The sequence below is a fragment of the Cupriavidus sp. 291-E7 genome (assembly GCF_057798835.1).
Genome location: NZ_JBYOJV010000035.1, coordinates 1 through 42,282 on the forward strand (window position 1 = coordinate 1; position 42,282 = coordinate 42,282).

At 58.5% G+C, this 42,282-nt stretch carries 40 protein-coding genes and 5 pseudogenes; 24 read left to right on the top strand and 21 right to left on the bottom strand.

The window, feature by feature from the left end; genetic code table 11:
• Window positions 1-591 precede the first annotated feature (591 nt).
• Window positions 592-891, bottom strand: coding sequence for a hypothetical protein (locus tag AC3FLX_RS31900; protein ID WP_488701323.1), 300 nt, complete (start codon window positions 889-891; stop codon window positions 592-594).
• A gap of 935 nt (window positions 892-1,826) precedes the next feature.
• Between AC3FLX_RS31900 and AC3FLX_RS31905 the strand changes: the two are divergent.
• Window positions 1,827-2,856 (top strand): annotated as a pseudogene (locus tag AC3FLX_RS31905) (RNA-guided endonuclease InsQ/TnpB family protein).
• An 884-nt stretch (window positions 2,857-3,740) separates the two neighbouring features.
• Here AC3FLX_RS31905 and AC3FLX_RS31910 read toward each other — a convergent pair.
• From AC3FLX_RS31910 to AC3FLX_RS31950, 9 genes and pseudogenes are all read right to left on the bottom strand, one after another.
• Complete coding sequence (locus AC3FLX_RS31910) at window positions 3,741-4,745, bottom strand: hypothetical protein (RefSeq protein WP_488701324.1); 1,005 nt, start codon at window positions 4,743-4,745, stop codon at window positions 3,741-3,743.
• A gap of 292 nt (window positions 4,746-5,037) precedes the next feature.
• Window positions 5,038-6,012, bottom strand: a complete 975-nt coding sequence (locus AC3FLX_RS31915; protein ID WP_488701325.1) for a ParB/RepB/Spo0J family partition protein — start codon at window positions 6,010-6,012, stop codon at window positions 5,038-5,040.
• Window positions 6,009-7,217: a ParA family protein gene (locus AC3FLX_RS31920; protein WP_488701326.1), complete on the bottom strand. Its 1,209-nt coding sequence runs from the start codon at window positions 7,215-7,217 to the stop codon at window positions 6,009-6,011. Before AC3FLX_RS31920 ends, AC3FLX_RS31915 begins: the two co-directional genes overlap by 4 nt.
• Window positions 7,218-7,509: 292 nt before the next feature.
• On the bottom strand, window positions 7,510-9,240 hold the full coding sequence (locus AC3FLX_RS31925) for an ATP-dependent helicase (protein ID WP_488701327.1): 1,731 nt from the start codon (window positions 9,238-9,240) through the stop codon (window positions 7,510-7,512).
• Between the two features lie 311 nt (window positions 9,241-9,551).
• A complete protein-coding gene (locus tag AC3FLX_RS31930; protein ID WP_488701328.1) occupies window positions 9,552-10,391 on the bottom strand; it encodes an ATPase in 840 nt (279 codons plus the stop codon).
• A gap of 53 nt (window positions 10,392-10,444) precedes the next feature.
• Window positions 10,445-11,062: a DUF4400 domain-containing protein gene (locus AC3FLX_RS31935; RefSeq protein WP_488701329.1), complete on the bottom strand. Its 618-nt coding sequence runs from the start codon at window positions 11,060-11,062 to the stop codon at window positions 10,445-10,447.
• A 3-nt stretch (window positions 11,063-11,065) separates the two neighbouring features.
• Entirely contained in the window at window positions 11,066-11,362 is a 297-nt protein-coding gene (locus AC3FLX_RS31940) for a hypothetical protein (RefSeq protein ID WP_488701330.1), read from the bottom strand.
• The gene (locus AC3FLX_RS31945; RefSeq protein WP_488701331.1) at window positions 11,337-11,843 is read right to left on the bottom strand and encodes a hypothetical protein; all 507 of its coding nucleotides are present in this window, start codon (window positions 11,841-11,843) and stop codon (window positions 11,337-11,339) included. The genes AC3FLX_RS31940 and AC3FLX_RS31945 overlap by 26 nt, the downstream gene beginning before the upstream one ends.
• A gap of 6 nt (window positions 11,844-11,849) precedes the next feature.
• Window positions 11,850-12,071, bottom strand: a pseudogene (locus AC3FLX_RS31950) (conjugative transfer system coupling protein TraD); the annotation flags it as partial.
• Window positions 12,072-12,240: 169 nt separating this feature from the next.
• Here AC3FLX_RS31950 and AC3FLX_RS31955 point away from each other — a divergent pair.
• The 12 genes from AC3FLX_RS31955 to AC3FLX_RS32010 all read left to right on the top strand — a co-directional run bounded on the left by AC3FLX_RS31955 (window position 12,241) and on the right by AC3FLX_RS32010 (window position 20,118).
• Window positions 12,241-12,366 (top strand): hypothetical protein, encoded by a 126-nt coding sequence (locus tag AC3FLX_RS31955; protein ID WP_488701332.1) that lies wholly within the window; start codon window positions 12,241-12,243, stop codon window positions 12,364-12,366.
• Window positions 12,367-12,576: 210 nt separating this feature from the next.
• A complete protein-coding gene (locus AC3FLX_RS31960; RefSeq protein ID WP_488701333.1) occupies window positions 12,577-13,251 on the top strand; it encodes a hypothetical protein in 675 nt (224 codons plus the stop codon).
• A 203-nt stretch (window positions 13,252-13,454) separates the two neighbouring features.
• The gene (locus AC3FLX_RS31965; RefSeq protein ID WP_488701335.1) at window positions 13,455-13,733 is read left to right on the top strand and encodes a hypothetical protein; all 279 of its coding nucleotides are present in this window, start codon (window positions 13,455-13,457) and stop codon (window positions 13,731-13,733) included.
• Window positions 13,734-14,378: 645 nt separating this feature from the next.
• Window positions 14,379-14,837, top strand: coding sequence for a hypothetical protein (locus AC3FLX_RS31970; RefSeq protein ID WP_488701336.1), 459 nt, complete (start codon window positions 14,379-14,381; stop codon window positions 14,835-14,837).
• A 79-nt stretch (window positions 14,838-14,916) separates the two neighbouring features.
• A complete protein-coding gene (locus AC3FLX_RS31975; protein WP_488701337.1) occupies window positions 14,917-15,567 on the top strand; it encodes a hypothetical protein in 651 nt (216 codons plus the stop codon).
• 593 nt (window positions 15,568-16,160) lie between these two features.
• On the top strand, window positions 16,161-17,075 hold the full coding sequence (locus tag AC3FLX_RS31980; RefSeq protein WP_488701338.1) for a class I SAM-dependent methyltransferase: 915 nt from the start codon (window positions 16,161-16,163) through the stop codon (window positions 17,073-17,075).
• Window positions 17,076-17,119: 44 nt separating this feature from the next.
• On the top strand, window positions 17,120-17,476 hold the full coding sequence (locus tag AC3FLX_RS31985; RefSeq protein WP_488701339.1) for a hypothetical protein: 357 nt from the start codon (window positions 17,120-17,122) through the stop codon (window positions 17,474-17,476).
• A gap of 30 nt (window positions 17,477-17,506) precedes the next feature.
• On the top strand, window positions 17,507-17,953 hold the full coding sequence (locus tag AC3FLX_RS31990; protein ID WP_488701340.1) for an ATP-grasp domain-containing protein: 447 nt from the start codon (window positions 17,507-17,509) through the stop codon (window positions 17,951-17,953).
• 20 nt (window positions 17,954-17,973) lie between these two features.
• Window positions 17,974-18,318 carry a YggL family protein gene (locus AC3FLX_RS31995; RefSeq protein ID WP_488701341.1) on the top strand — a complete coding sequence of 115 codons (345 nt, stop codon included), beginning with the start codon at window positions 17,974-17,976 and terminating at the stop codon, window positions 18,316-18,318.
• Window positions 18,319-18,384: 66 nt separating this feature from the next.
• On the top strand, window positions 18,385-19,032 hold the full coding sequence (locus AC3FLX_RS32000) for a DUF6904 family protein (protein ID WP_488701342.1): 648 nt from the start codon (window positions 18,385-18,387) through the stop codon (window positions 19,030-19,032).
• Window positions 19,033-19,052: 20 nt separating this feature from the next.
• Window positions 19,053-19,244, top strand: coding sequence for a hypothetical protein (locus AC3FLX_RS32005; protein ID WP_488701343.1), 192 nt, complete (start codon window positions 19,053-19,055; stop codon window positions 19,242-19,244).
• 55 nt (window positions 19,245-19,299) lie between these two features.
• The gene (locus AC3FLX_RS32010; protein WP_488701344.1) at window positions 19,300-20,118 is read left to right on the top strand and encodes a DUF5677 domain-containing protein; all 819 of its coding nucleotides are present in this window, start codon (window positions 19,300-19,302) and stop codon (window positions 20,116-20,118) included.
• 141 nt (window positions 20,119-20,259) lie between these two features.
• Here AC3FLX_RS32010 and AC3FLX_RS32015 read toward each other — a convergent pair whose 3' ends face one another.
• From AC3FLX_RS32015 to AC3FLX_RS32065, 11 genes and pseudogenes are all read right to left on the bottom strand, one after another.
• Window positions 20,260-20,682 carry an HU family DNA-binding protein gene (locus tag AC3FLX_RS32015; RefSeq protein ID WP_488701345.1) on the bottom strand — a complete coding sequence of 141 codons (423 nt, stop codon included), beginning with the start codon at window positions 20,680-20,682 and terminating at the stop codon, window positions 20,260-20,262.
• A 465-nt stretch (window positions 20,683-21,147) separates the two neighbouring features.
• Window positions 21,148-21,492 (bottom strand): hypothetical protein, encoded by a 345-nt coding sequence (locus tag AC3FLX_RS32020; protein ID WP_488701346.1) that lies wholly within the window; start codon window positions 21,490-21,492, stop codon window positions 21,148-21,150.
• Window positions 21,493-21,529: 37 nt separating this feature from the next.
• The gene (locus tag AC3FLX_RS32025) at window positions 21,530-22,258 is read right to left on the bottom strand and encodes a type IV toxin-antitoxin system AbiEi family antitoxin domain-containing protein (protein ID WP_488701364.1); all 729 of its coding nucleotides are present in this window, start codon (window positions 22,256-22,258) and stop codon (window positions 21,530-21,532) included.
• Window positions 22,259-22,851: 593 nt separating this feature from the next.
• A pseudogene (locus AC3FLX_RS32030) lies at window positions 22,852-23,956 on the bottom strand (tyrosine-type recombinase/integrase); the annotation flags it as partial.
• Between the two features lie 417 nt (window positions 23,957-24,373).
• Window positions 24,374-25,381, bottom strand: a complete 1,008-nt coding sequence (locus AC3FLX_RS32035; RefSeq protein WP_488701347.1) for a transketolase family protein — start codon at window positions 25,379-25,381, stop codon at window positions 24,374-24,376.
• Window positions 25,378-26,223, bottom strand: coding sequence for a transketolase (locus AC3FLX_RS32040; protein ID WP_488701348.1), 846 nt, complete (start codon window positions 26,221-26,223; stop codon window positions 25,378-25,380). Before AC3FLX_RS32040 ends, AC3FLX_RS32035 begins: the two co-directional genes overlap by 4 nt.
• 27 nt (window positions 26,224-26,250) lie before the next feature.
• On the bottom strand, window positions 26,251-27,582 hold the full coding sequence (locus tag AC3FLX_RS32045) for an MFS transporter (RefSeq protein ID WP_488701349.1): 1,332 nt from the start codon (window positions 27,580-27,582) through the stop codon (window positions 26,251-26,253).
• 73 nt (window positions 27,583-27,655) lie between these two features.
• Complete coding sequence (locus tag AC3FLX_RS32050; RefSeq protein ID WP_488701350.1) at window positions 27,656-28,405, bottom strand: SDR family NAD(P)-dependent oxidoreductase; 750 nt, start codon at window positions 28,403-28,405, stop codon at window positions 27,656-27,658.
• A gap of 140 nt (window positions 28,406-28,545) precedes the next feature.
• Complete coding sequence (locus AC3FLX_RS32055) at window positions 28,546-29,445, bottom strand: LysR substrate-binding domain-containing protein (RefSeq protein ID WP_488701351.1); 900 nt, start codon at window positions 29,443-29,445, stop codon at window positions 28,546-28,548.
• Between the two features lie 581 nt (window positions 29,446-30,026).
• On the bottom strand, window positions 30,027-30,887 hold the full coding sequence (locus AC3FLX_RS32060; RefSeq protein WP_488701352.1) for an ImmA/IrrE family metallo-endopeptidase: 861 nt from the start codon (window positions 30,885-30,887) through the stop codon (window positions 30,027-30,029).
• A gap of 3 nt (window positions 30,888-30,890) precedes the next feature.
• Window positions 30,891-31,214: a helix-turn-helix domain-containing protein gene (locus tag AC3FLX_RS32065; protein ID WP_488701353.1), complete on the bottom strand. Its 324-nt coding sequence runs from the start codon at window positions 31,212-31,214 to the stop codon at window positions 30,891-30,893.
• Between the two features lie 216 nt (window positions 31,215-31,430).
• Between AC3FLX_RS32065 and AC3FLX_RS32070 the strand changes: the two genes are divergently transcribed.
• The 11 genes and pseudogenes from AC3FLX_RS32070 to tnpC (AC3FLX_RS32120) form a co-directional block, all read left to right on the top strand.
• Window positions 31,431-31,760 carry a hypothetical protein gene (locus AC3FLX_RS32070; RefSeq protein WP_488701354.1) on the top strand — a complete coding sequence of 110 codons (330 nt, stop codon included), beginning with the start codon at window positions 31,431-31,433 and terminating at the stop codon, window positions 31,758-31,760.
• A complete protein-coding gene (locus tag AC3FLX_RS32075) occupies window positions 31,757-32,260 on the top strand; it encodes a hypothetical protein (RefSeq protein ID WP_488701355.1) in 504 nt (167 codons plus the stop codon). Before AC3FLX_RS32070 ends, AC3FLX_RS32075 begins: the two co-directional genes overlap by 4 nt.
• Window positions 32,257-32,796, top strand: coding sequence for a Mov34/MPN/PAD-1 family protein (locus tag AC3FLX_RS32080; RefSeq protein WP_488701356.1), 540 nt, complete (start codon window positions 32,257-32,259; stop codon window positions 32,794-32,796). The genes AC3FLX_RS32075 and AC3FLX_RS32080 overlap by 4 nt, the downstream gene beginning before the upstream one ends.
• Before the next feature lie 5 nt (window positions 32,797-32,801).
• Window positions 32,802-34,349: a ThiF family adenylyltransferase gene (locus AC3FLX_RS32085; RefSeq protein ID WP_488701357.1), complete on the top strand. Its 1,548-nt coding sequence runs from the start codon at window positions 32,802-32,804 to the stop codon at window positions 34,347-34,349.
• Between the two features lie 769 nt (window positions 34,350-35,118).
• Window positions 35,119-35,484 (top strand): IS66-like element accessory protein TnpA, encoded by a 366-nt coding sequence (tnpA, locus tag AC3FLX_RS32090; protein WP_488701358.1) that lies wholly within the window; start codon window positions 35,119-35,121, stop codon window positions 35,482-35,484.
• On the top strand, window positions 35,481-35,828 hold the full coding sequence (gene tnpB, locus AC3FLX_RS32095; RefSeq protein ID WP_488701359.1) for an IS66 family insertion sequence element accessory protein TnpB: 348 nt from the start codon (window positions 35,481-35,483) through the stop codon (window positions 35,826-35,828). Before tnpA ends, tnpB begins: the two co-directional genes overlap by 4 nt.
• Window positions 35,829-35,858: 30 nt before the next feature.
• Window positions 35,859-36,836, top strand: a pseudogene (gene tnpC, locus AC3FLX_RS32100) (IS66 family transposase); the annotation flags it as partial.
• A gap of 141 nt (window positions 36,837-36,977) precedes the next feature.
• Window positions 36,978-38,213 (top strand): tyrosine-type recombinase/integrase, encoded by a 1,236-nt coding sequence (locus AC3FLX_RS32105; protein WP_488701361.1) that lies wholly within the window; start codon window positions 36,978-36,980, stop codon window positions 38,211-38,213.
• 319 nt (window positions 38,214-38,532) lie between these two features.
• Window positions 38,533-39,177, top strand: coding sequence for a tyrosine-type recombinase/integrase (locus tag AC3FLX_RS32110; RefSeq protein ID WP_488701362.1), 645 nt, complete (start codon window positions 38,533-38,535; stop codon window positions 39,175-39,177).
• Complete coding sequence (locus AC3FLX_RS32115; protein ID WP_488701363.1) at window positions 39,174-40,187, top strand: site-specific integrase; 1,014 nt, start codon at window positions 39,174-39,176, stop codon at window positions 40,185-40,187. The genes AC3FLX_RS32110 and AC3FLX_RS32115 overlap by 4 nt, the downstream gene beginning before the upstream one ends.
• Window positions 40,188-40,309: 122 nt before the next feature.
• Window positions 40,310-40,864: pseudogene (gene tnpC, locus AC3FLX_RS32120) on the top strand (IS66 family transposase); the annotation flags it as partial.
• Window positions 40,865-42,282: the final 1,418 nt, after the last annotated feature.

Here is a 42,282-nt window from a genome sequence, read left to right on the forward strand (position 1 = left end):
GTAGCCATCCCAGCAGCCCAAGGCCTGCAGCGTCTTCCGATCCAGCATCCCGTTCCTCAACAGCCGTCTTAACGGCCATTAGGATACGGAATGTGGCAATTCAGTCCCCGGAATTCTCCGAAGAACCAAAGTTAATGGGAAGCCCGACCTAGATAAATCAAGGAGTTGTTGAGCGCCGTCGCAAACTACCTGGGTCGAAATCTCACAGTTAGTGGGTAAAAGGGGCGGCCCGTCTCACAGTATGTGGGTACAAAGGGACGGCTAGCGGACGGCAGGCCGGAAGTCAGTTCCAGCCGCAGAAGTGGTCAGGGATTATCGTCGAAGTCAAACGCCAGGTTCCGATTGGGCATGCTCCGAGGCGGGGCGGCGTGGTGAATAGAGGGTGGCCAGGCACGGAGACACACGCGTGATGGAAGTGAGGCTCAACGAGCTTGGAGGTCGCCTGCCAATCAATGTCCAAGCGGCGAGCGTTCTCTCGCCGTGGGATGAACAACCTAAACAGCCGGCGCACTACTTTTAAGCACCCGCGCTGCTCTGCCCCTCCGCAAAACAAAAACGCCAAAGGTCTAAGGACCCTTGGCGTTTTGCCATCTATGTCGCACAAATGGCAGACCTACCTGTGCAATGGAACTCAGGAAGCTCCGTGTAACTGGAAGTGGACCGTCGCTTCGCTTCGTCACGTGTATGGGTGAACCCAGAAAACGTCGCGACTCGTTTGGTTACAACGACCTTCTTCTTCCTTTCGATACGCAGGCTGACGCCACGGCGCCTGTCCTGGCCGGCGAAATTTAGACCAGCGGCAGTACCGCGAACGCGATCTTCGAAGACATCGATTTCCACCCGCCAGCGTTCCAATTCTTCAGCAGCCATCATCCAGATCGTCTTTGGCATGTCCTCCCTCTGTAATGTGTCCCTGCAGGTGCGCAGAGCGACACGTCAGCTCGGTTCTGTACTTATTGCAGCCGCCCGCGGTGCATTGCTCTTGAAGTCGGCAGCGTTATCGAGGTGCAATGTCTTCGGCACGCCATGCACAGGCCATAAAATAATTTACACTGCATTTTACTGCGCGAATGTGATCCATGAAATCTTCACACAAGCAGTTTTCTAATAGAAACAAGTACTTATATCGATTTTCGGATGTCTGGACTACCGCTCACCCGGCACGCTTGCGGTCAGCATACATCGCCATCGGCTCTTTTTTCTCATGTCGCCGCAGAATTTGTTACGTTTTGTTACACCTAGCCTTCAGCAAGGCCGTTTGTCGATACAACTGAGTCGGAAGCTTCTTCAGCCGAAAGCATGCACGGAGTCGGGACTAGTCCCGCGATAGACAACACTCTTGATTTGACATTCCTACCCTACTGAAAGGCAACCGTTCGAAATCTGCAAGCTAGTTTTGTCCGATCCGGGTGTCCTCTGCTCTTCTCCCTTCTGCCCAATCCTGCGCGACGTCCACCCAAAGACCGCCCTGCAAGCTGTATATCTGGCTTCGTCTACGCCTACGTAACTTCAGCCAAATGCGATATGCCGTGATGGCTTCAACCCAGCAAAGAGGCTCTGTTCTCGGGGTCCCACGTGTTGCCTGCCCGTAGAACCATCCCGCCGTACGCTCCACACCTGAATTCATTTGCCGCCGGGAGTGCGTGGCTCACGGAAGTTCACAAGATGCCCGCAATATGCCGGGCGTATGGGGCCGTACTACCGGGGGCCTTACAGCCCCTCTCCTCTTACTCATCAAATTTGTCTCCTTTCACTCCCCGCTATTCATGGCGGGAAGTGAAAGGAGCACTGCGGAGAGGTAGCATTCCCACGTTGGAATTGCCAGCATGATTCTTGTCTTCCACTACCGAGTGAAGTTGCTCAACGGCCGGCTGAACAAGCAGAACCGCGCAGTGAATTTCGTCTGGAATTTCTGCAACGATACGCAGAAGCACGCGCTCAAATGGGGCAAGAAGTGGCTGAGCGGGTTCGATCCGAATTTGCTGACCACCGGTAGCAGCAAGGAACTCGGCATTCACTTCGGCATGGTCAACGCGGAGTGCAAGCAGTACGCTAAGTAGCGCAGCGACCATCGCGGGCATTACCTGCGCTATCGAGGCAGGAAATCTCTGGGCTGGGTGCCACTCAAGGACCCGCGATCAAAAACGAGAGGGTGAGGCGTTTCGCTTTGCCGGGAATACCTTCGCGTGTTCAGCAGTCGCCCGTTGCCCGAAGGCAAGATCAAGGACGGGATCAACTTCAAGCAGGATGCCCGCGGGACTGGTTTCTCAACATCGTGATAGAGCTTGCTGATGTGACGGCACGCCCGATCCAAGTCGGCGTCGGCATCGACCTTGGTTTGAAGGACTTCGCAACGCTCTCGACCGGCGAGACGCTTCCCAATAATCGGTTTGGCCGGCGTGCCGCTGAAAGACTGGCGAAGGCGCAGCGCGCACGAAAGCACACGCTGCATGCCAAGGTGGCGTAAGCCCGAGCCGACTTCCAGCACAAGCTCGCGCTCGTCCGGCGCTTTGATTACCTTGCAGTCGGCAATGTGCCGGCTTTGAAACTCGCCGAAACCAAGATGGCGAAGAGCGTCCACGGTGCATCCTGGAGTCCTACTGCTACAAGCTCCGCTACAAAGCGATTGGGCACGGGGCCACGTTTGAGGAAGTAGACGAAAGCGGTTCTACCCAGTCCTGTTCGTCGTGCGGTTCGAAAGACCGCACGACGGGGCCGAAAGGTATGACGGGACTACGAATATGAGAGTGGACCTGTAGTAGCTGTGGTGTGATGCACGACCGTGATACCAATGCTGCGCTAAACATTCTCCGATGCGGACGTGCATCGCCAGGTGTGGGAATCCCCCGCCTTTAGGCAGGGGGGACATCAAGTTGCACTACCTCCGTCGGTCGCGGCAACTGAGAGATATCTCGCCGGACATAGCCAACACGGTAATCTCGCCACACCAACTACCGCCGCACCTATACTGCACAACGCTTCAGCACGTGCCGAGGTCCATGCCTTCCCCGACAAAATCTCATTGACCTACTGCTACAACACCTCTGAGGGATAGTGACAGGGCAATTAGCTGCTTAGATGCAATGGGTCTTCGCCTAAGGCGACTGTGCGGGATTTCCTCGCACGACGGTTGATTGAGTATGTGCCGCGAGAACACCTATTACCAACTCGAGACCCACATCAGGCCCCGATCTCAGCTAACGCACGATTGGGATTGGGAGGGCTGTCCAGCGCATGGGGACGAGCCTACAAAGGCTGCCAATGTGTTCTGAAAACGCGCCAACTAGCAATCTTGGTCGAGTGCAATGACCAGCGAAGCGCGGCTACCTTGGTCAGTCGAGAACGGCATCGTTGGCAGGTCCATTTATGGACAGCGTGACGTTAGCCGGGTCACACACCAGACAGATATCCTTAGGCACCTCGACAATTCTATTGCCACTTTCCAGTAGAAACTCTTTTAATTCAATAGGTTAGAGAAACGCGTCGTTCTCGAGTTTTGTGGGTGTGCATCTTCATACGCGCAGGGGAAACGGTAACACCTTGATTTCATTGGATTTCCACTAGAAACTCAATCTGGCGAGGCTATCACTCTACAGATTCGCGCGCCACTCCTGAATAACGCGTCCAATAGCTATGTTGAACATCGTGCTACAGGCACCATCCACTGATGCCTGTAGTCGCGTACGAGTTGCGAACGACACGATGCAATGTCCGTGGCAAGCGATCACCCTTCCTTTGGATTAGCCGGGCCCACCCGCAACCACTCGCCGAATCATCACTTGCCCCCGCTGTACAGCCACTGCAAATCGCAGATTCATCGGGAAGGACCCACCCTGCCCGATGACGACTTGTGCATGCGTGTCAATTCGCCCCAGACAGGTCCCATCACGTTTCACGACCGCCAGACCATGCGACTTGGCTAGGAGTGAAGCCAGCAGACTCTTCGCGCTTTGGGCTTCCGCCGCCGCCTGAATTGCCCCTACCTTACCCAAGGCAATCGCCGCAAAGTCCAGGTCCTTTGTCGCAAGTGAGCGGATGTACGCGTAGACTTCGCGGCTGGTCAGGGCCATGAGACGTTCACGGAAGGCTGTTGCGATATCCTCGAGCCGTTTGCCTTGCCGTTTGGCGAGTCCCATAAGCGAGAACACAGCACGCTCCGTGAGCCCCCGAGTAAGGAGCCAGCACAGCGGGACGGGAACCTTGGTCGCCTGGTTGTTGTGCGCGGTACATCTGAGCGGTTTGCTCGCGAATGTATTCTGTAAAGACTTCTGTTCGTTGGTATGTTCCTTATATTGGCCGTCTTCCACAGTGAGAGGCGGTGTGCTGTGGATAACTCTTTTAATCTGGCATTCGCGTGATGAGCGGCCGACCAGCCCAAGCAGAAGACGGCATACGTCGGTCAGTTTGACGGGCGACACGTGAAAGCGCCCGGAGCGAGCGATGCGGATCTGTTCGCGAACAACGTAGCCATGACGTTCCAGATCCGCTAGGCCGCGGTAGAGCGACGATTCGCTATTGAGTAGTGACTCGGCGCGAAGCAGGTCGCGCCGAGGCCAGATCGAGGTTGTAGGCTTTGAAAGATTGAAGAAACGCAGAATGCCAAAGAGGACGCGCCGGGCAGTCATCCCGAGGTCCAGGCAGTTGAGTGGATCGAATACAGCAGCTCGGGCTTCAATAAGCGCGAGTGGTAGTGGGGAAGGGCGAACAACAGCCTCGCCCGGCGCGTAGCGTTGCGCAATAGTCATATAGGCTCCGACTTTTATGGACGAACGCCCTCCGGAGCTTGACTAGGCAAAATCTCTCGCTACACTGAACACTCGTTGCGACTCGTGTTCACGGTTCCCGCCGTAGATACGTGTAGGTTGAGCTTTGAGTTATCAAACTCCACCAAATCGAGTTTCGGGTTCCCGCCCGATTCTCAGCAGAGGCCTGGGTTCCCGCCCAGGCCTTTGTCTTTGTGGTGAGGGTCTTTCTGCAAAGCGCGTTTTAGATCATTTGCATCACTCTTTCGTGTGTTGTTAAAGGCGAATATCTGCCTTATTTGTTGTTGTTTTCTGCGTTCGATTCGATGAACTCGCGCACCCGCTTTTCCCAGGCTTGTGCGTCGTCAGAGTTCCTGAACTTCAGCGTGACTGTCCCGTTGCGTGTCGTCATAGCACACAGCTCTCGCGCGCCAATTTTGATTCGATGCGTCTCCGTCGCCGTATGTGCTGTCTTTTGACGGACACGCGCGTGGAGCAGGGCAATCGCCTGCTTTTGCGTGATCTTGGTATCACTCAGAAGCTTCCCCACGATCTCCGTCACAGCGGGCTCTTGATCCGGGTGCTCTCCAAGAAACGTTGCCATTTCATAAGCCGCGTTCACACCTAACCGGCTGCGATCGCTCGCAGCTTCCAGGGCAGCGCGGACAGCCTGGGGTAAACGCGCATAGGAAAACAGCTTGCTCAGGTGACCTGGAGAAATCCCAGCAGTCGCAGCAATTTCCTGTTGCGATTGCCCAGTCCTGTCAACGTGGCGCTGGAAGCCGAGGTATTTTTCGAAGTCGGGCAGAGAGGGGGACAGCAGGTTCGAATAGAACGCCGCCTCCTCGATCTGCTCCACATCCCCGAGGTCTGCGAACACCGCCGGTATCGCATCTCTGCCCAGTTCCTTGAAGACATAAAACCGGTTGTGGCCGGCAACCAGCTCCTTCGTGCCGTCACCGCGGACGACGAGTGTGATGGGGTGCACCAGCTTGTTGTTGCGCAGGTTCTCCTTCAACTCGCCGTACTGCTCTGGCGTGAGTTTGCGCCGCCGTCCCGGGACCTCGGTAATGTCGTCGAGGGCCACTTCGACAGCCTTGCCTACGCTTGCCTCGAGTTCAGAGACCCGCCGTTCGGCGGCGGCCACTGCGGACTGGGCCGCGAGCATCCGTCCCGGCGAAGTTTTGGGTTCGTTGGCTTGCGGCTGGGGTGTATTCGACTTGACCGCGATGTTGGCGGTCTTCGCTAGCAGCTTGTCACCAATTCTCATGCTTCTTTCCTTTCTGTCCACGCCCGCACGAACTGATCATCAATATGCAGGGCGAGCTTGTCCAGCGGATCGCGAAACCGCTGGTACGCCTCAACGCTTCCATCAGGCTTGGATAGGTCATAGACCGTCGCGAGCTGAGCCGAAGCGCCCTTAGGGACTGATGACTCAGGAATTTCGATGCTCAGTACGCGGCTACCGTAAGCCTTGACCATCCACTCACGTACGACCCGCGATACGGCATCCTGCTTCACCTTAGTCAGCACGATGTTGATGAAGTCGTATCGTTTGGACTCAAGTACGCCGGGCAATTTCTTGGCAATATCCGAGAAGAGGTGCCAGAACTGCGTCGAACTCGCAAAGTCGAGCCCATCGGGAGGGCAGGGCATCAGGATGCCGTCGGACGCGATCAATGCATTGATCGTGATGTAGCTAAGTGCTGGCGGCGTGTCGATGATAATGACGTCATACTGGTTCGACAGAGGCACTAGGCCCTTGCGCAGGATGTCCCAGAACTCGAATCCCGACTCGGAGAGCACCTTCGACGGTATCTCGAACTCCGCATCGAACAGTGCCGAAGAGGCTGGAATCAGGTCCAGGTTGTACCAGTATGTTGTCTGGACCGCGTAGTCCAGCGTGGTCTGGTCACCATAGATCAGCGGCAGAAGCGTCTGTTCCTCGGCAATCTCTGCGTCTGGTGCCCAGCCGCAAAGCTGGGTCGTCGTTCCCTGCGGGTCGCAGTCGACAATCAACACCTTGCGCCCGAGCAGCGTGAGGGCCTGAGCCAGGCAGACGGCCGTCGTGGTCTTGGCCACCCCACCCTTGAAATTGCCCACCGTCACGATGCGTCCGCGTTGGGCCTCCGGTCGCCTAGTCCGTCCATTTGCGTGTTGCACCCAGGTGATCGCGTCTTCCAGACTGAACATCTTTGCCCGCCCGTTGCCTTGCGAGGTTCCCGCCGGCAATCCACCTTTGGTGGCAAGATAGTGAAAGCGCGCCTTGTCCACGCCGCACAGCGAGGCGATCTGACTGCTCGTGAATGTGGGGGGGATCTTGCGCGGATAAGGCTCCAGCATGGCATCCCGAATCTGCCCAAAGACGTCATTGGCCTGCGCCGCTACAGCCGCTAGTCCATCGATCGACAGGCCGTGGTCGTCCGAAAAGTCTGGGCGCGGGAGTTCTGCCTTGAGTAAGCTCGTGCGTGCCATAACAATAGTGAATCCGTAGGAACCGTTGTGAACCGAAAACTTAGACGGTTTCCGTCAATTAAATGGTTCGGCGTAGAATAGCCGCCGTATACGTAAACCGCAAGGAGTTTACGTCACACAGACGTGTAAACATCTCAAGCGGCCAAATCACCGAAAATCCAAGCCCAGGTACGGCTTGGCTCTCACACCTAAAGTAATTTGCCAACTTCGCGCCAAACGTGCCTATATAAGCACTTGCTAAGTGCTTCGACTACAAGGCGTGTCCGGAAAATTAAGGGAAGCGTCACGTAAGTTATGTAAGGCCAGCTTCTGAGACGAACCTCGACGTCGGGTTCCTCTTCGCGGTAGATATAACCAACGTGTCGCGCGCTCGAGTTACTGCGACATAGAACAGGCGCCGCTCCTCGCTTTCGGGGCTATCGCTATCGGGGGCGATAGTTTCTTCGGCTCTGACTATGACCACGCTGTTCCATTCACGTCCTTTCGACGCGTGCATGGTGGTCAGGACGACAGCGTCCGCCGCCGGCTCGTTGTTCTTCCTTCGCAGGAACTCCAGGCGCTCGGAGAATGAACCGTTCAGTTGGCTGAGAACGTCGTAACAAGTGTTAATGGCGCGCTTGCCAGCATCGACCGCCACATACTTGAGCATCCATTCGCGGACCCCATCCAGCGTTAGCGCATAGAACTCGCGGTCACACAGAGCACGCCATTCCGCGAGACGCTTCAAAAAATCTCTGTACTTTTCTGCGGTCTGTTCGGAGATTCCAGACGCAACCAGGTCTCGCCTGCGCGGCGAGACGGTCGTCGTGGCTTCAGCGGCCTCCTGGGCGTGGAGTTGCTGAAGCTCCAAGGACCCGATGCCAGAGTAGCCAAGCAGGGCATCTACACCGGTGGTCTTTGATCGCTGGATAAGCTCCAACATATCGCCCATCAATGCAGCCTCGGGACGATCGAGAATAGACTTGCCGGCGGCGCGGTAGTACTTCACGCCGTGCGATCGGCACACGGCCTCGATGGGGTCGAGAATGCGGTTTGTCCGAGCGAGCACGGCGGCCGTCTTGCCTTCACGCAGCGCTGGCGTCAGCATTTCGACTGCGGCGACCGCTTCTTTGTATTCGTCGTCAAATCGTTTGAATTCGACCGAGCCGCCAGGACCCCGATGTGCCAGCAGTTGCTTCGAAATCCGGTGCGCGTTGTTACGGATGATCTTGTCGGCCGCACCCAATATTTCGGAGTGGGAGCGGTAGTTCTTGTCGAGAACGATTGGACGAGCATCGAATTCCTTGATGAACGCCTCCATGCCTTGGTAGCCGAGGGCGTCACGAAAGCCAAAGATAGTCTGATCATCGTCACCTACAACGCAAACGACGGATCCAGCTGCTGCATGCAACGAGGTCCAACGCGACTGCAGGCTGTCGCAATCCTGATACTCATCAACAAGCAGGTGATCGACCGCATAGGGTTGGATTTTCCCATTTAGCATGCCGGCAACGGCCATGCGAAGCATGTCCTGAAAGTCGATCTTTCCGTTTCGCGCCAACGCAGCTTGGTACGCGGCGAAGATCTGCGCATCTACAGTGCCGGGGGCAGGGTCACCCAATTGGAGCTTGGATCGTTCAATGGAGGCGAGCGCATCTTCCACCTTCCATTCAATCCCACGCTCCTGAAGGATCTGGCCAACGATAGCCGCGCGGACACCGTCCGTAACGATGTCGGTCAGCCTTCCGCCGCCATTTCCCAGTTGCTTGTAGGCGAGAGAGTGAAAGGTCCCAGCGATCAGCCGCTTCTTCGCCGCAGCCCCTGCAAGAGCAAGAATTCGATCACGCAATTCAATGGCGGCGTCCTTACTGAACGTGACTGCGCCGACTGTAATACCCGGATTAGCCAACAGCGCTGCCGCCTTGACAGCAATCGTCGCAGTCTTCCCGGCGCCAGGCACAGCAACGGCCACGCAATGATCGCGGCACTCTACGACTTCGCGCTGCGACGGATTCAGCTTTTCGAGAACTTCAGCGAGAGACATAACTCGGTGTGGCGAATGCCTTGGGGGGGACAATTGACCGACGAAGCCAGACTTGGTCCCTGCAACATGGAGGAAGTGCCAGCAGCTGCCGGTAGCCGCGATTGCGCCAGCCATACCATCTGGCACCAAGTGGGACTTAGTGCCACAAAGTACTAGCGACTACGGGATGAACATCGCCTGCTCAAGGCACTTGATGGCAGATCGAAGGACAAAGTGCCACTTTCGCGGACAAGCGAAGAAGTCACGAGGTGGCGCCAAGGTCGACCACCACCTACCACGTCGGACCTGGTGCCACCAAGGGGACCTTGCTACTAGATGCCGCGCACAGTCGTCATGAGTTTCAGGTGTGTGGTATAGCTCCGGAGTCCCAGCGGCTGGAACTTGCGCAGGAAACGGGTCACCTCTTCGTCGACATCACTTTGGTCGCGGATACCGTTCCAGACCATGAAGTCGAACTGATCCATGGCCCGGTCGAACTTAGTCAGCACTTGTAATGCCCGAACAGCGAAGCGCGAATACGCCTGCACTTCGAGAGAGAGGGACGGGCGCTGAATCGTGGGCTCGAACACGATCTCGCCGGCAGCACGCATCTCTTGCTCGCGTTGCTGCTTGTATGCCTCTGCCACGCGCACCTGCTCGTCGACGTAGTCCTCCAGCTTGGAGAGCTCGCGCTCAAGATACGTTTCGAGGGTGCCCAGCTCGGTGCGCGTGAACGTGCTTTGCCCGAAGCGCTGAAGATTCAGCGACATCCGGTTCATGTACGGCCACCATTGCTCAAAGAGCGGGCGGAGTCGAGTGTGATTCAACTTCAGTGCGACAGGCACAACCGACGCTCCGGCTAGCTCGCGGTCGAGAATCTGCATGCCGAGTTCACGGCGCCGGCGGATGATTGCCTGGCGCTGCTCCGGTTGCAGTTCACGGAAGAGCTTACGTGTCCGTTCGACTTCAGCTTTGCGTTGCTCGTGATCGGCCGTGGAAATCAGGCCTTCCTTGCGCAGCGCGTCGGCCGATGCGTCCATCTCGTTGAGTTCATGCTCAACGTCGCCAGTGCTATCGATGGCGCCGAGTGTGCTCGGACTGGTTATCGAAGCCGCGGTTGCCGCCGGATCCACGGTGATGTCTTCGTTGGGGGTGAGGTCGGTCGTGGTCATGAATTCTCCGTAGCTGGCCAAGTTAAGGCCCTAGTAGTCAATATGCGGCCGGACTATTTTCCGACGTGGAATGACGCCGCAAGGCGCCAGCAGAGCAGGCCCACCAGGCAGACGACGTACGTCCACCAGTTGGCGAGCAAGGAAAAGGGGAGCAGCAACGCGGAAGCACCTAGCCCGAAGCAGAGCATCAGGCCATGCGCCGCAACGTGGAACGACACGGGGTTCGCGAAGCCAGCACTGGCCGCACGGATCTTCCGCGACACCGAGCCGTCGTTAAACACGGCGAGGAAGAAGACGATTGCACCGAACAGCCAGTGGTAGGCAATGCACGCCCGGTACAAGCCGCGATAGATCGTCAGCCAGAAGTGCTGCATCCAGTTGCGGCCGAAGGTGGAGGCGCCACCGTCCGAGAAATCCGTTGAAGTATCCGATCCGGAGAACGACGCCTTCACAGCGCCGGTCTCGATAAACCATTTGTGGAAGCGCGCGTTCGCCAGAGACACGGCGTTGTCAGCCTTGTCCTGTCCCAGCACCTTCTCGGCGGATCCCTGTTCAGACCGGCTGATCTCGAACGCCGACTGGTCCTGAATGAACGGTGCCACCGTACAGATCATCAGTGGCGACACAATGAGCCAAAGGCGAACGTGAGATGCGAATCTGCTACTTGCCATGTTTTAGATCCACCTCAGTGCCAAGAGGATAGGGAAGCTGGGAATGGATACGAGCGCAGCCCAGAACAGCGCCGGCTTCTCCACCGAGATCTTCACGAGGGCAAAGCACGCAGAGGCCGCTCCTCCAGTGAAGGTGGGCGGTAATTCTCCCTTGTCGGCGCCGGCGGCCGTCAGCCACTCATGCATGGTTATCGCCACTGCAGTGTCGATGCCGAGGAGGCGCGCGGCGATGCGCGCGGGCACTACGCGGATCATGACAGCGACCCGGCGCGCGTCAGTGTGCAAAGTTGCCAGCGACATCGTAGCTCTCGAAGTAGCGGGAGAATTCGTAGCCATTGAGCACGCGGGCGGCCAGTTGAAAGGCCGCACAGCGCTGCGAAATTTCGCCTGGCACCGGTTCGTCGACAACCTGACAGACGTAACCCTCGGGTTGCCGCTGCTCGAAGGAAGGAATCGACTCGTGAAACGGATACCAGACGTTGTACTTTTCGCCCTTGAAGGCGGCGTAGCGCTTGTTATAGAGGTCATGGGCCCGAGCAAAAAGGCCCTTCATGAATGCCACGCTGGGGTCCCCGTGCTTGCGCGCAGCGCGCCATGCTTCGATTCCATCCGTTAGCATCTCCTTAATCAGAGGTTCATCGCGCAACCGGAAGTTGGCGCCGACATAGTCCACCACGCGAGTACAGATCACATCGAGGTCCGGGGAAAGGGTGAACACGGGCGAGAGCTTCGCCGACAAATGGTGTTGCTTGATAACGTCACGAAACAGGCTGCTACGCATGGATGGTTAGTCCTGAATAATGGGGATGCGACCCTGGTAGACAGCGCCACCGGAGATTCGCAGGAAGTACTGCAGGTTGGGCAATTGCATGACCAGGTCATGCGGGATCAGAGGCACCTTTTCCAGCTGCGCCGAACGTGAGACGGAACCGCTGAACTCGCCCACATGGGCTTCGGTGCCGGTGCTTGTACTGCTGGACACCACGAGATTGCGGATAGCTGTTGTACCGGAAAGCTCGTTGAGGCAATAAGGCGCAAGTCAGCGGATTTCATCGGGGCCCGCAGCAGAGAAACCGGCTGCAACAAGGCCGGATATACAGCTGCAACCCATCCTGTCCGTCTACACACAAGAGAGCTTGCTCAAACGGGAGACGTTCATATACAAACTTGGAGTACCCATGGGTCGTTTCACACAAGAAGAAAAAGACCGGCTGATCAGTGCGTCAGAAGAGATCGCAAAGTGGGAGCGACGCAACCTCGAGCGCAACGATGTGACTGATCTATTGAGCATCGCTGCACGCTAGTTCCAGAAGCCTCCGCGAATAACGGCGCAGACAATGCTGATTACGGACGATCTCGGAAACCGGCAGACATTGCAGCTTGACGCTCCCCTCATCACGGGCGTTTGGTAAAAGCTTGGAGAGGACAATGCGGAGAACGATCGTTGCGGCACTATTAATCGATTTCCGAACGAGAACCCCGTGCAGTCTTGCGAGAGCACCGATCCTCGGGCCATGACCTTAAAGAAGGAACTCCAACGGCTCATCAATGCGGGCTCTGTAACCACTATGGCGCAGTTGCGTACCTTCGTTGCAGATCGGGGCCTGATTGTCACGAAGCAAGGCGAAGGTTCTATTACGGTCATGGTGGGAGGGCACCGCAGGTTCCGACTGTTTCCTGCCAATCACTACAAAGCCGGGAAGGCGGGAATGCTGACCGAGTCGGGGGTTGTCTTCGACTACTGGATTTATGCGCTCGTGGTGCAAGGCCCAGTTGAAGCTGCCTGCTATATCGGGCAGACAAGGGCCGTTGCCCGGCGAATGCATGAACACTGGACACGACGCACCGGCGAACGATGCTCCAGCTCGTTGTTCCAGTGGGCAACAGAGCGAGGCCTGATCGTTCACGTAGTCCTGCTAGAGGCACTCTCCGTTGTCCAAAGCGAGGCTAATCGTGCAGAGGCCGAGTGGCTGGCCTGTGCTATTGCAGCGGGGTATGAAGTCCCGGGCGTCGAGGTATGGGCTCCACGGCGTGGACGGTACCGGCCTGGCTTGATATGGCCGTCAGCCGCAGTACGTCGCAACAGCCGGCCGCTGGATAGAGTTGTCGCCGGCACGTCTCAAATTGTCCGACTGGCGAAGGGATCAACACTGGTGGATCTTCATCCGGAAGGCCTCAAACTGGCGTGACGGCAATAGGACGGCAATAGGACGGCAATAGGACGGCAATAGGACGGCAATAGGACGGCAATAGGACGGCAATAGGACGGAAAAGGCGGCACCCTCAAGGAAGCATTGGGCGACTTCTTGCATCACTACCGTGTTGAGCTTGGCGTCGAGATCGAGGTCGATGCGTCGGCGCAAGACGCAGAACAACAGAACAAGGGGAAGCAGTGAAAAGGCTGTTTGTTGTTGTCACAGTTTTGATTTCATCGCTCAACGTACACGCAGGGAAACCGGATGAGTGCGCTGCGTTCGGTGACAAATTTGCGGAGTATGCTCGCCACCGGGACTCCGGCATGAATATGGAGGCTGCTCTTAAAGAAGCAAAAGCAAAAGAAGGCAAGAACGGTGAAGCGTATGTCGCCGGGGTCTACATGAACCCCGAAATGCTACGCATGACGCCAAACGAGATTCGCGCCCTTGCAGTTAAGGCTTGTCTCGATCGGTAGGCGTGCAAACGAATCGGAAAGATAATTCCACATCGGCTCGCCCGCGCGGTGGGTACCATTCTGGAGCGACAGTTGTGAGGGACTCTCGGGGGGTATTGGTAGCGCTTGCGGCGCTATTGCTTGCGACGGCTTCAGTTGGCGCTCAAGCGGCGTGCACACGCGACGCATATGGCGGTGTACGTTGTGGAAGCGGCCTTTCCTGCATGGCCACGCGGACCGGTGAGATTCGCTGTGCAAGGGAAGCTGGTGGTATTGCGATCAATCGCGAAGGCGAGGTGCGCTGTGGGGTAGGACAGTGCGTCGCCGATGCAAAAGGCGATGTGCATTGCTCCAATGTAGTTGGTGGTGGCGCCGGATTGGATAGTCGCGGTGTCGCAATCTGCGATGAAGGCTGTCGACCTGGATCCGGAACGATGTGCTCGATGCCGCGCTGAAATCGACTAGGAAAAAAGATGTACCAGTCATTGAATGGGTATGGCTGGTGTTTCGACGTTGCAAACGTGCTGCTTGCCGCCCGCCCACATTGCGGAAGCGCCCGAGGCGGCTGGAAGATTTATCCACCCAAGGGCGAGTACACGTGTGAGGAGTGTGGGACGTCGCATCGCTCCACCAGCTAAACCACGGGAGAGCATTCAGGAAGCCAAGATGAAATTGCCACACCTCGCCGTAACAATTGCCGCCGCATTGGCCTCGACATGCGTTTCTGCCGCCGTCGGTTCATGGGTGAAAGCATCTTCTGGACAAGATGATTCGGACGGCACTGGCCCGTCCTTGCATATCGAGTACGTATTGCAATCGAGCGTCAAGAATATTCGAGGTAACTACAGGACTGCTTACGTGAAAGTAACTTACGCGCCTGGGGTAAGAGTTATGGGCGGTGATGTGATTACAACCACCATCTCAAACTCGATGGTCGATTGCAATGCACTAGCGTGGGGAAACGTCGTCCAGATGGCCTTTGATGCAAGCATGAAGCCAATCCTGTCCAGTTCAGGCGAATTCGACACTTCGAGGCCCGTGTGGGTTTTGAAGGATATGGAGAAGTTGAATCCGTCCTCCATCACATACCGCACGGCGCAGTACATTTGTGGGGTCAAGCAATAAGTATGAGGCCGCAGACAACGGAAAAGTGGCGATGAACACGTGCGGCCGAGAAATCTATCGAACGTCAAAAGAAGGATGAATGAAAGGTATTGTCGCTAGTCGTGATGCAGGCATCGAGTGCCTTCATATTCCGAAGTACGTGGAGCAATTGCTCGTTCTTCATGGCATCAAGACCGTCCGCGACCTTGAGTCATGGAAGGATGCGGAGATCCTCGCGCTTGATGGCATCGACGTAAAGGGATTGGCCAAGCTCAAATATGCCCTGGCAAGGGACGGCTACAACTTGGGCGGGCCGCCTGACAGCGATGCGAGTTGCTATCGCTTTGAAGACCCCTGGCGTCCAAAACCCAGGAATGAGCCTTTCACGAAGCGATGGGAGGATTTCTTGCCACAATCAAGCCGTCGGAGAGTGCAATCGTCTGACGGGACCCGCGCCCCGGAAAGAAATGCAATGGCCTCGCTCGAACAGGACGACTACATCAAGAAGGCACTGAGGTTGCCAAGGGATCTACACGCACAGATCCACCAAGCGGCAGCAGAACGCTCCCTGAACGCCGAAATCGTGGCGCGGCTAATCGGTAGTTTCGATATATACCAGACCGAAGCGGAAACTGAAAGGCCGGACAGCGAACGCTTCGCGGCATTGGAGCTGCGGATGAGGAAGATGGAAGAAACACACAGCCGCTCAGTACAGGCGCTTGCGGCTCGACTGACGAAGCTCGGCGGCTGACGAATCGGAAATGGAACATGCACGTGGGAGAATTAGTTATAGGTGTTGTGATTGGTTACGTCCTGCGAGGTGTCTTATCCGGTAGCTCCCGTACATCGCAACGCGGGCCGGATGTTGGACAGATGCTGAACGGGTGGTCTAACCGTCGCCGGCACGAGAAGTATCGGATTAAAGCGGAGCAACGAGACTTCCTCGGTCTGTTTGACGAGAAGTACAGCCACTACGTGGATACCCCGTACTGGCTACAGAGCCCGGCAGATTGCATCAAGGCTTTCCGACGTGCGGAGCAGCGACATCAGACTGCGACGGCGTAACGAACGGAAAAGCACATGTCGAACAGAGCGCAGAAGCTTAGTGGAGTGGCAATCTCAATGCTGGAGTGAAGGTCGAAACTCAAGCCGTCATGGTCACGCTAATGCAGGGACCATTTCTGCTGGCTGTCGCTTGCCCCATTATCGGAGTCGCGATAGGAGCTTTCGGTGGCTTCATCATGGGTCGAGCGGCTGCCGTGCCTGCCGAGTTAAAAGGAAAATTGTGATGCTCAAGCATAACGTGGTATGGATCGTGTCGGACGCCGTGAAGGACGTACAGTAATGGGACAAGCAAAGCAGCGGGGTACAAGGGAACAACGCGTCGCCGAAGCCCAGTCGCGGCTGGCGGAAGCCCCCACGGCGCGCGCGCTCGCGGGCGCGCGAAGCCGGTACGCTGCGCAGTGGGAGGTCAACTCAAGGCATTTCTTTGACGCTGGCTACTATGACTGGATGGCCGACAAGATTGCGGGGCGGCGGCTGGTGCTGGAGATCGGCTGCGGCGTTGGCTACTCAACCCTTACGTTGACCCGTCGCGGGCACGCCATCGTCGCGGTCGAGGAGAATCCAAGTTGCCTCATGGCGACGAAGGAGCGGCTCGAAGCTCAGGGCGTTTCGGTGGCCCTTCGCCTGCGGGGCGTTGTCGAGGCCGCGACGGCGCAGACCTACGCCGTGCGCTACGACGCGGTGCCCGACGGCGCGCCGGCCGACGTTCTGCTGATCGAAGGGGATCTGCTGAATGACCCGGAGTTGACGCGTTGGCTGACAGCGTCCTACCAGTTCGATGCGGTGGTTTGCTGGCTGCTTGGCACTCATCAGTTCCGGGCGGCGGAACACCGCTTCGGCGAATACGGCGCAGCAGATCAATACGGTTTTCGCATTCTGGTCCAGAATGCCACGTATGAACTGGCCGACGTGGTCCTGCGTCCGCAAGGCATGCTGCAGGTGGTCGATCGGGGGGGCTTTGTCAATGATGCGCGACTGATCGAGGCCTACAAAGATGCACATCGGGAGCAGGCCAGCGTGACCGAGCTGGTCGTGCAAGCGTTGGACTATATCGAGTACGCAGAGCCGGAGGCCGCCAATGCAATGCCGATGGGCTGTACGCCGCCGGATCAGTCCATTGACGGCGTCAACCTCAGCGCGCAGGTCCCGGCGTTGATCTCGGTGACATCCGTGAAGCCTTGCAGCCAAACCTGACCACGGAAAAGAGGGGGAGTATGTATCCAGCAAGAAGAGTAGCCGTGTTGTTTCTGTTATCGGCAATCGCAGGTTGCGCGATGACGCATGAGGAATTGACCCGCGAGCCGCCGAACACGCAGTTCGTGGTTGCTGCGAATTTCGGATGCCTTTACGAAAAGGGAGCAGAGAGAGCTGCTTCGAGCCTTGGTATGAGCGAACCAAAGATGAGCGGTTACATCAATCCCACGGCGGGCTATGCCTGGTTCAGGCAGCCACTGACTTTGATCAGGCTCCGTGACAATGGCGCACACGGTACGGAGGTCACGCGGCAGCAGCAAGGAACGGCCGCGGCGCTGGGTCAGGGAGACGACATGCTCGCCTACTTGAAATCGAATCCGTGTTCCGGCGAAGCGCACTGATTTTGCGACGGAAAAAAGAGGAGATGGGGTATGGACGCACCGACACGAATCCTCGTTGAGATCAAGGGAAATGGCACGCTCGGTCGTGAGGAGTCCCTGATGGCCGAGTTTCAGGACGACTATCGCTTCAACGGTGTCTCGCGCTCGAAGCCCGTGTGGCTTTCCGACCCCGTACGATTTGTCAGCGAATGGCGCGCCTATGTGGCGGAGGGAAAGGTCATGGATATCCGTTTCGCTGACCACGGTGGCAACCAAGGTGCGGGCCCGGATATAGCGGTTATTCAGGGTGCGGTCGCACTGCTTGCCGAAGATCCACAGACCCCATCGGGATACGTCATCGATTTCGGCGTGCTCGATACAGGAGAGACGGCTCTAATCGAAATGAATGACGGGTTCTCTTTCGGCGCGTACGATGGGGTAGCGCCCGAAACATACTGGAATGTGACTGTCAGGCGCTGGCAAGAGCTTGTGGCCTGATACAAAGGAATAGAGAGCAGATGAGTAGTAGATACAACCGTCGCCAACGTAAGAAGCTGCGACTCGGCGAGTTTCAGGAATTTGGCTTTTGGCTCTCGGCGGAGTTGGTCGGCGGTCTCGACGATGCCACGAAGGTTGCCGCTTGTGACACCTTCATCTCCGATTGCATTGAGGGCAACCGACTCACGTATGGTGGGGCGCTAGAGCATCGTCTTGACGGCTTCGTGGCCCCGGAGGGCAAACGCAGTTCCGCCACCGAGGAAGATCGCCATCGAGTCCTCAACTGGCTGGAGAATCGCCCCGAGTTCGCCGCAGTACGCGTTGGACAACTGGTTGACGCGTGGCACGGCAATTTTGAGGGCTGAACTGGACGACAATCGGGGCTAGCCCTGCGCAGGACGGAATGAGGCGCCCCAACTGAACCAAGACCTATGCTGAACTACCGTCTATCAGAGCATCTCGCCGGCATTCATTTGGCTGGCGACTACCTCACTCTGCGTGCGCTGCACCAGGTAATTCACCAGATCAACGAGGCATCTCCTATCGTCCGCGACAAGGAGGGGTTGTTTGTCGCAATGGCATACGACGTGCGCAAGGCGTACCAAGGCGACCGCGAGGTTATTCATCCTACCGATGTCGATACTGGCGTTGGCGTTCGCTATGCCGTGGAGATGCTCTGGCCAACCTTGCTTGCACAGGTGTGCATGATGCGCGTATCGCTGGCCTTCATGAGTAGCACGAAGGAGCAGCAAGGCTTCACGTATCTGCTTGAGTCGGTAGTTGAAGCCGCCATCACCGAAGCTTTTGGTCAGCAGTCAGCGACCGTGCTTGATGCCTGGCAGAGACTTAACCCAGCGCACCACTGGCTGGAGGAGGTATTCGACGGTCGAGGTGTGCAGTTCTGCCGCTGGGATGAGGAAGAGCGTAGGAACGGATTGGCAGGGCTGCTAAGCAGTCTCGATCCAATGTACTCGTCGCTATACCCTCTGCTTGTCGAACGTGGTGTCAAAGGTTTGGTTCCACCTGACCTACTTGATACTCTAGCTGGTCAACCTTGGCCGGATCCGCACCACGATTAACGAATGGCCCGGAGAATATGATGGCATTGAATAGCACACGGAAGGGCTGGATCGTCAGAACTGGCAATGACTACCTGTTCCCTCAAGACGCGGATGTTGGCTTCACGCCGAACCTGGTAGACGCCGGAGCGTTCGAGACGGAAGAGGAAGCCATCGAGGCAGGCCGCGATCACTGCGATCCCGGCTTTGTGGTGATGCGCGATCCTCGCTAAGACAACGGAAAAGGTGAAGGCGAGCACTATCTCGCACACAGGAGCTGTTACGGACATGCGACTTGAACCAGCCAACCCTACGCTACTGGATCGCGTCCATTCCGCCGCCCTAGTCGAACTTCACTATGGCCAATTTCTGACCTGCCTTGAGGACATGGTGAACTGGGGATCTAACATGGTCCAGCGCCACTACAACAGTAGTGACGGGAAGTGGCACGACTTGGTCATCTGTACTGTTCTATTGAAACAGATGGTTGCGATGCTCGATGGCGTGCATATTGCGTTGAAGGCCGGGTCAGCCAAGCCTGCCCTGTTGTCAGTGCGTGCCGCCTTCGAGTCATCTGTGTATCTGCATTGGATCCTGAAGGCGAATGCCGAAGAGAAGGCGTCCTTCTACTACGTAGAGGAGCTTCGACGCCAGCTCCATTACCTAGAGCTTGTGTTGGCATCGCCGCGCAACGAACGCTTTATGGATCGCATGAAGTCCGATAGGGCCGAGCTTGAGAGAGTGCTGGCTGGCCCCCAGTTTGGGCGGTACAACCGGGCGTTCATCGAGCTACGCGGCAAGAATAAGTACCGCCCGAGTTGGTACACACTGGCGGACAGAAGTATCACGACCGTACGGGGCGTGGCAAAAGATGTTGGCCATCTCGAAGACTATGATCTCATTTGCGAGCGCACTTCGGAGGTAATGCACGGCAAATCGTATCGCGATCAGATTCGCATCAAGGAGGGGGCGACCACGCTTCTCCCAATCAGGGATTTGGCAGGCACCAAGAATGCGTTGGAGTTTGCTTTCCTCATTGCACCGCTCGCGTACTTGCGCGTGACGGAGAGGTATCGACCAGATGAAGCGCGGGTGCTTACTCATTGACATTTGGAGTACTGGTCCCCGACGCTGAATGCCCTGCAGGCTTTCAACGAAGAAGCTCTCCTCGCAACGTGATAGGACGGAAACATAGGAAAGGGTCCGATAGGCAGCGCTGTCGGGCCTTTTGCTTACTTGGGGCGCACGTTACAGCGCCGCGTCCTTCAGCTTCTTCAGTGGGCGAACCTTTACCTTCACCGAAGCCGGCTTGGCGGCGAACCATTGGTCCTGGCCAGTGAAGGGGTTCTTGCCAAAACGCTTCTTGGTGGCCGGAACCTGAATGGCCGACACCTTGAACAAACCGGGCAGTGTGAACTCGCCTGCGCCCTTCTTGTGAATGCTGCCGACGATGGTGTTTTCGAGATGGACGAGAACTGTCTGCACCGTCTTCTTGTCGAGCTCAGTCTGAGTGACCAGGTGGGCCAGCAGGCTTGACTTGTTAAACGTGTCCTTGAGCGGCTTGGCTACCGGGGTTGCCGCCGCCTTCTTGGCTGCAGGCGCGGCCTTCTTCGCAGGTGCTGCTGCCTTCTTTGCCGCAGTCTTCGTCGCGGCCGTCTTCTTCGTTGCCATGTGGCTCCTGTTACCGAGGTTACCGGCGCCATCGCCGGATCCGGCGGAGCATGCCAAATTGCTTCCCGCCATGCAATAGGTAGCTGCACGAGGGCTCAGACGACCTCGACGGTGGCTAGCGTTCAGTGGACAGTTCGGTTGCTCGAAAGCCTGAGCCGTATCGATCCTGCTTCCGGCGAGACGCCCTGCGGGAGCGTGCGTCGAGATTGGCTGTTCCGCAGGATTCGCGGGCTCATGTCGATGATCGGGGGGGGCGGTGGCCCATAAGGGTAAGCAGCAGATATCCACCCGCTAAGGCAAGTTTAATGAAGGCGTTGAACTAGGGGGCGGCGCATGGAGTGTCGACGTCTTCATGCCCAAGGGCCGCGGTTTTGCCGTACTGACGACGAGTATATCCTCCACAAATAAGGAGGGCTCGCATCCGCATAGCGACATGCCGCCCCGTCCGGCCTACCGCACTTGCGGCTATCGTGCTGATGCGGCGATGGCGTCAAATCGCTCGCGGAGCAGCTTCTCCTGATCGGCGAATCGCGCATCCCCAGATTCTCTGAGCTTGCTGAGATTGGCAAGCTTCCACCGCACGGCAGGCATGTCTTTGAGGTGGGGGTAAGCTGGCATCAGGGACCAGTTGGGGTCCGCTCTCACAAGGGAGATGAGGAAGTCCTTGTGTGCCTGAGTAAGCGCTGCGTGCAGTTCCTGCTGCAGTCGCTTCTGGATGGCGACGAGGGTGTCGAGGCTTACCTCTTCAGTGGTCATGCCGATGAATTCGCTATAGCTCTCTTCCAGGTCTTTCTGTTTTGGGAAGAGCACCTCATGAGTTGGTCGATTGTGTCCTGCGAGGTATCATTCATGGCTTTAGTGTGATACGCATGTCATTCATCTTGTTGGACCATCGCTTACCCTGGCTGCGCTGATCGACATACTGTTGAAGGTCTTTGCCCCAGTCAAATCCGCTATCCTCACCAAGCGTTCTCGCCAGCTTGAGCACTTTGATTCGTGTGCAGTGCCGCATGAACATGTGGAGGACGGGCGCACGGAGGCTGTGCATGGTTACGAGGATGTTCTGGACCTCTTCGAGCGTTTGGCCCTTGCCCACGTCGCTCACGAGCTCGAGGAATGCCCGTTCTGGAACCGACACAAGTACGGATGGGTTCCCGTTTGGGATGGGTTTGAGGCCTTCACCATATTGGAACGATTCGTCAAAAAGATCGGTCGTCTGATAGGAGTACAGGAGATGCTGGCCGACCCAATCAGGAAACCTGTAGGGGGCCTCTCCCCACAGGACGACCTTCTGGCGAAAGGCGACGTTATGGCGAACCCCTTGCCAGTCAAGCGCAGTCTTCCCGCCAACGTGCAGGCCCGTTATCCGCCGGCTCAAGAACGCCAGGATCCCGTCCCGGGTTGGCTGGTCGCCCCGTAGCAGATAGGCGCCTCTCCCCAGCCGTTCGAGCCAGGCTGCGCTGACGAGATGACTGAGGGAACGTTCAGACACCCCTATCTCGCGGAGCATTTCTGTGTCCATCGGTTGGCCGCGTGGCGCTTGGGCCATCAGATTGTGAAGTGGCTGATTACGCATTTGAACTGTTCGCGTTATTTTCTTGCGAAAACCCTCTGCAAAAAGAATGTTACTGTAAAAAAATAACGCAAGATTGAGGCCTTGCCCGTTCCTGGCCCAGTACACTGAGATATCTTACTCCGGCACTTCTATGCGTCTCCGCCACGCGCCTTCATAGGGCCACGATTCCACCGCGTGCACTGGCGCGGTGGATCGAAGCGGGTTTGCGTCATCGTTTTCCCACAGTTCCCTGGCGGGCGGGCCTGCCTTCCGCGACGTCCCAATGCGGGCTAGCGGGCCGTTTCCGGTCTTCCTAAGCTGTGGGGGTGCGATCGACGGGAAAAGGAGAGGGCGCGTAATGTGCGTTATTTTAACGCGCGTTAACCTCCATTTAAGTGTGGGTAATTGCAATCAAACAACGCCGTGGACGTGCGGTGTGACGTCAGGTTGTTGACGGGGTAGGCCGCCTTCGGACTAGCACTTAAATGCAATTAATCGCCTAGTTAGGCGGCCGACGACTTAGTTGCGCCTGGCCAGCCAGGCGCAACCAGCAGCGCGACAGTCGACAGGGATGACGAGGCCAGGGCGGGAGGCTGACGCGCTGGTCGCCGGCCCTATCGCCGTCCAAACACCTGCTCGAATTGGGCGGTCCGCTGCATGTCATCATCATGTAGGTAGCGCGACGTCGTCGTGATGGACGCATGGCGCAGGTTGTCTCGCACAGTCGTGAGCGATGCGCCTTGCGCGAGCGCGTGGGTCGCATGGGTGTGGCGCAGCCAGTGAGGCGTCGCCCGTCGCCGCTTGTCGGCGAGCGGTGGATGGTCCATTTCAATCGCATGGGCGGCAAGCGAGAGGAAGCGCCGCAGCACGGTACGTAGGCGCGGCGTGGTGATCGGAGAGCCGTCTTCGAGATGCGCCAGGATCGGACAATGCCGGTCCCAGCGCGCCGGCGTCACGGGAAGACCGCGTGCGACGAGGTATTGGTCTAGTGCCTGATGGGCGAGGGATGGGAGGGCGACCTTGCCGCGGCGCTCACCCTTGCCGACCAGATGCAGCCAGCGTTCGCCCCGCGGGCCAATCTCGATCCCGCCCAGCGTCACCCCCACCAGTTCGGCTGCGCGGAGGCCGATCGCATAACCGAAATCGAGCACAAACCGCAGGCGCATCGCCGCGTCCGGCGTCCAGCCGTGCGACCACTCCAGACCGTCCGCCAGGGTACGGACCAGCGCCCACTCGCCTTCGGTAAAGGCCCGCGAGGTATCGAGGTCGCCCGACCGCTGCGCGCCGCGTACCTTCAATCCCGCGCACGGGTTGGCCAGCACATAGCGCTGGGCGATCAGCCAGCGGAACAGGGCACCAATGACGCCCAGGGCATCAGCGATCGAGCGGGACGTCAGCGGGCCGGTGAACGGCCGCCATTCCGGTGAAGGGGGGGCGCGGGACCCACCCTGCGGGCGGTCGGCGCACGCAGGAAGGCGCGGTAAGCCTTAGCATCCTCGGCGGTGAGCGACGAGAGCGGGTTTCCCGCGATCGAGGATGGCACACAGCAGTACGCGCTCGGCCTCCTTGCGGTAGGCGCGCCGTGGCGGTGGCTTCGTGCAATCCCAGCCAGGCATTGATGGCGTCGTAGTTATTGTCTGGCGTCAGCGAACACATCGCCTGCAGTGCACGGAATGCCCCGCTTGATCCGTCCACGGTCTGGGGCAACGCAATCCGTTTCTAGGTTACATGCTCGCCAGGCGTGCTTTTTTTGCGGTGCAGCGTTGATGGGGATCTGTAGGGCGGTCGTGCTGGCCTGAAGTGGCAGAGTTGGAATCAGAGCCAGTGCCCAGAAAATTCCGCAACGGTCAGACCTGGCGCCCATCGCCCGAGTCCGCCGATCAGAGACAGCCGCGGTCCTGGCGTGGGCGGACGGCAGAGACCGGCCATGAGCGGTCGGACAGAAGCAGCGTTTCAATGGCCGGATTGCAGTGGACTTCAGACGTTCGAACACCGGCGATATTGAACTCGGGATCTGACGAGATTTCACGCGGTTCGCCCAAATTCTCCCAACGGTCTTGAATGCGGCGCGCCAGTTCAAAAGCACATCGGCGTATGTGGCACCGTCACTTGCCGGTGCCACATTTAAGCGCCCTCCTACTCGCTAAGCCATTTCTTGATCGACTGAACAACCACGTTGGTGGAAATGCCATAGCGATCATGGAGCGTCGGGAGGGCGCCCGCATCCAGAAACTCGTCGGGCAGCGCCACTTGCCTGAAAGGCGCGTGTGCGCCCGCACGCATCAATGTTCCAGCAACCGCCTCCCCAAGACCCCCGATGACGGTGTGATTCTCCGCGACGATTACCAACCGGCCCGACTTTCGCGCTTCACGCACGATGGTTTCCGTGTCGAGCGGCTTGATGGTGGGAACATGCAGTACGGCCACGCCTACACTGTCCGCTTCCAGTTCCTTCGCTACCTCCAATGCACGCATCGTCATGATTCCGGACGAGATGATCAGTACATCGGCACCGTCCCGGAGCAGCTTGGCTTTGCCGAGTTCAAACTTGTAGTCATACTCGTCCAGGACCACAGGCACATTGCCACGCAGGAGGCGCGCGTAGACGGGGCCGTTGTGTTCGGCAATGGCTGGAACCATCTGCTCGATGTCGATGGCGTCGCACGGATCGATGACCATCATGTTGGGCATCGCCCGCATCAGCGCCAAGTCCTCCGCTGCCTGATGGCTGGGGCCATATCCTGTCGTCAACCCGGGCAACGCACAGACGATTTTGACGTTCAGGTTGTCCTCTGCAATCGTTTGATGCATGAAGTCGTAAGCGCGACGCGTAGCAAACACTGCGTAGGTCGTGACGAAGGGAACTGCACCTTCGTGCGCAAAGCCTGCGGCCGCTCCCATCAACAGTTGCTCCGCCATGCCCATTTGATAGTAGCGATCCGGGTAGGCCTTCGCAAAAATATGCAGATCGGTGTATTTGCCCAGGTCAGCCGTCATGCCGATGATGTCCTGCCGTTTGGCAGCCAGGGCTGCCAACGCGTGACCGAATGGCGCCGACCGCGTTGCCTGCCCTTCGCCAGCGATCGACGCAATCATGGCCGAGGTCTTCAGGCGGGGCTTGCCCGATTGAGTGTTGCTGTTCATGCTTTTCTCCCATCTTCAAGGGCCTGCAGGGCCAGTTGCCATTCGTGCGCATCCACCCGAATGAAGTGATTCCTTTCGCGTTGCTCAAGGAACGGCACACCGCAGCCCATCCGCGTGTCGCAGATAATCATTCGCGGCTGCGCTTCCTTATGCGCGCGGGCGTTGTCGAAGGCAGTCGCCACCGCATCGATGTCATTGCCGTCCACCCGCTGCACATACCAGCCAAATGCCTCCAGCTTCGGAACCAGTGGCTCGAATGCCAGAATCTGTGTCGACGGCCCGTCGGCCTGTTGGTTGTTCACGTCAACCATGGCGATCAGGTTGTCCAGCTTCCAGTGGCTGGCGGACAGGATGCCTTCCCAGATCGATCCTTCGTCCAGTTCCCCGTCCGAAAACAGGGTGTAGACGAATGCGTCCGAGTTCTTGCGCTTCAGACCCAGGCAACGGCCCACGGCAATCGTGAGGCCTTGGCCGAGCGACCCCCCGGACATCTCCATGCCCGGTGTGTAGCTAGCCATGCCCGACATGGGCAAGCGGCTGTCATCGCTCCCGTACGTTTCGAGCTCTTCGGCAGGCAGAATGCCCGCCTCGAGCAGCGCGGCATACAGCGCAATCGCGTAATGACCGTTGGAAAGCAGGAAGCGATCCCGCCCCTCCCACTGAGGATCTTCCGGGCGGTACTTCATCGCGCCGAAGTAGGCGACGGCAAGCACGTCCGCGATATCGAGAGCCTGGCCTACATAGCCTTGCCCCTGGACTTCTCCCATCAGGATGGCGTTGCGCCGGATGCGATAGGCGCGTTCGGCCAGCGAGACAGGCGCCTCGAGATTTGTACGACTCATGATTGACTCCGTTGGATGGTGGTTGGCTCAGCGATTCACAACTTTCGCCGGCACCAGAAATACGAGCAGCGCGCCGAATACGACTGTTGCCGAGATGAAGATCAGGCCCGCAGTTGACTTGCCAGTGAAGTCGTTGAGCCAGCCCACGATGGCGGGTGAGAAGAAGCCAGCCAGGTTTGCTACGCAATTCACCGCAGCGATACCTGCTGCTGCGGACATGCCACCAAGCACGGCCGTAGGAAGTGCCCAGAACTGTGATGACGAGGTCATGATCCCGGCAGCAGCAATGCAGAGGCAAATGATGGCTGCGGTGACACTGCCGAGCATTGGCAGCGTGGCGAAGCCAATTGCAGCCACCAGCATCGGAATTGCGAGGTGAAGACGACGCTCCCGCCGACGGTCAGCCGACAGGCCAACCAGCGGCAGTGCAACAATGGCGCACAGGTACGGTACGGCGGTAAGAATGCCAACCCACAGCGGGTCCGCGACACCAGTCTTGCGGATGATTGTCGGCAGCCAGAACGTCAACCCATACTGGCCCAGCACCACGCAGAAGTAGATGGCAGCCATCAACCACAGGCGACGATCCGCCATGAACGCACGAATCGAAACGTGCTGGACCTTCTGGGCGTTATCACCCTCCACATTACGCAGGAGCAGCGCCTTTTCCTGGTCTGTGAGCCATTTGGCGCCCTGAATGCCATTGTCGAGGTAGAACAGAATGGCAACACCGAGAACCAGAGAAGGCAATGCCTCAACCAGGAACAGCCACTTCCAGCCGGCCAGGTCATGCGCACCATGGAAAGCATGCATGATCCAGCCCGACAGTGGTCCGCCCACGATGCCAGCCAAAGGAATCGCCATGAAGAACATCGACAATGCCTTGGCGCGTCGCTCCGACGGGAACCAGTACGTAAGGTAGAGGATGACACCGGGCGCAAAGCCGGCCTCGGCAACACCGAGCAAGAAACGCAGTACGTAGAACTGCGTGGGCGTGCTGACAAACGCGAATCCCGCTGAGATAACCGCCCACGTCAGCATGATGCGCGCCAGCCAGTTGCGTGCGCCTACCTTGTGCAAGATGACGTTGCTCGGTACTTCGAAGATAAAGTAGCCCAGAAAGAAAATGCCGGCGCCGAGGCCGTAGATGGTTTCGCTGAACTGCAGATCGTTCAGCATTTGCAGCTTGGCAAATCCCACATTGACGCGATCAAGGTACGCCCCCAGGTAGCACAGCATCAGGAACGGAATCAGTCGCCGCATCACCTTGCCGTAGGTGCGAGACTCGAACGTGGCTTCTTCGGCGCGTTGTGTCACCACGCCAGGCCCTACGGCCGACGCTGCATATTTGGTCTTCATGGATGTCTCCTGCCGGTGCCCCGGGTGGTCCCGGGTGCTTTGACATGGTGGGAAGGCGGCCCTCGGGCCGCTATCAGTGAATCAGCATGCCGCCGTTCACATCCAGCGTGATGCCAGTGAGGTATGTTGAAAGATCGCTGACCAGGAACAGGCACGCGTTAGCCACGTCGGCGGCATCGCCAAGGCGTCCAAGCGGAATGCCCTTGATGATGTCCGTGCGCATTTCTGGGGTCAGCTTGTCGCCCGTAATGTCGGTTTGAATCAGTCCCGGGGTTACCGAGTTCACGCGGATACGATCGCTGCCAAATTCCCGGGCCATGGCTTTTGCCAGCCCGAGAACGCCGGCCTTCGCCGCGCTATAGTGCGGACCACCGAAGATGCCGCCGCCGCGTTGCGCGGATACCGACGACATGCAGACAATGCTCCCGCCCTTCTGCTCCTTCATTTGCGGGAGTACCGCCTGTGACATGTACAGCGTGCCGCGGAGGTTCACGTCGACCACCGCATCGAAGTTGGCGGCACCGATATCCAGTGTGCGGATCGGCTGCGTGATTCCTGCGTTGTTGATGAGACCATCAATGCGGCCATAGCGTGCGATGGTGGCCTGCACGGCAGCGTCGCATGATGCCTTGTCCGTGACGTCGCATCGCAGTCCCAAGTGGCCTTCACCCAGATCGGCGGCCGCCGCCTGGGCGGCGTCGAGTTGCAGATCAACGATGACGACCTTGGCGCCTTGATCCGCCAGCGCCCGGGCGGTCGCTTTGCCGATACCACGAGGCGACGCTGCGCCCGTAACGATGATGACTTTGTTCTCGACCAGCATCTCATGTCTCCTTGGTTATGCGTGGTGTGTTGATGGGTCGAGTTTTGTCTCTGGAGCGCTTCCGATCAATGCATTCGATGTCAACTATTGCTGAGAAATTTTCAGTTATCGAGGGTTGTCGAGATGAGGGAAAACCCGCATCAATCCGCGCCCTCCTGACGCCGGTTGACCTCCCGATCAAGCCAGGTCAGGAAGCGCTGAATCCGAGGCAAGTCGGCATTTTGGGCTGGATAGACCACATGATGGCTAACAACTTCCACTGAGTATTGCTCCTCGAACACTGGTACTAACGTCCCCTTTTGAAGCATCACCGACGCCAGCAGTGAACTCTCCAGCGCAACCCCGAGACCGAGCGCAGCCGTTTCAAGTGACATGTATGAACGGTCGAAAGCGAAATCGAAGTTCTTGTGCATCGCCGGCACGCCGAACCGCGCAAACCATTGCTCCCATCGAATCAGGGGAGTTTCGGAATTGATGAGCCGTCGCTTCACAAGGTCGGCGGGTGTCTGAACCGGATTTTTGCTCAGGTAACCAGGCGACGCGAGTGGGAGAATCCGTTCATGGCGAAGCGTTTTCACCTCGAGGTCTCGCCAGTGCGCGTGGCCGTGTCGTACATCCACGTCATAGAAACCAGCGGTGAAGGACACATCCTCGTAGGAGCACGACAAGTTGATCTGTATATCGCCGTTGTCAGCCTGGAAAGACTCCAACCGTGGAAGCAACCACATCAATCCGAAACTTGGACTGGTGTGAACGCGCAGGATGTCGATGGCTGCAGGTGTGGACGCGCGCTCGGTTGCCCTGTTGAGCTCCGCCAGAGCGCCGGTGATGTCCCGCAAGTACTGCTCGCCCACGGGTGTGAGTACAAGTCCTCGACCTTGGCGAAAGAACAACGGCTGGCCGATCGCTTCCTCCAGATTGGCCAGTTGATGACTGACCGCGGAAGCAGTCAAACCAAGTTCGTCGGCGGCCTTGCTGACGCTCCGATTTCGCGAAACGCTCTCAAAGGCAACGATGCTCTTCATTGGCGGGATGCGCATTGAGTTCCTTGGTAACGAGCTCTTCGGCCATTATCGCGCATACAAGCATCCGCCTCGTAGGGAGGAAGGCGGGGTGTCCCACTCTGCGTCTGACCGATAGACGTCACAAACTCGCCATTCACAGCTACCGGCCGAACGACGGTGATGGGTTGGAGGCCGCCGCGTAGGTCGATTCGAGCCGTCGGTCATCGGCCAGAAGCGGTCGGTCGACCTCGCCATCCAATTCGAATAGCCGAGGTGTCGTTCGCCCCGGCTCAACGACCGGTTTCCAGCGAGCGAATTGCCGGCTGCGCTGCCCCAAGGCGGCCATCTCCGGTCAGTGGCCGGAACATTCGGATGGACATTCGAACGTCGAGTTCGCTCAGCTAGTGGACTTTCGCGCGGCAACCGTGTCCGGTGTCCGTCGCTCAATCAACCTTCGCTGTCATTGACTTCATTTGCCAGTTACGAACTACCGATGACCGCATTCGCGTTCAACCAACTCCCTGTGTCAACCCCAAGCCGCTGCTCAAAGCCTGCTGCGACGCAACGTAAACGCTGGTGTTAAGGGACATGGCACCCGCGGCGACTTCAGCGTGACACTACGTCCAATCGCGAGGCGCCCAAACCTTATCTCCGTTTGAGAGGTGCAGCAACGACAGCGTGTAGCCGTAGTTGTCGCACTGCAGCTTCATCTCGCGCACGACTGCATCGGGGTGCGCGTTCTCAAACCACGTCTTCAGTTGCACGCGCTCACCCAACCGCGATGACACTTTCTCGGGGTCTGCGGCGAGCGAGCCTTCGGGGACGGGAACAACTCGCCCGCGAGTCTTGAAGTACGCGCCGTTTTTGAAAGCTTGGTCGGAAGAGACGCTCCAGTTCATGAAGCCGTCCGTGGAGAGCACGAGAACAGCGCTGTCCTCGGTGGAGCGAATCCATCGCAGAGCAGCCGAAGTCAGGGACACACCGAATTTGGTAGAGGTACTTGACAGAACATCGAGGTCGATTGCCGGGCCTGCAACGCTTTCTCTGAACTGTTTCATCGGCATCAACAGCGTTGAGGCGAACTCGTCGGCCTCGGCCTCCATTTGTTTGCTCCCGGCGTCATAGCCGGCGACTTCTGCTTGCGAGCAATGGAACTCGTTTTGCAGAAGTCGGTGCACTAGGAAGTGGCCGAGTTCGTGGGCTTGTGTGAAGCGAATCCGCCCTGGTGATGTCAACGATTCGTTGTAGAGAAGCGCCCATCTGCCCTTCTCAACTTGGAACAACCCACCTTCAAAGCTGTCGAGATTGGCAGCTTGGACGTCGGTGATTTCGTCCCCGAGCCTCAGGTCACGCCCAACGGCTTGGGCAAGCTCTCCTACGTCGACCGGGAATCGAGTCGATTCCCCTAGTGCGGCGTCGAGAAGATGGGACAGACGAATCGCAGCTTTTGACGGCCTGACCGGCTCGCTTAGCGGCATCTTTTATCCACCAGTCTTTTTCAACGCATCGAGGATGACTCGCAACTGTTCTTTCGTCTCAGGTTTCAGTTTGGAGTAGTTGCGAAAGAACTGCCGGTCCTTCAGGTCTTCCTGCAGATCTTCAATGCTGTCGTCCATAAAGAAGGCAACGTCGATGTCTAGCGCGCTGGCGATCGCCTGCAATTTGTCCAGGGAAGGCCGCGGCGATTGCCGGTTCTCCAATTCCCACAGATAGCTTTTGCTCAGTCCAGCGTCTTTCGCCAGGGCCTCTAGGGACTTGCCCTTCTCGGTTCTTTTCGCTTTGAGCTTCTCGCGGAGTGTGGCCATTGTCTTGAGCGAATTAGAAAAAGCGAGCTTTGTATTGTACTGCTATACCGAACGAAAGTGGTCGATTTTTTTAGAAGTGTTCCTCAACCTGCCGTTCGGTACACCGAACGTTTTTGGTGTACTATGGCGTCTCGTGGGGCATGGCTCTGGTTACGAGCACTGAGACCCATCAACCAGTCGCCGTACCTGCGGCGAAAACCATTAGCGAGGTATCGTATGAGCGACGCAGCTCTCGGAAACAAGCCGCACGAAGGCAGCAGCGATCAACACGACGACAAGCACGGCCCGAAACTTCAGTTCGAGCATGTGGCGTCCGTCCAGGATGTCACGTTCCGGGTTTCCTGGAGTGACACGTTGCAAGCCGCATGGGACATGGCGTATGAGAAGTTGGGCGAGGACCGGCGCCCGGATGATCGCCTCCAGACCGACGATGGCGTAGACATGATGCCGTACCTCGGCGAGACGATGCGGCAGCTCTTCGACGACAAGCACACGAAGAGCCACAAGTTCCAAATCGTCGGCCCGACCGGGGGAGCGCAGTCGTGATCGCACCGATGCCTGTGCAGGACATTCACGCTGGGAGGGAGGCGTTCCAGCGTGACCTTAAATCAATACTCAAAGACAGCACGTTGACCGACAGGGGCTGGTCGAAACCCGACGACCTGACGCTGCTCGTGTCCATGCTTGTCGAAAACGCGCCTCAACGCCAGGTTGATCTTTACCTGCTGCGCCTGTTCTTCGATCACTACCCGAAGGGCCCTCCGAGTGCGCAGTTCATCAACCCCCTTACGATGACATACGTGTATCCCGATGACGTGTGTTGGGTTCCGAAGTGTGAAGGCGCACCCGACATCGCCTTTCACCCGAACTACAACAGTGCCGGCCAGCTCATCTGTTCCTCGACCACGCTCGAGTTTTATAAGGTGAACCATAGCGTGAATGCGGAGCACGTGTGGGATCCGCAGCGGATGAACTTTTTGGCGACGCTTGCCGCGATCCGTCGTGGCCTAGCCCCCTCGTACTACAAAGGCCGCAGCACGCCATGAACGACGGAACAATTCTATGGCGGCCGCAGCCGCCAACGCTGTATGTCCCGACGGGTAAGGTGTTGACGGTGCCGGCTCAGGCGCTAGTGCGTACCGCCGTAGTCCTGCGCGGTGCAGGGATGGTCGAGTCGGCCTGCCTGTGGCTCGGTCCGCTTGATAGCGTTGGAAACGGTCTGGTGAAGGCCATTGTCGTGCCAATGCAAATCAATCGGCCGCGGAACTACTCGGTGCCTGGCGAGGCCATGCTGAAGGTCGCGGAACTAGCTCGGGCGCAAGGGTGGACTGTTGTCGGCGCGATCCACTCGCATCCTGGCGTTGGTGTTGAGCACTCGTCTTACGACGACGAGATGACGCCGAGCCGCCGAGCGGTGTCGATTGTCTTCCCCCGGTACGGCAACTGGTCAGGCTCGTGGCCGCGGAGCCTCGGCGTCCACGAGTATTTCCAAAGCTATTGGCATCTGCTGTCGGACGAGCACGCGCAGTCGCGAGTGGTGCTTTCTGATGGTCCAGAAGCCCCAATATTTGACCTGCGATGACCGCGATGAAAACTGAACTGGATCAGCTTGCTGACCGGCATCTTCGTGCCGACCCCCAAGGCGTTCTTGCCGACACTAGTGAGGCGAAATCAGGCGTCATTCTCGTCTACGTCAGTTTGCGCATGGCAGCGGCTTCGGGCACGCAGCATCTTATCTGGATGCTCGTCAGTCTACTGAGCCGCCAGTTCAAAGTCGTGAAGGAAATCATCCTCGACGTGCCGGAAGTCACCCTTCACCAGGGCGTGGCACCGTTCGGCGTGAAGGATACCCTTCTCGAAACGCTGGAAGAATGCGTTCGTTTGGTCAGCGGACCTCACATCAGAGCCACTCGGATCGAAGCGGGCTCGGCGCCCGACGTGACACTGGTGATCGGCTCCGACACGACGGCGTTGCCCCGGCACCTGCAACTCTACGCAGACGGCTGGAGATATTTCGTTGGCGTAGATGGAGAGGTGCCGGATACCCCCCCCACAAGTGACCTCTCCATCGGGCCATATCTGTGCGCGAGCTACGCTGCCGGAGAAGTCTTCAAGTTGTTGCGGGGGATGATGCCGGGTAAGGGAGAGTTCATCAGGGCGCATTTCGCCTCATCTTGGACGATGTCTTGTGCCGATACGTGGACCGAACTCATTGATGGCCCGAGCGCCGAGCAGTTTGAAGTGCTGCCGCATTTCTACTTCGCTGGCGCTGGCGCTGTCGCTCAAGCAGCCGCCCTTTGCCTCGGCACTTCGCGTTTCGCCGGCTCGTGCAGCGTCGTGGACAAAGACGAACTCGACCTGACCAACGACAACCGCTACGCCCTGTCGACCCGCGAAGACGACGGGGAGTCAAAGGTTGGTCTCATGCAGCGCTACCTACGGTCGGTAGGTTTCGACTGCCAAGCCGTTTCGGATTGGTGGCAAACCTTCGCTACAAGCGGTGGCAAACATGCTCCCAACGACGATGTTCGAGCCTTTGAGCAGGCGTACAAATTTCCCATCGTTCTATCATGCGTCGATAAAAACGACCCGCGGCATGCGCTTCAAAACGGCTTGCCACAACTGATCCTCGGTGGCAGCACTGACGGACTCAGTGCCAAAGCAAGCATCTTCGACCTTGGTGCTGGAACGGCCTGCCTAAAATGCCATAATCCACTACCGTCGCGAAACGCCGTCGTTCAGGAACGAATCGCCGCACTGCGGCAGCTCGATGGTGAGCGCCGGACGGCGTACGCTCGCGGACTTGGCTTGACCGAGGAGGACGTTGAACTCCTGCTCGGCCCCGGTGGTTGCGGAAAGCTTTCCGAAACCGACCTCGACCGCTTCGCCGCCGGCTCGCCCGAGATGTCGGTGGGATTTGTTTCCGCAGCAGCAGGCGTCCTGCTGGTAGCCCAGTTCCTGCGCTACCTTCACTTGGGTGCGGCTAAAGCAATCCACGACGGCACCATGGCGGTTGCCACATTCGCCCGGGCAAGGATCCGGTCGATGAATGTCGGTCATGATCATGGCTGCGATTGTTCCCAACTGCTGCGAGACCGCTGGGGCAGACATTGGTCCAGTTCGTATCGAGCATAACTGTCTGCCGCTTCTGGGGATCTCAAGAATAGTTATGAAGAACGAGGCCACGTGTGCTTGAGCAGACGCCCAAGAGCGCCCGCTTGTGGCCAACTGCCGCCTTAGCGTACTAACGCCCGAAAGCGGTCATTGGCTGCTCAAGCAAAGCAAAGTGAACGTCTCCAATCGATCACTCATCGGTCGCGACGACAGGGCGTACGGCCGTTGTACTTTGGAAGCAGCCTGTGCGGTGACGTTGTGCCGAGTGCCTGAAACGGGTCGGGCTGTGTCAGTCCGCTCATCAATCTCATCGCTGGAAAGCGGCCAGTGGACTTCAGATGCCCGGAAGCGGCCAGTCAGCAGTGCGTACTCCCGACCCATATCTGTCAATCAGCTAGGTTGCTGCCAATGGCAGGAAACTGGCTTGATGGGGTCGTTCGAACGCAGTTTCGCCGCAATTCAGGCTCGCGCCGGCAGCGTGCGCCCGTGGCCGCAGACGGAAGATCGAGCGATCCCAGGAGTCGTCAATACGTCCTGACGAACCGCGGAAAGATGCGTAGCCATCGGCCTGCCAATGAACCGGTCGTCGCAAATACAAATGCCGGCACGTAGGAGGCTGCGAGCGCCGGTCGGTACTAAAAATCGAAGGTGTCAAAATTTGCATACCTAGATTGCCATAGTCGTAACGTAACGGCCCGGCGAGTACCGTCTTCCGCAATTGAGACCGGGTAGGCAAGCTCTGGTGTCTTAGCGGGCCGCATAGGCGTCCGCTTAATTTAGGCGGACACCTATGAAGACACTCCCCGATCCCGTTTCGGAGAGGCGCATCCAGCGACGCCGGTTCTCCGAAGCTTTCAAGCGCGATATCGTCGCGCAGTGTATGCAGCCCAATGCATCTGTGTCGGCGATCGCGCTGGCCAACGGCCTCAATACGAATCAGGTCTTCAAGTGGCGCCGCATGGCTCTCGATGGCGAGCATGAGTCTTCGTCCACGATGCTGCCGGTAACCGTCGAGGACATCTCCTCCATGCCTGTCGTTCCTGCGTTGCGGCACGATGGTTCCGTGGAGATCCGACTTGAGCGCGGCACGATCCGCCTCACCGACCCCATCGACATTGCTATATTGAATGCGCTGATGGCGTCGCTAACAGTATGATTGGGTTGCCTGCCGGAACAAGGGTGTGGTTGGCTGCGGGGGTCACCGATATGCGCTGCGGCTTTAATGGCCTGGCTGCCAAAGCACACGCCACGCTGTCCGAGGATCCGTACAGCGGTCATGTCTTTGTCTTCCGCGGCCGGCGTGGCGACCTGATCAAGGTGCTCTGGTGGAGCGGTGACGGTCTCTGCCTGCTGGCCAAGCGCCTAGAGCGAGGCCGCTTCGTCTGGCCCCAGGCTGACAGCGGCAAGGTCCACCTGACGCCGGCGCAACTCTCGATGCTGCTCGAGGGCATCGACTGGCGCAAGCCAGAACGGACCTGGCGCCCGACACTCGCCTTGTAAACAGCTGCGCCACTTCCTACACTGCGGGACATGCAAACCGATCCCGCCACGCTTCCCGATGACATCGCCACCCTCAAGGCGATGATCATCGCGCGTGACAGCGCACTGCGCGACCATGCGATCGAGATCGAACACCTCAAGCTGCTGATTGCCAAGCTCAAGCGCCAGCAGTTCGGTTACCGGTCCGAGAAGCTGGACCGACAGATCGAGCAACTCGAACTAAAGCTCGAAGAACTGCAGACCGATGAAGGCGTCGTTGCGGCAAGTGCACCTCGCTCGCGCACGGTCCATGGCAACGGTGGACGCAACCCGCTACCGGCGCACCTGGAACGCGAAGACGTCATTCACTCGCCGGCGGAGACCACGTGCTGCGCATGTGGTGGCGCCTTCGAAGTCCTCGGCGAAGACGTCGCCGAACAACTGGAACTGGTCCCGGCACGGCTACGTGTCATCCGACATCGGCGCGTGAAGCTTGCTTGCACGGCCTGCGATCGCATCGTGCAGTCACCCGCACCCAGCCGTCCCATCGATCGAGGCATCCCCGGCCCGGGCTTGCTGGCCAACGTGCTGGTCTCGAAGTTCTGCGACCACCAGCTGCTGTATCGTCAGCGCGTTCGCTGGGAACGTGAAGGGGTCGATCTGCCAGAATCCACGCTGGGTGACTGGGTCGGCGGCTGCTCGGCGTTGCTCAGCCCGCTGGTCGCAGCGGTGGAGCGTTACGTGATGGGTGGCAACAAGGTGCACGGCGACGATACGCCGATTCCGGTGCTGGCGCCGGGCAATGGCAAGACAAAGACGGCACGGCTGTGGACCTACGTGCGCGACGATCGACCATCGGGCAACGCCGCGCCGCCTGCAGTGTGGTTCGCCTACTCGCCCGATCGTAAGGGTGAATACCCACAGCACCATCTGCGATCCTTCGGCGGGATCTTGCAAGCCGATGCGTATGCTGGCTTCAACGCGGTCTATGAAACCGGCCGAGTGCAAGAAGCCGCGTGCTGGGCGCATTATCCCGAGTGCTGTTTTATCTGGTGCTCAACGCACACGGTTGCTGCTTACACGAGAGATGGTTGATCACATCGCCACATAAATTCAGCGTGTTCAATGCACATGTGCATCCGATCTGGCCCGGACAGCGTATATGCCTGTATGAACACGCAGTCACGCAAGCCACAACCAACCGAATGCACGCCAAGCATCCAGGATATTCTCCGCGTGTGGCGTGGTGATCGCTGTGTCAGCGCAAGCACTGCGCATCTATACCTGTATTGGATCGGTCGGTTTCGACGCTATTGTCGTACCCTTGATCTTGATGAAGGCGCGGAACTATCGCGCGACGGGGTCAAGCGCTTCCAGTCCTGGTACGCGCGTACGCGCAAGGTTGACGCCGCGTATCTCGGTCACGCGAGTTCATCTATGCGCTCGCTGCGACGCGTGCACGAAGTCATGGGCTTACCGGTACCGCCGTGGCAATCCATCGAATGTCATGAGCCACCTGCCATGGCGGTTCTGCGCGACTACTCTGCCTATCTTGGACAAGTTCGCGGCAATCCCGAGACCTCTATCCACAAGAAGCTCGATCACGTCGGTAAGCTGTTCGAGCACCTGCGCCGTTCCGGCAAGTCCTGGCGCCATCTGCGCTTGCCCGACATTGATGCATTCCTCATCGAATGCGCTAGCCACTATGCACGCTCGACGACCGCCGACATCGCCAGCACAGTCAGATCCTTTGCCCGGTTCTTGCTGGCCAGTGGGAGCATTCGCACCGACTTGGCCGACGGGGTAATTTCGCCAGTACAGCCCAGATTCGAACGCCCCCCGCGCGCATTACCGTGGGAAGACGTTCAACGACTCCTGCGCGCAGTGGACACGAGTACGGCACGCGGGCTGCGCGACCATGCGCTGCTGTTGATGATGAGCACGTACGGCCTGGGCGCCGGCGAAGGGATCGGTTTGCAATTGCAGGACATTGACTGGGATGCCGGGACGTTGCAGATGTCTCGCCCGAAGACCAGCGTCAACTTCATGCTGCCCTTGCTTCCTCCGGTGGCCAAGGTGCTGGCCCTTTACCTGCGGCATGGGCGCCCGCCGCATACACCTACGCGGCATGTGTTCGTCCAGATGAAGGTGCCATTCGGCGCCCTAACGGCATCGTCGGCGGTGCGGCACGTGCTCATCAAACACGCGAAGGTCGCCGGTATCCAGGCGTCATACCTAGGCAGCCACGTCTTGCGGCACTCGAATGCCGCGCGGCAACTTGACGTTGGCATCAAGGCACGCGTGTTGTCGGATCTGCTCGGACATCGCGACCCAGAGTCGGTGTCAGCCTACGTGCGCATCGCCACGCAATCGCTGCGCGAGGTCTCTCTCCCAGTGCCGCGATGAGCAAGAACATTACCGCCACCACACTGGCCCGCGATGCTATCCAGTTCCTGACGTTCAAGAGGACTATGGGATTGGGCTACCGCCGCGCCGAGTTTGTGCTCAACGGCTTCGTGCGCTTCGTCCGTGACCGGTATGGCGATCGCCCGGTGTCAATGGAGCAGGCAGTTACACAGTGGGTGACACGAATCGAAGGCCGCAAGGCCATCACGGTGGGCAACGAATTCGGTGTAGTGCGTCAGTTGTGCCTGTTCCGTCGCCGCAGCGATCCATACAGCTTCGTCCCGACCACGCGGTGGCGCCGGTCAAGGAGTCGGTGTTCGTGCCTTACATCTTCAGTCGCGAAGAGGTACTTGCTTTGCTGGACGCCGCCACGCAGCACGAAGGCCGCAACATGTGGGGGGCGATGTTGCGCACGCTCACGCTCGTACTGTACTGCACCGGGATGCGACTGGGCGAAGCCACCAGGCTGCTTCTGGTCGACGTCAATCTACGCACCGCCGTTGTGACAGTTCAACGAAGCAAGGGGCGCTCGCGTATTCTGGCGATCCGCAACGACCTGGTCGTCGAACTGCGTCACTACCTGCGCCAACGCGAGGAAGTCCTTGCGGCAAGCGGGGCAGACGATCCATTGACACTGTTCATCCGCCGCGATGGATCAGCGCTCAGTGTACGTGCGGCCTCGGATGCGTTGCGATGCCTGCTGCGCGATCTCGGCTTGAAGCCTCCACGCGGTCGCTCGGGTGCCCGGCCTTACGAGTTCAGGCATGCCTTCGCCGTACATCGGCTGACCGCTTGGGCCATTGAGGGTGTGGACGTGCACGCCAAGCTGCCGTGGTTGTCGGCCTATCTCGGCCACCAGAACGTCCTTGGCACAGAGGTGTACCTCAAGGCCACGCCCGAGTTGTTGCAACTGGCGAGCCAGCGCTTCGAGCAGCACTCGCGCCGCAAGCGCCGATCGCCATGAGCCGCTCGCAGGATGGTCTGTTCGTGCACGTGCAGTCGTACTTCACAGAGTACCTGCCGACGCAGCGAGGTGCCAGCGTCCACACCATCCGTGCCTACCGGGATGCGCTGGCGATGCTGTTCAGATTCGTTGCTGAGCAGCGCGGCCGAGGGGTTGCTTCCTTGCAGCTCGGCGACATCGACGCCGATGCCGTGACACGTTTCCTGGATCATATCGAGACGCAGCGATCGAACTCGGCAGCAACACGCAATTGCCGCCGAGCGGCGATTCGTGGCTTCTTCAAGCATCTACTGCGCAACGACCTTGTGCACTCGCAGCAGTACATGCGAGTGTTGGCTATCCCTGCAAAGAAGGCGAGGCAGCGGCCAGCAACCTACCTTGAAGCGGAGGATGTCCGCCTGATCATCAGCACACCTAATCGGCGCACCGTCGACGGTTGGCGTGACTACGCGCTTCTGCTCTTCCTCTACAACAGTGGTGCTCGGGTCAGTGAGGCTGCCGGACTTCGGTGGGACGATCTGCAATTGACCTCACCAAGGCAAGTTCGCTTGCATGGCAAGGGTAAGAAGGAGCGCCTGTTACCGCTTTGGACCGAGACAGCTAACGCGCTGCACCGACTGCGCGGAATGTCAGGTGCTACCAATGAGCAGTGCGTATTCCTCAATCGACACGGCCAGCCTATGACCCGCGACGGCGTCGCCTACGTTCTTGGCAAGCACGTAGCGGCAGCGGCTCGCGACAACCCAGTGCTGCGACGCAAGCACATCACGCCACACGTCCTGCGTCACAGTTGCGCCATTGCGCTTCTGCAGTCAGGAACCGACGTGACGGTGATCCGTGACTATCTCGGCCACGCCAGCGTCGCCACCACCGGCCGCTATATCACGACCAACCTGCAGATGAAGCGAGAGGCCATGCTCGCATTCTGGAAGAAGGCCGGCATTGGGCCGGCGAACGCGAAGACATGGAAGCCCAAGGGCGATATGCTCGCGTTCTTAAAGTCCCTCTGAGCAATCCAAATTTATGTGAAGCTCGGATCCTCGATCGACCGTACGGGTGCTGCTGCCAAGTGCCTTCACTCAAGATAAAACAGCACTCGGGATAATGCGCCTTATGCCGAGCTCGGCATAAGGCTCACGCAAGACGCAAGTTCTACGACCTGCATGCGGTGAGGCCCAATGCCGTCACCGAACAGGCGCTGGCGCGCATCGGCGAACTTTATGACATCGAGCGCGAGATCCGAGGACAGCCGCCAGACCTGCGCCAGGAGATCCGGCAGCGCGAGGCTGTACCGCGACTAACAGCGCTGAAGGCTTGGCTAGAAGAGCCGGCGGCCAAGCTCTCGCGCAAGTCCGACACCACGGCAGCGATCCTCTACACGCTCAAGCGCTGGGATGCCTTCACGCGCTATGCCGGCGATGGACGACTGGAGATCGACAACAACAGCGCCGAACGCGCGTTGCGCGCCGTCGCCTTGGGTCGCAAAAACTTTCTATTCGCTGGCGCTGATAGCGGCGGCGAACGTGCCGCCGCGATGTACACCCTCATCGGCACTGCAAAACTTAATGACCTCAACCCCGAGGCGTACCTGCGCTACGTGCTGAACCGCATCGCCGATCATCCGATCACCCGGATCGACGAACTGCTGCCCTGGGCAGTCGCGCACGAACTTCGGCCCGCGACGTAAGCGCTGAGTTGCGCTCCCTCATACAGGGAGCCTGCGCTATCGCAACCTTAGGCGCTGGGCTGAACAACGTATCCGCTTGGCGGCTGCCGAAGCAGAGTCTCCGATCTGTTCCCACTCCCATTCAGAATGCCACCAAGCGAGGCGGTCGGCCGCATTCCTGATATTTGGTGCGCCGACCACGGCCGACACATCTGCCGCAACTGAGGCCCACCAATCGAGACCTTCGCCGTCACATGCCTTCGGGTCAACTGCGTCTCGATAGATCTCTTTTACTTGTTCGAGGGTAAGCTCCATCACGGTAGCCAGATAGTATGGATACACGAGACGCTATCACATCGGCCTTGCAGTGCAAGTCCCCCTGTCACACCAACACCAACGTGCTATTCGTCAATACGGTATTGGCCGGGCCGTTACGTCGTAACTTGGCGATCTTCGCGTGATGTCTGCATTCGGCAGCTCAATGGCTCGTGTGGTAAGACGCCAACGGTCACAGGATTGGCCGTTCTAAAAGTTGGTGGCGCTCCTTGGAGCGGCCCCTTGAATCTCAGGACACCCGGCACCTCTTAAAATAAGAGGTAGTGTGCGACACGAAGCATGAGGCCGTTGGTTAGGCGCAATGCATGCTCGTTTCATCATTGTTCAACTGCATGCAGTCTGGTGCGGTAGTGAACCCGCCGTGCGACCGGCGGTAGCTTGGGAGCGCGTGCATCGCTGGTAACGGCGTTGTGCGAAGCCGCTCCGACAAAGTGTCCGTAAGCGCGCAGTGTCGCGAGGCACTGCGTGGAAGCTCCGAGCAGCAATGGGGCTGAGATGCGAAGCTGGCTGACATGGGCAACACATGTGAATCGCTGATAAACGTCGTTATTATTGACATGCCAAAGCTGCTGTTAGGCATGACCCAAAATGGGAAGTGGCCGGATGTTGCTCTGCTATCAAGCAACACGTCGCCGTAAGCGCCACCGGCGAAGAGGCGGGTCCTTACTCAGTCGTGTGATGAAACGGGAACGTGGTAAGCCCGTACCGTTGCCCTCGTGGCAAGCGAGCCGTGAGGCAAGCTGTTGACTGTGCGGGTATGAGAAGGCGGAAAACGCGAATGCCGCGCCGTAATCGTGTGGATAGGGGCTGCAACATCGCCTCGCGCGAAAGCGAGCAGACTTCCGCTAGGTTCTCGAGCGCAGAAACTTGGTCTGGGTTCAACGAGGGGAAGCATGGAAGAGCGCCAGCTATGGCGTCTGCACCTCTCGGCGCTTGCGCTGAGCGACGACCGTTCATCGATGCGTAGGCTCAATTGAAGTCGAGAGCCGACTGTTTATCCATAGACAGTTTTTCGAGAGCGTGAGCCGTATGCGGGGAAACTCGCACGTACGGTTCTTAGGGGAGGATGCGCCGGCGACGGCGTGTCCTTACCCGATCTTGTG

What these genes read in the sequence shown, in the direction of transcription:
- AC3FLX_RS31900 (WP_488701323.1), bottom strand. Translation starts at nt 891, where the DNA reads ATGCCAAAGACGATCTGGATGATGGCTGCTGAAGAATTGGAACGCTGG.
- AC3FLX_RS31910 (WP_488701324.1), bottom strand. Translation starts at nt 4,745, where the DNA reads ATGACTATTGCGCAACGCTACGCGCCGGGCGAGGCTGTTGTTCGCCCT.
- AC3FLX_RS31915 (WP_488701325.1), bottom strand. Translation starts at nt 6,012, where the DNA reads ATGAGAATTGGTGACAAGCTGCTAGCGAAGACCGCCAACATCGCGGTC.
- AC3FLX_RS31920 (WP_488701326.1), bottom strand. Translation starts at nt 7,217, where the DNA reads ATGGCACGCACGAGCTTACTCAAGGCAGAACTCCCGCGCCCAGACTTT.
- AC3FLX_RS31925 (WP_488701327.1), bottom strand. Translation starts at nt 9,240, where the DNA reads ATGTCTCTCGCTGAAGTTCTCGAAAAGCTGAATCCGTCGCAGCGCGAA.
- AC3FLX_RS31930 (WP_488701328.1), bottom strand. Translation starts at nt 10,391, where the DNA reads ATGACCACGACCGACCTCACCCCCAACGAAGACATCACCGTGGATCCG.
- AC3FLX_RS31935 (WP_488701329.1), bottom strand. Translation starts at nt 11,062, where the DNA reads ATGGCAAGTAGCAGATTCGCATCTCACGTTCGCCTTTGGCTCATTGTG.
- AC3FLX_RS31940 (WP_488701330.1), bottom strand. Translation starts at nt 11,362, where the DNA reads ATGTCGCTGGCAACTTTGCACACTGACGCGCGCCGGGTCGCTGTCATG.
- AC3FLX_RS31945 (WP_488701331.1), bottom strand. Translation starts at nt 11,843, where the DNA reads ATGCGTAGCAGCCTGTTTCGTGACGTTATCAAGCAACACCATTTGTCG.
- AC3FLX_RS31955 (WP_488701332.1), top strand. Translation starts at nt 12,241, where the DNA reads ATGGGTCGTTTCACACAAGAAGAAAAAGACCGGCTGATCAGTGCGTCA.
- AC3FLX_RS31960 (WP_488701333.1), top strand. Translation starts at nt 12,577, where the DNA reads ATGACCTTAAAGAAGGAACTCCAACGGCTCATCAATGCGGGCTCTGTA.
- AC3FLX_RS31970 (WP_488701336.1), top strand. Translation starts at nt 14,379, where the DNA reads ATGAAATTGCCACACCTCGCCGTAACAATTGCCGCCGCATTGGCCTCG.
- AC3FLX_RS31975 (WP_488701337.1), top strand. Translation starts at nt 14,917, where the DNA reads ATGAAAGGTATTGTCGCTAGTCGTGATGCAGGCATCGAGTGCCTTCAT.
- AC3FLX_RS31980 (WP_488701338.1), top strand. Translation starts at nt 16,161, where the DNA reads ATGGGACAAGCAAAGCAGCGGGGTACAAGGGAACAACGCGTCGCCGAA.
- AC3FLX_RS31990 (WP_488701340.1), top strand. Translation starts at nt 17,507, where the DNA reads ATGGACGCACCGACACGAATCCTCGTTGAGATCAAGGGAAATGGCACG.
- AC3FLX_RS31995 (WP_488701341.1), top strand. Translation starts at nt 17,974, where the DNA reads ATGAGTAGTAGATACAACCGTCGCCAACGTAAGAAGCTGCGACTCGGC.
- AC3FLX_RS32000 (WP_488701342.1), top strand. Translation starts at nt 18,385, where the DNA reads ATGCTGAACTACCGTCTATCAGAGCATCTCGCCGGCATTCATTTGGCT.
- AC3FLX_RS32005 (WP_488701343.1), top strand. Translation starts at nt 19,053, where the DNA reads ATGGCATTGAATAGCACACGGAAGGGCTGGATCGTCAGAACTGGCAAT.
- AC3FLX_RS32010 (WP_488701344.1), top strand. Translation starts at nt 19,300, where the DNA reads ATGCGACTTGAACCAGCCAACCCTACGCTACTGGATCGCGTCCATTCC.
- AC3FLX_RS32015 (WP_488701345.1), bottom strand. Translation starts at nt 20,682, where the DNA reads ATGGCAACGAAGAAGACGGCCGCGACGAAGACTGCGGCAAAGAAGGCA.
- AC3FLX_RS32025 (WP_488701364.1), bottom strand. Translation starts at nt 22,258, where the DNA reads ATGCGTAATCAGCCACTTCACAATCTGATGGCCCAAGCGCCACGCGGC.
- AC3FLX_RS32035 (WP_488701347.1), bottom strand. Translation starts at nt 25,381, where the DNA reads ATGAACAGCAACACTCAATCGGGCAAGCCCCGCCTGAAGACCTCGGCC.
- AC3FLX_RS32040 (WP_488701348.1), bottom strand. Translation starts at nt 26,223, where the DNA reads ATGAGTCGTACAAATCTCGAGGCGCCTGTCTCGCTGGCCGAACGCGCC.
- AC3FLX_RS32045 (WP_488701349.1), bottom strand. Translation starts at nt 27,582, where the DNA reads ATGAAGACCAAATATGCAGCGTCGGCCGTAGGGCCTGGCGTGGTGACA.
- AC3FLX_RS32050 (WP_488701350.1), bottom strand. Translation starts at nt 28,405, where the DNA reads ATGCTGGTCGAGAACAAAGTCATCATCGTTACGGGCGCAGCGTCGCCT.
- AC3FLX_RS32055 (WP_488701351.1), bottom strand. Translation starts at nt 29,445, where the DNA reads ATGCGCATCCCGCCAATGAAGAGCATCGTTGCCTTTGAGAGCGTTTCG.
- AC3FLX_RS32060 (WP_488701352.1), bottom strand. Translation starts at nt 30,887, where the DNA reads ATGCCGCTAAGCGAGCCGGTCAGGCCGTCAAAAGCTGCGATTCGTCTG.
- AC3FLX_RS32065 (WP_488701353.1), bottom strand. Translation starts at nt 31,214, where the DNA reads ATGGCCACACTCCGCGAGAAGCTCAAAGCGAAAAGAACCGAGAAGGGC.
- AC3FLX_RS32070 (WP_488701354.1), top strand. Translation starts at nt 31,431, where the DNA reads ATGAGCGACGCAGCTCTCGGAAACAAGCCGCACGAAGGCAGCAGCGAT.
- AC3FLX_RS32080 (WP_488701356.1), top strand. Translation starts at nt 32,257, where the DNA reads ATGAACGACGGAACAATTCTATGGCGGCCGCAGCCGCCAACGCTGTAT.
- AC3FLX_RS32085 (WP_488701357.1), top strand. Translation starts at nt 32,802, where the DNA reads ATGAAAACTGAACTGGATCAGCTTGCTGACCGGCATCTTCGTGCCGAC.
- tnpA (WP_488701358.1), top strand. Translation starts at nt 35,119, where the DNA reads ATGAAGACACTCCCCGATCCCGTTTCGGAGAGGCGCATCCAGCGACGC.
- tnpB (WP_488701359.1), top strand. Translation starts at nt 35,481, where the DNA reads ATGATTGGGTTGCCTGCCGGAACAAGGGTGTGGTTGGCTGCGGGGGTC.
- AC3FLX_RS32105 (WP_488701361.1), top strand. Translation starts at nt 36,978, where the DNA reads ATGAACACGCAGTCACGCAAGCCACAACCAACCGAATGCACGCCAAGC.
- AC3FLX_RS32115 (WP_488701363.1), top strand. Translation starts at nt 39,174, where the DNA reads ATGAGCCGCTCGCAGGATGGTCTGTTCGTGCACGTGCAGTCGTACTTC.